Origin of the sequence: Microvirga sp. 3-52 (genome assembly GCF_018383585.1) — a bacterium.
Lineage (GTDB): Bacteria > Pseudomonadota > Alphaproteobacteria > Rhizobiales > Beijerinckiaceae > Microvirga.
In genome coordinates, this window is the sequence record NZ_JAHAMK010000028.1 from 1 (window position 1) to 55,039 (window position 55,039).

Annotated in this window: 55 protein-coding genes (1 of these 55 cut by a window edge); 24 read left to right on the forward strand and 31 right to left on the reverse strand. The window is 63.4% G+C overall.

The window, feature by feature from the left end; translation table 11 throughout:
* Positions 1–436 precede the first annotated feature (436 nt).
* The 3 genes from KHP60_RS18555 (at position 437) to KHP60_RS18565 (ending at position 4,826) form a co-directional block, all read left to right on the forward strand.
* A complete protein-coding gene (locus KHP60_RS18555; RefSeq protein WP_213565810.1) occupies positions 437–1,753 on the forward strand; it encodes a glucose-6-phosphate isomerase in 1,317 nt (438 codons plus the stop codon).
* A gap of 274 nt (positions 1,754–2,027) precedes the next feature.
* Entirely contained in the window at positions 2,028–3,878 is a 1,851-nt protein-coding gene (gene mutL / locus KHP60_RS18560; RefSeq protein WP_213565811.1) for a DNA mismatch repair endonuclease MutL, read from the forward strand.
* A 93-nt stretch (positions 3,879–3,971) separates the two neighbouring features.
* Positions 3,972–4,826 carry a transporter substrate-binding domain-containing protein gene (locus KHP60_RS18565; RefSeq protein ID WP_213565812.1) on the forward strand — a complete coding sequence of 285 codons (855 nt, stop codon included), beginning with the start codon at positions 3,972–3,974 and terminating at the stop codon, positions 4,824–4,826.
* A 58-nt stretch (positions 4,827–4,884) separates the two neighbouring features.
* Here the strand turns inward: KHP60_RS18565 and KHP60_RS18570 are convergent, their stop codons facing one another.
* The 3 genes from KHP60_RS18570 to KHP60_RS18580 form a co-directional block, all read right to left on the reverse strand.
* A complete protein-coding gene (locus tag KHP60_RS18570) occupies positions 4,885–5,289 on the reverse strand; it encodes a PilZ domain-containing protein (protein WP_213565813.1) in 405 nt (134 codons plus the stop codon).
* 226 nt (positions 5,290–5,515) lie between these two features.
* Positions 5,516–6,559: an L-glyceraldehyde 3-phosphate reductase gene (gene mgrA, locus KHP60_RS18575; protein ID WP_213565814.1), complete on the reverse strand. Its 1,044-nt coding sequence runs from the start codon at positions 6,557–6,559 to the stop codon at positions 5,516–5,518.
* A gap of 1,248 nt (positions 6,560–7,807) precedes the next feature.
* Entirely contained in the window at positions 7,808–8,848 is a 1,041-nt protein-coding gene (locus KHP60_RS18580; RefSeq protein ID WP_213565815.1) for a zinc-dependent alcohol dehydrogenase family protein, read from the reverse strand.
* A 121-nt stretch (positions 8,849–8,969) separates the two neighbouring features.
* On the opposite strand from KHP60_RS18580, the gene KHP60_RS18585 reads away from it, so the two are divergent.
* Entirely contained in the window at positions 8,970–9,737 is a 768-nt protein-coding gene (locus KHP60_RS18585) for a hypothetical protein (RefSeq protein WP_213565816.1), read from the forward strand.
* Here the strand turns inward: KHP60_RS18585 and rsmD are convergent.
* Positions 9,729–10,298: a 16S rRNA (guanine(966)-N(2))-methyltransferase RsmD gene (rsmD, locus tag KHP60_RS18590; protein ID WP_213565817.1), complete on the reverse strand. Its 570-nt coding sequence runs from the start codon at positions 10,296–10,298 to the stop codon at positions 9,729–9,731. The genes KHP60_RS18585 and rsmD overlap by 9 nt on opposite strands.
* 244 nt (positions 10,299–10,542) lie before the next feature.
* Positions 10,543–12,627 carry a pseudouridine synthase gene (locus tag KHP60_RS18595; RefSeq protein WP_249688923.1) on the reverse strand — a complete coding sequence of 695 codons (2,085 nt, stop codon included), beginning with the start codon at positions 12,625–12,627 and terminating at the stop codon, positions 10,543–10,545.
* A gap of 105 nt (positions 12,628–12,732) precedes the next feature.
* Between KHP60_RS18595 and KHP60_RS18600 the strand changes: the two genes are divergently transcribed.
* On the forward strand, positions 12,733–13,161 hold the full coding sequence (locus tag KHP60_RS18600) for a nucleoside deaminase (RefSeq protein ID WP_213565865.1): 429 nt from the start codon (positions 12,733–12,735) through the stop codon (positions 13,159–13,161).
* A gap of 51 nt (positions 13,162–13,212) precedes the next feature.
* Here KHP60_RS18600 and KHP60_RS18605 read toward each other — a convergent pair whose 3' ends face one another.
* From KHP60_RS18605 to KHP60_RS18615, 3 genes are all read right to left on the reverse strand, one after another.
* Entirely contained in the window at positions 13,213–14,121 is a 909-nt protein-coding gene (locus KHP60_RS18605; RefSeq protein ID WP_213565818.1) for an alpha/beta fold hydrolase, read from the reverse strand.
* Positions 14,122–14,271: 150 nt separating this feature from the next.
* On the reverse strand, positions 14,272–15,549 hold the full coding sequence (gene purD, locus KHP60_RS18610) for a phosphoribosylamine--glycine ligase (protein ID WP_213565819.1): 1,278 nt from the start codon (positions 15,547–15,549) through the stop codon (positions 14,272–14,274).
* 229 nt (positions 15,550–15,778) lie between these two features.
* A complete protein-coding gene (locus tag KHP60_RS18615) occupies positions 15,779–17,848 on the reverse strand; it encodes a calcium-binding protein (RefSeq protein ID WP_213565820.1) in 2,070 nt (689 codons plus the stop codon).
* Positions 17,849–18,039: 191 nt separating this feature from the next.
* On the opposite strand from KHP60_RS18615, the gene xseA reads away from it, so the two are divergent.
* Complete coding sequence (gene xseA / locus KHP60_RS18620) at positions 18,040–19,614, forward strand: exodeoxyribonuclease VII large subunit (protein WP_213565821.1); 1,575 nt, start codon at positions 18,040–18,042, stop codon at positions 19,612–19,614.
* A gap of 70 nt (positions 19,615–19,684) precedes the next feature.
* On the forward strand, positions 19,685–19,906 hold the full coding sequence (locus KHP60_RS18625) for a DUF2093 domain-containing protein (RefSeq protein ID WP_213565822.1): 222 nt from the start codon (positions 19,685–19,687) through the stop codon (positions 19,904–19,906).
* Between the two features lie 36 nt (positions 19,907–19,942).
* Here the strand turns inward: KHP60_RS18625 and lpxK are convergent, their stop codons facing one another.
* The 7 genes from lpxK to KHP60_RS18660 all read right to left on the reverse strand — a co-directional run bounded on the left by lpxK (position 19,943) and on the right by KHP60_RS18660 (position 25,585).
* Positions 19,943–20,956 carry a tetraacyldisaccharide 4'-kinase gene (lpxK, locus tag KHP60_RS18630; protein ID WP_213565823.1) on the reverse strand — a complete coding sequence of 338 codons (1,014 nt, stop codon included), beginning with the start codon at positions 20,954–20,956 and terminating at the stop codon, positions 19,943–19,945.
* A complete protein-coding gene (locus KHP60_RS18635) occupies positions 20,956–22,245 on the reverse strand; it encodes a 3-deoxy-D-manno-octulosonic acid transferase (protein WP_213565824.1) in 1,290 nt (429 codons plus the stop codon). Before KHP60_RS18635 ends, lpxK begins: the two co-directional genes overlap by 1 nt.
* Positions 22,242–22,976, reverse strand: coding sequence for a lysophospholipid acyltransferase family protein (locus KHP60_RS18640; protein ID WP_213565825.1), 735 nt, complete (start codon positions 22,974–22,976; stop codon positions 22,242–22,244). Before KHP60_RS18640 ends, KHP60_RS18635 begins: the two co-directional genes overlap by 4 nt.
* 14 nt (positions 22,977–22,990) lie before the next feature.
* Entirely contained in the window at positions 22,991–23,224 is a 234-nt protein-coding gene (locus KHP60_RS18645; RefSeq protein ID WP_213565826.1) for a DUF4170 domain-containing protein, read from the reverse strand.
* A gap of 60 nt (positions 23,225–23,284) precedes the next feature.
* Positions 23,285–24,088 carry a 3'(2'),5'-bisphosphate nucleotidase CysQ gene (locus KHP60_RS18650; protein WP_213565827.1) on the reverse strand — a complete coding sequence of 268 codons (804 nt, stop codon included), beginning with the start codon at positions 24,086–24,088 and terminating at the stop codon, positions 23,285–23,287.
* 78 nt (positions 24,089–24,166) lie between these two features.
* Positions 24,167–25,096, reverse strand: coding sequence for a 4-hydroxybenzoate octaprenyltransferase (ubiA, locus tag KHP60_RS18655; protein ID WP_213565866.1), 930 nt, complete (start codon positions 25,094–25,096; stop codon positions 24,167–24,169).
* A gap of 15 nt (positions 25,097–25,111) precedes the next feature.
* Complete coding sequence (locus KHP60_RS18660) at positions 25,112–25,585, reverse strand: hypothetical protein (RefSeq protein WP_213565828.1); 474 nt, start codon at positions 25,583–25,585, stop codon at positions 25,112–25,114.
* A 209-nt stretch (positions 25,586–25,794) separates the two neighbouring features.
* Between KHP60_RS18660 and KHP60_RS18665 the strand changes: the two genes are divergently transcribed.
* From KHP60_RS18665 to KHP60_RS18675, 3 genes are all read left to right on the forward strand, one after another.
* Entirely contained in the window at positions 25,795–26,541 is a 747-nt protein-coding gene (locus tag KHP60_RS18665; protein ID WP_213565829.1) for a 16S rRNA (uracil(1498)-N(3))-methyltransferase, read from the forward strand.
* Between the two features lie 173 nt (positions 26,542–26,714).
* On the forward strand, positions 26,715–27,854 hold the full coding sequence (locus KHP60_RS18670) for a carboxylate-amine ligase (protein ID WP_213565830.1): 1,140 nt from the start codon (positions 26,715–26,717) through the stop codon (positions 27,852–27,854).
* 215 nt (positions 27,855–28,069) lie between these two features.
* The gene (locus tag KHP60_RS18675) at positions 28,070–29,440 is read left to right on the forward strand and encodes a glutamate--cysteine ligase (RefSeq protein ID WP_213565831.1); all 1,371 of its coding nucleotides are present in this window, start codon (positions 28,070–28,072) and stop codon (positions 29,438–29,440) included.
* 193 nt (positions 29,441–29,633) lie between these two features.
* Here the strand turns inward: KHP60_RS18675 and KHP60_RS18680 are convergent, their stop codons facing one another.
* The 4 genes from KHP60_RS18680 to ilvD form a co-directional block, all read right to left on the reverse strand.
* Positions 29,634–31,127, reverse strand: coding sequence for a sensor domain-containing diguanylate cyclase (locus tag KHP60_RS18680; protein ID WP_213565832.1), 1,494 nt, complete (start codon positions 31,125–31,127; stop codon positions 29,634–29,636).
* Positions 31,128–31,151: 24 nt separating this feature from the next.
* Positions 31,152–31,469 carry a quaternary ammonium compound efflux SMR transporter SugE gene (gene sugE, locus KHP60_RS18685; RefSeq protein ID WP_213565833.1) on the reverse strand — a complete coding sequence of 106 codons (318 nt, stop codon included), beginning with the start codon at positions 31,467–31,469 and terminating at the stop codon, positions 31,152–31,154.
* Positions 31,470–31,608: 139 nt separating this feature from the next.
* Positions 31,609–31,908, reverse strand: a complete 300-nt coding sequence (locus KHP60_RS18690; protein ID WP_213565834.1) for a hypothetical protein — start codon at positions 31,906–31,908, stop codon at positions 31,609–31,611.
* A gap of 154 nt (positions 31,909–32,062) precedes the next feature.
* Positions 32,063–33,892 (reverse strand): dihydroxy-acid dehydratase, encoded by a 1,830-nt coding sequence (ilvD, locus tag KHP60_RS18695; protein WP_213565835.1) that lies wholly within the window; start codon positions 33,890–33,892, stop codon positions 32,063–32,065.
* 262 nt (positions 33,893–34,154) lie between these two features.
* On the opposite strand from ilvD, the gene KHP60_RS18700 reads away from it, so the two are divergent.
* Complete coding sequence (locus KHP60_RS18700; protein ID WP_213565836.1) at positions 34,155–34,751, forward strand: cation transporter; 597 nt, start codon at positions 34,155–34,157, stop codon at positions 34,749–34,751.
* Positions 34,752–34,804: 53 nt separating this feature from the next.
* On the forward strand, positions 34,805–35,041 hold the full coding sequence (locus KHP60_RS18705) for a hypothetical protein (protein WP_213565837.1): 237 nt from the start codon (positions 34,805–34,807) through the stop codon (positions 35,039–35,041).
* A gap of 78 nt (positions 35,042–35,119) precedes the next feature.
* On the opposite strand, the gene KHP60_RS18710 is transcribed toward KHP60_RS18705, so the two are convergent.
* On the reverse strand, positions 35,120–35,557 hold the full coding sequence (locus tag KHP60_RS18710) for a YqaA family protein (RefSeq protein WP_213565838.1): 438 nt from the start codon (positions 35,555–35,557) through the stop codon (positions 35,120–35,122).
* 152 nt (positions 35,558–35,709) lie between these two features.
* On the reverse strand, positions 35,710–36,180 hold the full coding sequence (locus tag KHP60_RS18715; RefSeq protein WP_213565839.1) for an aminoacyl-tRNA deacylase: 471 nt from the start codon (positions 36,178–36,180) through the stop codon (positions 35,710–35,712).
* A gap of 308 nt (positions 36,181–36,488) precedes the next feature.
* Between KHP60_RS18715 and KHP60_RS18720 the strand changes: the two genes are divergently transcribed.
* From KHP60_RS18720 to KHP60_RS18730, 3 genes are all read left to right on the forward strand, one after another.
* Positions 36,489–37,667, forward strand: coding sequence for an NAD(P)/FAD-dependent oxidoreductase (locus tag KHP60_RS18720; protein ID WP_213565840.1), 1,179 nt, complete (start codon positions 36,489–36,491; stop codon positions 37,665–37,667).
* 112 nt (positions 37,668–37,779) lie between these two features.
* Positions 37,780–38,025 carry a hypothetical protein gene (locus tag KHP60_RS18725; protein WP_213565841.1) on the forward strand — a complete coding sequence of 82 codons (246 nt, stop codon included), beginning with the start codon at positions 37,780–37,782 and terminating at the stop codon, positions 38,023–38,025.
* Between the two features lie 112 nt (positions 38,026–38,137).
* A complete protein-coding gene (locus tag KHP60_RS18730) occupies positions 38,138–39,079 on the forward strand; it encodes a D-alanyl-D-alanine carboxypeptidase family protein (RefSeq protein WP_213565842.1) in 942 nt (313 codons plus the stop codon).
* A 191-nt stretch (positions 39,080–39,270) separates the two neighbouring features.
* On the opposite strand, the gene KHP60_RS18735 is transcribed toward KHP60_RS18730, so the two are convergent.
* Positions 39,271–39,546 (reverse strand): glycine zipper domain-containing protein, encoded by a 276-nt coding sequence (locus tag KHP60_RS18735; RefSeq protein WP_213565843.1) that lies wholly within the window; start codon positions 39,544–39,546, stop codon positions 39,271–39,273.
* Between the two features lie 449 nt (positions 39,547–39,995).
* Here KHP60_RS18735 and KHP60_RS18740 point away from each other — a divergent pair, with 449 nt between their 5' ends.
* From KHP60_RS18740 to KHP60_RS18750, 3 genes are all read left to right on the forward strand, one after another.
* Positions 39,996–40,565, forward strand: a complete 570-nt coding sequence (locus KHP60_RS18740; protein ID WP_213565844.1) for a DUF1269 domain-containing protein — start codon at positions 39,996–39,998, stop codon at positions 40,563–40,565.
* A 211-nt stretch (positions 40,566–40,776) separates the two neighbouring features.
* Positions 40,777–41,349: an HdeD family acid-resistance protein gene (locus tag KHP60_RS18745; protein WP_213565845.1), complete on the forward strand. Its 573-nt coding sequence runs from the start codon at positions 40,777–40,779 to the stop codon at positions 41,347–41,349.
* A gap of 414 nt (positions 41,350–41,763) precedes the next feature.
* On the forward strand, positions 41,764–42,867 hold the full coding sequence (locus tag KHP60_RS18750) for an AI-2E family transporter (protein WP_409366299.1): 1,104 nt from the start codon (positions 41,764–41,766) through the stop codon (positions 42,865–42,867).
* Here the strand turns inward: KHP60_RS18750 and KHP60_RS18755 are convergent.
* The 4 genes from KHP60_RS18755 to kynA form a co-directional block, all read right to left on the reverse strand.
* On the reverse strand, positions 42,761–44,575 hold the full coding sequence (locus KHP60_RS18755; protein ID WP_249688924.1) for a metallophosphoesterase: 1,815 nt from the start codon (positions 44,573–44,575) through the stop codon (positions 42,761–42,763). The genes KHP60_RS18750 and KHP60_RS18755 overlap by 107 nt on opposite strands.
* 109 nt (positions 44,576–44,684) lie before the next feature.
* Positions 44,685–46,019, reverse strand: a complete 1,335-nt coding sequence (locus KHP60_RS18760; RefSeq protein ID WP_213565846.1) for an adenylate/guanylate cyclase domain-containing protein — start codon at positions 46,017–46,019, stop codon at positions 44,685–44,687.
* A 218-nt stretch (positions 46,020–46,237) separates the two neighbouring features.
* A complete protein-coding gene (locus tag KHP60_RS18765; RefSeq protein ID WP_213565847.1) occupies positions 46,238–47,431 on the reverse strand; it encodes an aminotransferase class V-fold PLP-dependent enzyme in 1,194 nt (397 codons plus the stop codon).
* Between the two features lie 15 nt (positions 47,432–47,446).
* Complete coding sequence (kynA, locus tag KHP60_RS18770; protein WP_283770726.1) at positions 47,447–48,271, reverse strand: tryptophan 2,3-dioxygenase; 825 nt, start codon at positions 48,269–48,271, stop codon at positions 47,447–47,449.
* Positions 48,272–48,449: 178 nt separating this feature from the next.
* Here kynA and KHP60_RS18775 point away from each other — a divergent pair, with 178 nt between their 5' ends.
* Entirely contained in the window at positions 48,450–48,692 is a 243-nt protein-coding gene (locus KHP60_RS18775; protein ID WP_213565848.1) for a DUF3297 family protein, read from the forward strand.
* Between the two features lie 630 nt (positions 48,693–49,322).
* Positions 49,323–49,586, forward strand: coding sequence for a hypothetical protein (locus KHP60_RS18780; protein WP_213565849.1), 264 nt, complete (start codon positions 49,323–49,325; stop codon positions 49,584–49,586).
* 523 nt (positions 49,587–50,109) lie between these two features.
* On the opposite strand, the gene KHP60_RS18785 is transcribed toward KHP60_RS18780, so the two are convergent.
* The 3 genes from KHP60_RS18785 to KHP60_RS18795 all read right to left on the reverse strand — a co-directional run bounded on the left by KHP60_RS18785 (position 50,110) and on the right by KHP60_RS18795 (position 51,160).
* The gene (locus KHP60_RS18785) at positions 50,110–50,376 is read right to left on the reverse strand and encodes a hypothetical protein (protein WP_213565850.1); all 267 of its coding nucleotides are present in this window, start codon (positions 50,374–50,376) and stop codon (positions 50,110–50,112) included.
* A 52-nt stretch (positions 50,377–50,428) separates the two neighbouring features.
* On the reverse strand, positions 50,429–50,596 hold the full coding sequence (locus tag KHP60_RS18790; RefSeq protein ID WP_213565851.1) for a hypothetical protein: 168 nt from the start codon (positions 50,594–50,596) through the stop codon (positions 50,429–50,431).
* A gap of 150 nt (positions 50,597–50,746) precedes the next feature.
* On the reverse strand, positions 50,747–51,160 hold the full coding sequence (locus tag KHP60_RS18795) for a response regulator (protein ID WP_213565852.1): 414 nt from the start codon (positions 51,158–51,160) through the stop codon (positions 50,747–50,749).
* A gap of 246 nt (positions 51,161–51,406) precedes the next feature.
* Here KHP60_RS18795 and KHP60_RS18800 point away from each other — a divergent pair, with 246 nt between their 5' ends.
* Positions 51,407–51,730, forward strand: a complete 324-nt coding sequence (locus KHP60_RS18800) for a hypothetical protein (RefSeq protein ID WP_213565853.1) — start codon at positions 51,407–51,409, stop codon at positions 51,728–51,730.
* A gap of 142 nt (positions 51,731–51,872) precedes the next feature.
* Here KHP60_RS18800 and ampC read toward each other — a convergent pair whose 3' ends face one another.
* The gene (ampC, locus tag KHP60_RS18805) at positions 51,873–53,033 is read right to left on the reverse strand and encodes a class C beta-lactamase (protein WP_213565854.1); all 1,161 of its coding nucleotides are present in this window, start codon (positions 53,031–53,033) and stop codon (positions 51,873–51,875) included.
* Between the two features lie 198 nt (positions 53,034–53,231).
* Between ampC and KHP60_RS18810 the strand changes: the two genes are divergently transcribed.
* The 3 genes from KHP60_RS18810 to KHP60_RS18820 all read left to right on the forward strand — a co-directional run bounded on the left by KHP60_RS18810 (position 53,232) and on the right by KHP60_RS18820 (position 54,908).
* Positions 53,232–53,528, forward strand: a complete 297-nt coding sequence (locus KHP60_RS18810; RefSeq protein WP_213565855.1) for a hypothetical protein — start codon at positions 53,232–53,234, stop codon at positions 53,526–53,528.
* A gap of 641 nt (positions 53,529–54,169) precedes the next feature.
* Positions 54,170–54,478: a putative quinol monooxygenase gene (locus KHP60_RS18815; protein ID WP_213565856.1), complete on the forward strand. Its 309-nt coding sequence runs from the start codon at positions 54,170–54,172 to the stop codon at positions 54,476–54,478.
* A 172-nt stretch (positions 54,479–54,650) separates the two neighbouring features.
* Positions 54,651–54,908: a DUF6894 family protein gene (locus KHP60_RS18820; protein WP_213565857.1), complete on the forward strand. Its 258-nt coding sequence runs from the start codon at positions 54,651–54,653 to the stop codon at positions 54,906–54,908.
* A 129-nt stretch (positions 54,909–55,037) separates the two neighbouring features.
* On the opposite strand, the gene KHP60_RS18825 is transcribed toward KHP60_RS18820, so the two are convergent.
* A protein-coding gene (locus KHP60_RS18825; protein WP_213565858.1) for an ABC transporter ATP-binding protein crosses the window boundary here: on the reverse strand, positions 55,038–55,039 show a 2-nt sliver of it. It continues 769 nt past the right edge of the window; a 2-nt sliver of its 771-nt coding sequence is all that appears in the window; the start codon falls outside the window, past its right edge — the gene reads right to left on this strand; its stop codon straddles the right edge of the window (only 2 of its three bases are visible, at positions 55,038–55,039).

The window sequence follows — 55,039 nt, forward strand, 5'->3', positions numbered from 1 at the left end:
AAACAGCGGCGCAAACGCTAAAATGATCGCGGCGAAGCGGGCGGGCAGGTGTGGCATGGCGGTGTCTCTTGGCGGGGACACGCCAGCCTACCGCATCGTTCGCTTCGCCGCCTCCAATGCGCTCAGTATGCAGCCCGTCAAATGGCCAAAGTCGAGCTAAGAGCCTGTCTCGTAAAGCTCTCACTTCATCCTGAGAGTCTAGCTTGAAACCCACCTCCGTCGTCATCACCGGCCTCGTGCCGGTGATGACGATCCGAAAAGCGCCGCGCTTCACAGCATCGGGATGGCCGGCACAAGGCCGGCCATGACGTCGGAGGGTGTCAATCCTGATCAGCCTCTAAGGGTAGAGACTTCCGGCTCGTTGTCACGACCCTAGCCTCAGGCCCCTCTCTGCCCTAATCTTTCGCTCCCACTTAGAACGAGTCGGAGTACGCTTATGGCCCTGCAGCAATCGATCGATCTTGCCCTTGACGCCAATATCGGGGGAGGCGGTCTGCCGCAGGCGGCGCTCGACGACGCGCTGCGGCTTGTCGGCGATGCCATGAAGCGGCTGGCCGAGGACGATGCTTCGGGCCGGCTGCCGCTGCTCCATATGCCTCGCACCACGGACGATCTGGCAAGCATTCGCGAGGCGGCAGCCTTCCTGCGGGATGACGCTACCGATGTGGTCATTCTCGGCGTGGGGGGATCGAGCCTCGGCGGGCAGACCCTGGCTCAGCTGAAGGATTACGCGGTGCCGGGCACAGGCCGCTTCACCGAGAGCCCGCGCATCCACTTCCTCGACAATCTCGATCCCATCACCTTCGACCGCGTCCTGCACAAGCTGCCGCTCTCCTCGACCAAGTTCGTGGCGATCTCGAAATCCGGCGGCACGGGCGAGACCCTGATGCAGACCATTGCCGTGCTCACGGCCCTGGAGAAGGCCGGCCTGCGCTCCCATCCCAACGATCTGTTCCTCGGCCTGTCCGAACCGCGCAAGGATGGCGGCAAGAACGCTCTTCGCGATCTCCTGGAGCCCGAGGGCGTGCGCTTCCTGGAGCATCACACGGGGATCGGCGGGCGCTATTCGGTGCTTACCAATGTGGGCCTCTTGCCGGCCGCCGTGCTCGGTCTCGACATCGAAGCCATCCGCCAGGGCGCGGCGGATGCCTATGAGCCCTTCCGCAAAGGCGCCGCAGCCATGGACGCGCCGGCCGCCCTGGGCGCTGCCCTGAACGTCGCGGCGGCCAAGGCCGGCAAGGGCATTGCGGTCACCATGGCCTATGCGGATCGTCTCGAGCGCTTCACCCGCTGGTGGGTCCAGCTCTGGGCCGAGAGCGTGGGCAAGGACGGCAAGGGCACGCAGCCCGTCGCGGCCATCGGACCTGTGGACCAGCACAGCCAGCAGCAGCTCTATCTCGCCGGCCCCAACGACAAGCTCTTCACGGTGCTGACCACGGGCGTTGCCGGCAAGGGGCCTGTCATGAACGAGGCGCTGGCCAAGCGCGCGGGCCAGACGGGTTTCGCCGGCAGGACCATCGGCGACCTTGTGGCGGCCCAGGGCCGCGCCATGGCCGACACCTTCGCCAAGAACAGCCGCCCGACCCGTCAGATTCACATCGAGACCCTGAACGAGCGCGCCCTGGGCGAACTCCTCATGCATTTCATGCTGGAGACGATCCTGGCCGGCTACGCCACGGGCGTCGACCCGTTCGATCAGCCGGCCGTGGAAGAAGCCAAGATCCTTGCGAAGGAATACCTGACGCAGGGGTGAGGGATCATCATTCCACGTCATGCCCCCATGTCATGGCCGGCCTTGTGCCAGCCATCGCGATCAGGAGAGGCTCGCCGCTTCATGCAATCGGGATCACCGGCACGAGGCCGGTGATGACGGCAAGCGGCATGTCCATCCTGGGTGCCGATCCTGGATCGGCTGCGCCGTCCGGGATGACACGTGAAGACGGCAGGGGAATAACGTCGCGCGTTCTGGTTTCCGCCGCGTTCGCCCCCTATGTTCTCTCTTTCGAATCTGAAGGTCAGCGCCTCGCATGCATGTCCGTCGCCTCGATCCCATCCTCGTCGACCGCATTGCTGCGGGCGAGGTCGTCGAGCGCCCTGCCGCGGCGGTGAAGGAGCTTGTGGAGAACGCCGTCGATGCCGGCGCTTCCTCCATCGAGATTGCGGTCGAGGCCGGCGGACGGCGCCTGATCCGCATCATCGACGATGGCCGGGGCATGACCCCGGAGGATCTGGAGCTGGCGGTCGAGCGCCATGCCACCTCCAAGCTGCCCGACGGCGATCTGTTTTCGATCAATACCCTAGGTTTCCGCGGCGAAGCTTTGCCCTCCATCGGTGCCGTCGCGCGCCTTTCCATCGTCACCTGCACGGCCGAGGCGGAGACCGGCTCATCCATCGTGGTGGAGGCCGGCGTCAAAGGTCCCGTGCGCCCGGCTCCTGCGCCGAAAGGCACGCGCGTCGAGGTGACGGATCTTTTTTCCGCCACGCCCGCGCGCCTGAAATTCCTCAAGAGCGACCGATCCGAGGCGCAGGCGGTGGCGGAGATCGTCAAGCGGCTCGCCATCGCGCATCCGACGATCCGCTTCACCCTGTCGGGCGAGCACGTCACCGCCTTCACCTATCCGCCGGAGGAGCCCGGCGAGCACGGCTTCCTGCGCCGTCTCTCGCGGGTGCTCGGCGCAGAGTTCCACGAGAATGCCATGTCCATCGGGGTCGAGCGCGAGGGCGTGCGGCTCACGGGCTTCGCGAGCCTGCCGACCTATCATCGCGGCACCGGAACCGCGATCCATTTCGTGGTCAACGGACGGCCCGTGCGCGACAAGCTGCTGCTCGGGGCCGTGCGCGGCGCCTATGCGGATGTGATGGCGTCCGATCGGCATCCGGTGCTTGCCATCATGATCGATCTCGATCCGCGGGCGGTGGACGTCAACGTGCATCCGGCCAAGACCGAAGTACGCTTCCGCGATCCTGCTTTCGTGCGCGGCTTCGTGGTGGGCGCCCTGAAGGAGGCCATCACCCGCCATGCGTTCCGTGCCTCGTCGACGGGCGGAACGCGCACGCTGGAAAGCCTGCGTCCTCAGGGAGCGCTGCTCTCGCGTCCCGCCTATCCGCATCGCACGCACGCGATCCGCCCGACCAGCGCCTTCGCCAATTGGCAGGCTCCGCTCGATGGACCGGAGAGATCGTATGCCTCGGCGTCCGGCCTTGCCGAACGACAGGCGAGCCTTCCCGATCTTGCAAGCCCCTCCGCGGACGGCCGCGCGACGCTTCAAGAGATCGAGCCGGAAACCGAAGAGGCGCCTCTCGGTGCCGCCCGCGCGCAATTGCACGGCACTTACATCGTCGCGCAGACGCAGGACGGCATCGTCATCGTCGACCAGCACGCGGCCCATGAGCGCCTCGTTTACGAGCGCCTGAAGCGTGAGCGCGCTTCGTCGGGCATTGCACGACAATTGCTGCTGATCCCCGAGGTGGTCGATCTCGATCCCGTCGATGCCGACCGCGTCCTGGCGGAGGCCTCCTCCCTCGAGAGCCTCGGCCTCGTGATCGAACCTTTCGGTCACGGCGCGCTGCTGGTGCGGGAGGTGCCTTCCGCTCTCGCGGGCGGGCGCATCAAGGCACTGGTGCAGGATGTGGCCGATGCCCTGGCCGAATGGGGGCAGGGGGCCCCGAACCCTCTGGAGGAGCGCCTGGATTCCGTGCTCTCGCGCATGTCCTGCCACGGTTCCATCCGGGCCGGGCGGCGCATGCGGCCCGAGGAGATGAACGCCCTGCTGCGCGAGATGGAAGCGACGCCGCTCTCCGGTCAGTGCAATCACGGGCGGCCGACCTACGTGGAGCTCAAGCTGACCGATATCGAGCGATTGTTCGGACGGCGGTAGGGAACATTGCCGCGGAGGGCGAGCGTTCTACGCATAGGCGTGTGAATGCGCTGGATTCAGCCCTAGGCCAGTCTTTTGAAAAGGAGAATGGCGATGAAGGTCACGCAAATCGTTAGTGTCTCTCTCCTCGGCGCCGCGCTGGCGGTTGGTGGCGCCTTCGCGCAAGGCAAGAAGTGGGAAACCGTCAAGATCGCCACGGAAGGCGCCTATGAGCCGTGGAACTTCACGGGCGCGGGCGGCAAGCTCGAGGGTTTCGAGATCGACCTTGCCAACGAACTCTGCGGGCGCATGAAGGTGAAGTGCGAGATCGTCGCCCAGGACTGGGACGGCATCATTCCGGCGCTTCAGGCGAAGAAGTACGATGCCATCATGGCCGGCATGAGCATCACCGACGAGCGCAAGAAGACCATCGACTTCTCGAACCCCTATGCGGCCGGACCCAACGGCTTCCTCGTTCCCAAGGACTCGCCGCTCGCCAAGATGCCGGGGACCGGCCAATCCTTCAACCTGTCGAGCCAGCAGGCGGCCGCCGAGAAGGCCATCGCCGATCTGAAGCCGCTCCTGAAGGGCAAGACCATCGGTGTCCAGACCTCGACCATCCACTCGAACTTTTCGGACAAGTATCTGAAGGATGTCGCCGAGATCCGCGAGTACAAGACCACGGAACAGCATGATCTCGATCTTGCGGCCGGGCGCATCGATGCGGTTCTGGCGGATGCGACGGCGCTGAGCGGCACCCTGCGCAAGCCCGAGTTCAAGGACTACGTCCTGGTCGGACCGTCGATCACCGGAGGCCTTCTGGGGCCTGGCGTCGGCGCCGGTCTTCGCCAGGAGGACACCGATCTGAAGGCCATGTTCAACGATGCGATCGCGGCCGCCAAGGCGGATGGAACCATCAAGAAACTTTCCGAGAAGTGGTTCAAGATCGACATCACGCCGGTGACTTGAGCGGTGTCGCAGTCACTGACTGCCATGAACCATGGGTTCGGAATCGGAGCGCGATCGGTCAGACTGAAGTGCGGTAGAGCTTGAGGTCCTTGCGCGCCGGGGCGGATGCGAGATGAGCCGGCAGGGCGGCCTGGTCGAGGCAATCCTCGAATCGCAGCGTCTCGGCTGCATTCACGGCTGGGGTCATATCGGCCTCTTCGGCGCTGAACGCGACGCCCGCGAAATCACCATGGCGCCAGCACACCCGTGCGCGGCGAACCTGCAGGTCATGGGCTGCGATGTACAGCTCGAAGGTCTCTGGCAGGTCCATGTGCCGCTTGACCGCGATCCTGGCGCCGCCGGTGGAGATATCCTTCACCATGCAGGAGATCATCGCCTCAGGGCCCAGCATGATTTTTGCCGGGTGATGGGTGCGAAAACGCCTGGCTTGCCGACGATTGTCGAGGGCGGTGACGGGAACCATGGAGGCGACCTTCGGTCAAATGGCCAATGAACCTTGGCATTAACCATTTGTTAACCGACTTCTCAAGCCCCTCCTAAGAGGTATCCGCCTAAAAGCTAAAGCATCGTGCGGAAAAGTGGACCCGGTTTTTCCGCGCACAACGATGCTCTCATTTTATGGAGAAAGCATCGGACCCAAAAGTGCAAATCCACTTTTGGGTCCGATGCTTTAACGCCTTTGACGGAATTCAGCGCGACGGCCCTTTGCGTTCCGCCGAGGCCGCCCAGATGTTCAGATTGCCCTCGCCGGCATAGCGGTCGATTTCGGCGAGTTCATCCGCCGTGAACGATGGGTTCTTGAGCGCCCCGACACAATCGACGACCTGCTCGGGGCGGCTCGCGCCGATGAGCGCCGAGGTGACGCGTCCGCCACGCAGAACCCATGCCAGCGCCATCTGCGCCAGGGTCTGTCCGCGCCGTTCGGCGATGCCGTTCAGGCCGCGGATGCGGGCGATGTTGTCCTCGTTGAGAAAGCTCGGGCGCAGGGACTTGCCCTGGGCCGCGCGGCTCTCGTCGGGAATGCCGTTCAGATATTTCGTCGTCAGCATGCCCTGGGCCAGCGGCGAGAACACGATGGAGCCGAGGCCCAGATCGTCGAGGGTGTCGAGCAGCCCGTCCTCCTCGACCCAGCGGTTGAGCATGGAATAGCTCGGCTGATGGATGATGCAGGGCGTCCCGAGTTCGCGCAGAATGCCTACCGCCTCGCGGGTGCGCTGGCTGTTGTACGACGAGAGGCCGACATAGAGCGCCTTGCCCTGTCGTACGGCCGAATCGAGCGCCAGCATGGTCTCTTCAAGCGGCGTTTCCGGATCGAAGCGGTGGGAATAGAAGATGTCGACATAGTTGGCGCCTAAGCGCTTGAGACTCTGGTCGAGGCTCGACAGCAGGTACTTGCGGCTGCCCCACTCGCCATAGGGGCCCGGCCACATGCGGTATCCCGCCTTGGTGGAGATCACCAGCTCGTCGCGCAGCCCATGGAAATCGTTGCGCAGGATCTCGCCGAACAGCGTCTCGGCCGAACCGGGGGGAGGGCCGTAATTGTTCGCGAGATCGAAATGCGTGATGCCGAGATCGAAGGCCGTCCGGCAGATCTCCCGCGCGGTGGCGGCCGACTTGTCCTCACCGAAATTGTGCCAGAGCCCGAGCGAAATCGCCGGCAGCAGCAGCCCGCTGCGGCCGCACCGATTGTAGATCATCTCGTCGTAGCGGTTCTCAGCGGGCAGGTAGGCCATCGAACTCTCCAGCAGTGCAATGAGGCAGACGATTTACATAGCGCGGCTCAGACGCGTTCAACAACATGAGTGACGCATGCATGCGTGTTTCGTCATGGCGAGGCAGGGCAGGGGCGCGCGGTCGGGTGAAAACTTGACGTCATGGCATCCTCCGCCATCACTCCGAGCCGCGCCGCGAAACCCGACCAATACCGTCTCCCGGCAGGGTCGGGCTTGTGCCGGGTATCCCGATGTGAAGAGCGCGTCGCTTTTCCTAATCGGGATGCCCAGCACAAGCCCGGTGATGACGGGGAGGAGGTGGTGGCGTGGGGAGGCGATGACGTGGACGGGGAAGTGGAAGGCTGCGGCTCATCCGGCGTCGTCCATCATCCCGTCGCACCCCTCCTCCTGCTGTCATGGCCGGGCTTGACCCGGCCATCCCGATACGGAAGAGCGCGGCGTTTCACACAATCGGGATCACCGGCACGAGGCCGGCGATGACGTGGAGGGCGTGGTCAGGCCTGGGGACAATGTTCTCACTTTGTTCTTGACACTGTGTTGCACACAAGCTAGAGAGTTGCCTTAGATCGGTTCCTGACGAGGGGCGCGCTCGAGGCGTCGCAGCGTGGGAGCCGGCCCGGTCCTGTGTGCGGGTCTCGCAAGCCCGCATGACAGGAGGCCCAGGANCGAGGGGCGCGCTCGAGGCGTCGCAGCGTGGGAGCCGGCCCGGTCCTGTGTGCGGGTCTCGCAAGCCCGCATGACAGGAGGCCCAGGATGCCTGGGCGGGTAGTCGGGATCGGTCGCAGGCCCCCGTCGCGCAGACGACCCCGCCTGCGGCGGTCGACTGAGCCTGCCTCTCCTGTCCGCCTAAAGAAGCCGTGCGCGAAGAGGCATCCTGGCTCTTCCATCAAACCCTAGATCATCGAGCCGGGCGGCCCGTCGCACCTCCCTCGATCAACCTGACGGCTCAGGGCTCCCAAGCCCTGGGCCTACGGGTGCTGGCTCTTTGACAGAGGACGATCATCCACCCGCAGACGTCATCCCACCCTCACACGTCATGGCCGTCCCCGGACTTGATCCGGGGATCAGACCCGGCCATCCCGATGCGGTGGAGCGCGGCGCTCCAATCATCGAGATCACCGGCACAAGGCCGGTGATGACGTTGGAGGGGTGAAAGGCCGCGGCTCATCCGGCATCATCCATTCACACGGCCGTCATGGCCGGGACCAAGCCCGGAGATGACAAGCACGCGCCGTGCGCTTGTCACTCTCAGAAACGCGTAATGACGCTGATGCCAAGGCCTTCGAACCGATCCATCGCCATGAGGGCGTCGGGCGCCTCATCGAGGCTGATGTGCTTGCCGACGAGCTTCTGCGGCGCGAGCTTGCCGGTGCGGATCATGGCCATCATGTCCTGGTAGCGGAAGGCCTGCATGCCGTGGCTGCCGTAGACCTCCAGTTCATGCGCGATGATCTGCGCCATCGGCACCTGCGCGCGGGCATGCTCGCCCACCATCAACCCGACCTGCACGTGACGCCCGCGGCGGCGCAGATTGGCGATGGAGTTGAAGCAGGTGGCCGGATGGCCCAGGGCATCGATGGACACATGCGCGCCGCCCTTGGTGATGTCCTTGACCGTGCCGACCACATCCTTGCTGTCTCGCGCATTCACCGTCGCCACGGCGCCCATGGCTCTCGCGAAGGCGAGCTTCTCGTCCGTGAGATCGATGGCGATCACGTTCGACCCCATGGCGCTCGCGATCATGATTGCGGACAGCCCCACGCCGCCGCATCCATGCACCGCCACCCATTCCCCGGGCTTTACGCGTCCTTGGTCGACGATGGCACGGAAAGACGTGACAAAGCGGCAGCCGAGGCTCGCGGCAGTGGCGAAGTCGAGCTCGTCCGGCAGCGCGACGAGGTTCGTATCCGCGTAATCGACCGCCACATATTCCGCAAACGAGCCCCAGGCCGTGAAACCCGGTTGAAATTGCTGCTCGCAGACCTGATGGTTCCCGGAATGGCATTCATGGCAATGGCCGCAGCCGCCGACGAACGGCACCGTGACGCGATCGCCCGTCTTCCAGCGCGTGACCTGCTGGCCGGTCGCGAGGACCGTGCCGGCGAGCTCGTGCCCCGGCACATGCGGCAGCACCACGTCGGGATCGTGCCCTATCCAGCCATGCCAGTCGCTGCGGCACAGGCCCGTCGCCTCCACTTTGATCACGACGCCCTCCGCTGAGGGTGTCGGATCCGGCACGTTCTGCACGCGCGGCGGCTGGCCGAACTGCTCGAAGAGAACCGCTTTCATGATGAGCCTTTCCTACGCGACCAACAGGGAGGAGCGGTATAGCGGGCCGGCCATGATGGGGCAAATGCTGACGCCGTCCATCGAAGATGACTGAGCAATATATTATTGCTACGCTTGCTTCATGAAGCAGATCGCTACCTTCATTCTGATGCTCGTCAACGCTGTCATGGGCGCCTCTCCGGCTTTCGCGCACCGACCTTACTTCACACAGGTCGAGAAGATCCGACTTCCCAACGGCGAGATGGGAGAGGCAAGGCTCTTGAACGGAGACGGAATTTTCGGTCCTGATCCTGTGCGTGTCCTCATCCTTGATGCGCAGGGACGCTTGCTGGCACGAAGTCATAAGTCACGTTCGATGGCACTCGACTGTTCTGATGAAGGACGATGCCTCATCTTTGATTTCTCGGCCGGAGAAATCCTTGATCCTGATTCCTCGACTTTTCAGCAAGGACCAGTTGTCCCGAGCCGTTCAGATGATGAACGCGAGGGATTATGGGAGCTGGAGGATGGTTCAGAAAGCTGGGGATTTGCGCGCCGGGATCCGAACTTTCGGGAAAAGATCCTGAGTTATGGAACGATGCTGTCCAGCAGACTGGCCGGGATAATATTCAACGGGGTCATCGGCGCTCTATGCGCTCTGTTGGCTGCAGCTGCCATCGTCATCATGCGAGAGGTAAGAACTCGATACTTCGAGACCTTCATGGCTGCCCTAGCAATCGTGCTGATCGCAGGAATGGGGTTGTTTCTTATTCTGGTGTCAGGCTTCTTCAGCATGCTTGGAGGATTGACCTCAGCTCCCTGGCTCGCTTCGCTTTGTCTGGGGGGAGCTTTCGTTGTCGTGGGTATTCGGATTCGAAAGCGGAGCGGAACACGAACGGCATCAGAATAGGCGGTCCCCCCTGAACCGCCCGAACACCACCTTCGTCTCCCCGTAATCACGCCGCTCGATCTCCTCGAACCCTTCCGGCAGCGTCACCTCGACGCCTTGCGCCTCTTCCACGATCACGAGCGCATCGGGCCCGAGCCAGCCGCCCTCGGCGCAGGAGCGCAGGGCTTTCGGCGCGAGGTCCCGGCCGTAGGGTGGATCGCAGAACACGATGGAGAAGGGAGCGTTGGGAGCGGCCTCTCCCATGCGGGTGGCGTCGCGGCGGAAGAGGCGGGTGGCGCCGCCGGCGCCGAGGGCTTCCACGTTCTCGCGGATGATGCCGCGGGACTGCGCGCCGTCGTCGACGAAGAGTGCGAAGGCGGCGCCGCGCGAGAGCGCCTCCAGCCCAAGGGCGCCGGTGCCGGCGAAAAGATCGAGCACGCGCGCACCCTCGACAGGGTCGTCATAGCCGTGCTGCAGGATGTTGAAGAGCGTCTCGCGCAGGCGGTCCGAGGTCGGGCGGATCGCGTCCGAACTCGGCCCCTTGAGCGAGCGGCCGCGCCAGCGCCCGCCCACGATTCTCATGGCTTGATCCTTGGTTCCAGGAAACTCTCCAGAAGCCCTTAACCTGAGAGGCTCACTCATGAAAGCGCAGGCGCTGTTTCCCTCCCCCTTGTGGAGAGGGGCTAAGGGTGGGGGTGCCGGTGCTGGACTGGACCAGCGTGGCGCTCACACCCCCACCTCCAGCTCCTCCCCACAAGGGGCAGGAGAGCCGCCAGGGTCATATAAGATAAACTCTCAGGTGGACCACGGTGTTGTTAGGCGTCCATCAACGGCGGCCGCGCGGGCCGCCCTTGGAGCCACCGCCTTTGAAGCCGCCCTTCGAGGCTCCGCCCTTGGACGCACCTTTCGGGCCGCCCTTGAAGCCTCCACCCCTCGGTGCACCACGGGAGGGAGCATCCCCTCTCGGAGGGCCGCGACGGGGACGGTCATCGTCGCCACGGGCGCGGAACGGACGGTCGCCCTGTGGCTTGCGCGGGCGGTCGTCGCCTCCCTCGCGGGAGCGGAAGGGGCGCTCGCCTTGGCGAGCGCGGGGACGATCCTCGGCTCCCTCGGAGCGCGCCCGGAAGGGCCGGTCGCCGGCTGGGCGCCGGGGGCGCTCGTCATCGCGGCGCGAAGGGCGGTCTCCACCCTCGCGGCTGCGGCGGGCCGGAGCCGCATCGCGGTCGTCCCGACGGCGCGGACGATCCTCGCCACCGGCAGCGCCGCGGCCCCTGCGCGGAGCGGGCGCTTCCTCTTCCTGCGGCTGGCGCACGAGACGCTCCACCACGACCTTGCGGCCCTCGCTCGACGAAATGGCGCCGACGCGTTCGCGCTGGCGCCCACCGCTGGCTGTGCGAGCCTCCTTCGGATCGGCGCCGCGGCGCGGAGCCTTCCGGCGCGGGGCGTCCTCGTCGCTCTCGCCGGCACGCCATACGCTGGTCTTCACATCGAGGCGCGACGGGTGCTTCCTGGGTTCTTCCTCGTCGCGGCCGAAGCGGTCCCCATCGCGGGAACGGGATGGCCGCTCATCCTCGTCACGGCGACGGCGCGGGCGCTCCTCGTCCCGGTCGCGACCGAAGCGCGAGGGCCGCTCGCCGCGCTCGTCACGATCCTGCTTCTTTGGGGAGCCGAAGGGCGCGATGGGCTCACGCACCGGGCTTTCGAAATCGACACCGGCCTCGAGGGCGAGCGCCTCTCCGAGCTGATCCTTCAGCACCTTGGTGCGCACCTCCTCCACGAGGCCGACCTCGAGGTCGCCAAGCTGGAACGGACCGAAGGACATGCGGATCAGGCGGTTCACCTGCACGCCCATATGCTCGAGGATGCGCTTGATCTCGCGGTTCTTGCCCTCGCGCAGGCCCATGGTGATCCATGCATTGTCGCCCTGCACCCGGTCGAGACGCGCCTCGATGGGGCCGTAATCGATGCCGTCGATGCTGATGCCGTCGCGCAGGCGGTCGAGGTCCGCCTGGTTGATCTCGCCGTGGGCGCGCACCTTGTAGCGCCGCAGCCAGCCGGTATCGGGATGGGCGATCACGCGGGCAAGGCCGCCGTCATTGGTGAGGAGCAGAAGCCCTTCCGTGTTGATGTCGAGCCGACCGACCGCCACCACGCGGGGCAGGTCCTCGGGCAGGTTATCGAACACGGTCGGCCGTCCTTCCGGATCACGGGCCGTGGTCACGAGGCCGCGCGGCTTGTGGAAAAGCCACAGGCGCGTGCGCTCCTTGGCGGGCAGGGGCTCGCCGTCCACGGTGATCTTGTCGGCCGCCGTCACGTTGATTGCGGGGGATTCCAGCACCTTGCCGTTGAGGGTGACGCGACCCTCGGCGATCAGCACCTCCGCGTCGCGGCGGGACGCGATGCCGGCGCGGGCGATGACTTTGGCCACACGATCCTCGGCAGGCTCCTGCGGTTCGGCCTGAACCTCGGGGCGCTCCTCGCGGGCGCGGCGTGGGCGGTCCTCACCGGCGCGGTCGAAACGGCGCGGGCGTTCGTCGCCGGACCGGCCGCGGAAAGGCTTGTCACCGGCGCTGCGGGCGCGGAACGGCTTGTCGCCACCCTCGCCGCGGGGCCGGAAGGGCTTCTTGTCGCCGCTCTCGGAGCGGCGGGGACGATCATCGCTGTCCCGGCTGCGGAAGGGGCGTTCGCCACCTTCTCCGCGCGGGCGGAACGGCTTATCGCCATCGCGGCTGCGGAAAGGCCGGTCGCCTCCTTCACGCGGCTTGCGCGGGCGGTCGTCGTCGCCTCGGGCGCTGAAGGGGCGATCGCCGCCCTCGCGGGGTTTGCGGAAGGGTTTGTCGCCGGAGGCGCGGCCACGGTCGGAGCGTCCCGAGGAGCGGCCCCTGCGATTATCGTCGTTGCTGTCGGTCATGGGAGCCTGATAGCAGAGGAGTGTCAGAGAAGCGAGGACTAAGGAACGAACCGTTTGACGGATAACGCCGATCAGGAGCCGCTTGATCCGGGAGGACCGGATCCCATGAGCGTGGCCTTCGACCAGGCCCGCGCCGCCGCGGCGCGTGGGGAGGTGCCGGTGGGGGCTGCCATCGTCAAGGATGGCCGCATTGTCGCCGCAGCGGGCAACCGGCCGCGGGAACTGCGCGATCCCTCCGCCCATGCCGAAATGCTCGCCATCCGCCGCGCCTGCGAGGCCTTGGACGACGAGCGGCTTTCCGGCTGCGATCTCTACGTGACCTTGGAGCCCTGCACCATGTGCGCGGCCGCCATCTCCTTCGCTCGAATCCGGCGCGTCTATTATGCCGCTTGCGATCCGAAGGGCGGCGCGGTCGACAGCGGTGTGCGCTTCTTCGGCCAGCCCACCTGCCACCACGCTCCGGAGGTTTACGGCGGCATCCGCGAAAGCGAAGCGGCGGCGCTGCTGAAGGCCTTTTTCGAAAGGCGGCGTTAGGCGCCCGGTGCGCCCCGGACGACGAGGAAACCTTGCCGGTTCATCGTGAACTTACGCCGCGAGAAACGCCTGCAGGGCCTCCAGGGTCGCGCTCGGGTTTTCTTCTGCTACGAAATGCCCTGACGTGACTCCGATGCCGGTCGCCTTGGGGGCGAAGCTCTGGTGCCAGATATCGAGCGGCTGCTTCCTGTCTCCGACAGGGCCGCTGACGAGATAATAGTCGCTCCAGATCACATAGGTCGGGCACTGGATCGTCTTGCCTGCGGCGAGATCGGCTTCGTCTGCCTCGATGTCTCGGGTGGCGCCAGCACGGTAATCCTCGCAGAAGGCATGGATGCGGCTGGGTTCGTTGCAGCTCTGCCAGTAGGCGTGGAGCGCGCGATGATCGAAGGCACTGAGATCGCCCGCGGCCGACCATTCCCGCATCAGGCCTTCGAAATAGGGAATCGGATCGCGCCCGATCTCGTCCTCCGGTTTCGGAGAGGGCTGCGAGAGATAGCCCCAGTGAACTTCCGGAATTCTGCCTGCTCTCATCTGCTCCCACACATGGTAGGTCGGCAGAATGTCGAGAAGGGCGAGCCGCTCCACCCGGCCCGGATGATCGAGGGCGAGCCGGTACCCGACACGGGCTCCACGGTCGTGCCCGACGACGGCGAAATGCACATGGCCCAGGGCCTCCATGACCTGAACGACGTCCCGGCCCATGGCGCGCTTGGAATAGGTCTCGTGCTTCGGGTCGCCTGCCGGCGCAGAGGACCAGCCATAGCCGCGCAGGTCCATGCAGACGACCTTGTAGGTCTCGGCCAGGGTCGGGGCGAGGTGGTGCCACATGGCGTGGGTTTCAGGAAAGCCATGCAGAAGAACGACCGGCTTTCCGGTCCCTTTGGAGCGAGCGAAGATGCGCCCGACTCCCGTGTCGATCCAGTGGCTTTCGAAATCGGGGAAGAGATCGTCGCTCATGAAAAGCCGCTCGCCGGTTGTAAGAAGAACGCTCCGTGAAGCTAGAGCATTCTCATGGGAAAGGGATGAGGCAGCTTAGGAAAAAAGAGAGTTTCAACTTAAAGTGGACAAGATTCCGTTTCGTCATCCCCCGATTGAAGTACGCGCTTCTCAGTGCAACTCGCGCTCCACTGCACGCCAGCCGATGTCCTTCCGGCAGAAGCCCTCCGGCCAGTCGATCCTGGCAACGGCCTCATAGGCTTTCCTCTGCGCCTCGGAGATGGTGCGCCCCAAGGCGGTGACATTGAGCACGCGTCCACCATTGGCAACGATCCTGTCGCCATCCTGTTTCGTGCCGGCATGGAAGACCACGACGTCGTCGAGTTCTTCAGCCTTCTCGATGCCCTTGATCTCCGAACCCTTCGCGACGGCTCCCGGATAGCCTCGTGTGGCCATGACGACGGTGAGCGCCGCTTGTTCGGACCATTGCAGGGAGATGCTGTTCAGAACACCGTCGCAGGCGGCAAGCAGTGCCGTTACGAGATCGGACTTCAGGCGCGGCAGAAGAACCTGGGTTTCGGGATCGCCGAGGCGGACGTTGTATTCGATGAGCTGGGGCCCGTCCCCGGTGAGCATCAGCCCGGCATAGAGGATGCCCGTATAGGGAGTGCCGCGTGCCTTCATGCCCGCGAGGGTCGGCTCGATGATGTCCCGCATGGCGCGGTCCTGGAGCTCCGGCGTCATCACGGCGGCCGGCGAATAGGCCCCCATCCCGCCGGTGTTGGGTCCCTGGTCGCCGTCGAAGACGCGCTTGTGGTCCTGCGCCGTGCCGAGGGGGATCGCATGGGTGCCGTCGCAGAGGGCAAAGAAACTTGCCTCTTCGCCTTCGAGAAACGCCTCGATCACCACCTCGGCTCCGGCCGCCCCGAGACCGCCGCCGATCATCATGTCGATGGCTTCTTCGGCTTCCTCGAAGGAGGTGGCGACAACCACGCCCTTGCCGGCTGCAAGGCCGTCCGCCTTCACCACGGTCGGCACGCCGTAACTGCGGACGTAAGCTTTGGCCGCTTCCGCATCGGTGAAGCGCCGATAGGCGGCGGTCGGGATGTTGAATTCGGCGCACAGATCCTTGGTGAAGGCCTTCGAGCCTTCGAGCTGGGCGGCAGCCTTGCTCGGACCGAACGCCTTGATCCCGGCAGCCGTGAGATCGTCCACGAGCCCTGCCACCAGCGGCGCCTCCGGCCCGACCACGACGAAATCGACCGCCATCACCCGGCACAGATCGATCACCGCTCGGTGGTCCGTCACATCGAGCACCACATTGGTGCCGTGCTGCGCCGTGCCGGGATTGCCGGGAGCGATAAGAAGCTTGTCGCACAGGGGACTCGCCGAGATGCTGCGAGCCAATGCGTGCTCGCGTCCGCCCGATCCGATGAGAAGGATGTTCATGCCTGCCGCCTTGTTGTGACAGGCTGCTCTTAACCGGATGGAGGTCCCCCTTCAACCGGGCATTGTTCCACTGACATTCCCGACCTTGCGGCGTTCAGGATGTCATGGCCGGGTCAAGCCCTGCCATGATGGGAGCGAATGTGTCCTCTCCGGAGAACGCGCACCCTCGCTCCCTTGCGAGGACGGATCTCGGAAGCATCCGGGATCCGTCGGCAAGAGAGAAGGAGCCTCAAAGGACGAAGAAATCCTTCTCGTTCATCTTGAGGTTCCTGGACAACGCAGCGACCTGAATGGCTTCCTTGGCCCCCGTGCCGTCCGCGTCGTAATACAAGGCTCCCGACTTTTTGTTGTAGATGACGTGATCGTTGCCGTCGTGCGCCTTGGTGCCGATGTGGAATTCCTTCTTGGCCAGCACGCCCTTCTTGCTAAGGGCCTTGAAGGCTCCCTTGGCAAGCCAGACTGTGTCGTCGATCACGGAAAAGTCGGTGATCTTGTCGTTGTTCTGCTTCTTGTTCAGGGCATTGGTCTTGGAGAGCTTCTTGTCGAACACGAATACGTCTTGACCAGTTCCACCGGTGAGCCTGTCGTTGCCGAGCCCGCCATAAAGCCTGTCGCTGCCGCCGTTGCCGCGTAACGTGTCATTGTTTGCGAGACCTTTGATGAGGTCGCCAGCTTCGTCGCCCACGAGACTATCCCTGCCCGGCGTGCCAATCAACGTGAGGGGCCGAGGTGTGTACGAGCCGCCGCCGGATGAGCCATCGTCGGATGAGCCATCGTCGGACGGGGGCGGAACATACACAATCTGAGTCAGATCGATGGTCTTATCGCTGAACTGTGCGTAGGAGACGGCCTTGAGCACGTCCGTCCCATCCTGGCCTGGGCGCTTATCCGTCACTGTCATGCTGCCGTCGGCATTCCGGATCAGTTGATAGGAGCTGCTGGACCCTGAGTACTTCGCCACGTCACTGCCGCCGCCGCCTTCGAGAGTGTCGTTGCCGGCTCCTCCCACAAGAATATCACCGCCCGATCGGCCCACGAGTTGGTCGTTGCCGGCTTCTCCATGGAGTCCGACGCCGTTGCCGTTACCACGGTCGAAGCCGCGGATCACATCGTTAGAGATCGTGCCTTGCACCACCTCTATGTTCGACAGCCGGTCGCCTTCGGCTGCACCTCCGTTCTGGTTCGTCATCAGGTCTATGACAATGCCGCCACCGCTCTTCGCCGTTTGGAGATATGAGACGACGTCCCAGTCATCGCCGCCGTCGATCCTGTCCGCGCCGGCTCCGCCATCGAACCAGTCATTGTCTTGCCCGCCCTCAAGAGTATCGTCGCCGATGCCGCCGCTGAGCCCATCTGCTCCTTCTCCGCCGAGAAGGGAATCAGCCCCGCCGCCGCGCAGATCGTTCCCGTCATCGTTTCCCATGATCGTATCGTTGAAGCGGGAGCCCAAGACGCCCGCGATGTTGATGAAGTGGTCGCCCGCGGCGTCTCCGGTGTTCTGATCTTCATGGGCCATGTGGATCGTCAGGCCGCTCGTCGACGTATTGTAGGAGGCGAGGCTCGTTCCGCTGCTTCCCTCGAGAGTATCCTTACCGGCTCCTCCATCGAGGAAATTGAAGCCTCCGCCACCGACAAGCGAGTCATCGCCCATGCCGCCTTGGAAACTGTCATTCGCAGCGCCACCATAAGCGGTGTCATTCCCGCCTCCGAGATCGATGAAACCCCAAGCGCTCCCGCCTTGCCTGCTGTCGTAGAGATCTTTCCCGTCTCCCAGCGAGACCGTGACAGGATCACTACTCTTCAAGACGCCCTTGTTGATGACGACGTCGTCGCTCCGCCCGCTATCAATGGCGTGAACCCCGCCCGAGATCGTTCCCTCGTTCGTCACATTGAGAGTACCGGCGCGCGTATTGTAATAAATCCCATAGCGGTTGCCCTGGACGGTTCCATCGTTCAGGACGGTAAGGTTTTCAGCACCTACGATGCCCTCTTCGACCCCGAAGATCGTTCCGTGATTCGTGACGGTTGTTGTGTTGGGGCAGAAGTAGCCCTGCTTGCCGCTCAAGGACCCATTTGCTCCCACGGTGAGGTTACCCACGAACACCGAGACTGCCGCCTCGGCAGCCGAGACATAGCCATTGACTTCGACTTTCGAGTCATAGGCGGGATATATGGTGTGGATTCCCTTGCCTGAGGTGGTCTCCACGCGTCCGCTTTCGGTCACGATGACGTGGACGGTGGTGTTGTAAACCTGCGTGACGGTTCGGCGGTCATCGATCGTTTCGACTTTATTGGCCATGACTGGCTCCCTTGTGTGCTACAACATCACGGAAATGTTATTCCGTAAAACACGTTCCATCAGAGCGCGCAAAGTGGATGCCTGAAACGCGCGTTACGTGCGAAATCGCACCTGGACCTGCGACCGGAAGGCTGTGTGCAGCCTTGATCGGACCCTTGGCAGGCCCAGGGCAGGCGGATTAGGTTCACCTCATGTTCGCAGAAAAAGCTCCCTCGAATGCTCCCGAATGGTCGGTGTCCGATCTGGCGGGCGCCCTCAAGCGCACCTTGGAGGATGCGTTCGGCCATGTGCGCCTGCGCGGCGAGGTCTCGGGTTATCGCGGGCCCCATTCATCGGGGCATGCCTATTTCTGCCTGAAGGACCAGAACGCCCGCATCGATGCGGTGATCTGGAAGGGAGCCTTCGCCAAGCTCAAGATCCGCCCCGAGGAGGGGATGGAGGTCATCGCCACCGGGCGCATCACGACTTTTCCGGGCTCGTCCAAGTACCAGATCGTCATCGACACGCTCGAGCCTGCCGGCATCGGCGCGCTCATGGCATTGCTCGAAGAGCGCCGTCGCAAGCTGAATGCGGAGGGGCTGTTCGCCCAGGAGCGCAAGCGGCGGCTGCCTTTCCTGCCGCAGGTGATCGGCGTCGTCACCTCGCCCACCGGCGCAGTGATCCGCGATATCCTCCACCGACTCGAGGATCGATTCCCGCGCCGGGTGCTGGTGTGGCCCGTGCGCGTGCAGGGCGAGACCTGCGCGGCGGAGGTGGCCGCCGCCATCCGCGGCTTCAATGCCCTGGAGCCCGGCGGACGGATTCCGCGCCCGGACGTGCTCATCGTGGCCCGCGGCGGCGGTTCCATCGAGGATCTGTGGGGCTTCAACGAGGAGATCGTGGTGCGGGCGGCCGCCGAGAGCGGCATCCCGCTCGTCTCGGCGGTCGGCCACGAGACCGACTGGACTCTCATCGACCATGCGGCCGACATGCGTGCGCCGACCCCCACGGGGGCCGCCGAGATGGTGGTTCCGGTGCGGGTCGAACTCATGGCCGCCGTGAACGATCTCTCCCGGCGCCACGTGGAGGCCGCCCTTCGCCTTGTGGAGCGCCGCCGGTCGGACCTGCGCGCCACGGCCCGGGCCCTGCCGAGCCCCGAGGCCCTGTTCTCGCCCAAACGGCAGCGGCTCGATCTTGCCGCTACCAAGCTCTATCCGGCACTCGCCCGCAACGCCCGCGGCCACGAGGAGCGGCTGCTCAAGGTTGCGCGCCAGCTTGCCCATGTATCGCCGGTGGCCAACGTGGCCCGCATGCGTGCCCGGCTCGATGCGGTGGGGCCGCGTCCCTACAATGCGGTCTGCCGCTCCGTCCTGCTGCGCGAGGAGAGCCTGAAGCAGATCGGCCGCCGTCTGGTGGTGTCCCGGGAGGCGCTGTTGCGCGCCGAACGGGTGCGCCTCGCTCAAGGGCATGAACTCACCCAGCGGGTCGCCGAGCGCCTCGGGCCAGCGCTGCAGGGCCAGATTGCACGCAAGGCCGACAAGCTGGACGCAGTGTCCAAGCTCTTCGACAGCCTGAACTATAAATCCGTGCTCAAGCGCGGCTTCGCCCTTGTTCGCGACGCGGACGGGCAGCCGCTCAACTCGGCGGATGCGGTGCTGGACGGCCAAGCGCTCGTGCTCGAATTCGCCGACGGCAAGGCGGATGCCACCGGCGGGCGGATCGGAACGAGGCCAAGGGCAGCCAAGCCGAAGCTCGTGGTGGCGGAAGAGCAGGGCGCCTTGTTTTGATTGAGGATTGGAAATCCTCGTCTACCCTGCTTATGTGAAAGACAGAGCAACGCATTTCTTGATGTCATCGATGTTGAACAAGATCGAACGCAGCGGCGGCGAAGCCGTGGTGCAATATCTCGACAGCAACCTTCGGGTCCTGAAGCCCGGAGCGTATGTGCGTTGCGCAGTGACGGGTGTCGAGATCCCACTCGATGAGCTGAAGTATTGGAGCGTCGAGAGGCAGGAGGCCTATGCCTCGCCCGAGGCGGTGATGATGCGCATCACCGGTGGGACTGGACCTCAGAATTAGAGAGCTTTCGGCCCAGGAGAGCCGGTTGGCCGTCGTTCATGCGACATGCAGCCGTCTCTCGTTGATTCGGCGCAGGAGCAGGTTGCGCAGGCCTGTCTCGTTCTCGATCCGAAGCTGCACCCGAAGCACCGTCAGATCCGGCCAAGGCTCGGCGTCCTTTACCGACGCGATCCGGACAAAATCCTTCTCCGTCGTCACGGCCTGAAGCCCGCGTGTCTCCGCTTCCTGTCGCAGATCCGTGAGCTCGGTCGCCTTGTAGCGATGGTGGTCGGGAAACGAATGCACGGCTTCGACAATGGCCCCGCAGGCGCGCAGAGTGTCGAAAAACTTTTCGGGCCGTCCGATGCCCGCAAAGGCCAGCACCTTCCTGCCTTCGAGGGATCTGGCGGCATCCGTTGCGGGCTCGAGCCTGGCTGCGAACACGCGCTTGTCGCGCCGTTCGGCTTCCTCGGCAATCCGTCGCCCGGGCTCTCCGCTGCCGATGATGAGAACCGCGTCGATGGCGGGCCATTGCACGTTCATTGGTGCGCGTAAGGGCCCGGCCGGCAAAGGCAACCCGTTGCCGATCCCGGTTGCCCCATCCACGACGGCAATGGCGCAATCCTTGATCAGCGACGGGTTCTGGAGCCCGTCATCCATGATCACGACGGTCGATCCCATCTCGTAGGACAGCCGCGCTCCGGCCGGCCGGTCGCGGGAAACGATGGTTCGCGCCATGCCCGAGAGCAGGATGGGTTCGTCGCCCACGTCGAAGGCCGTGTGCTTCATCCGGACCTGCACCGGGCCGCGCAGGCGACCGCCATAGCCCCGTGACAGGAAAGCGGGGCTTTCACCTGCCGCATCGAGGATCGTCGCGACGGCAAGTGCCGTCGGCGTCTTGCCGGCACCGCCCACGGTGAAGTTCCCGATGCAGATGACCGGAAGATCCGCCTTCTCGCCCTGCCGCCGCATCCGCTGTGCAGCGATGGAGGTGTAGATGATACCGGCCGGGCGCAGCAGGCTGGCCTGCAGCGAAGGGGAGGTCTGCCACCAGAAACGTGGTGCGCGCATCAGCGGCGCGCCCCGAGTTTCGCCTGCACGATGAAGGGCTCGACCGATTGCATCGTCCGGTCCACGGCGCCGCCCAGCGCCTGCACGGCCTCTCCGGCCTTGCGAGCCATGTCGCGCGTAAGGGCGGGATTGTTCAGCAATTCGTTGACGCCCCGTGCCAGGGTGGCGCTGTCCTTCACCATCACGGCGCCCCGCGACCGATCGAGGGCCTCATAGATCTCGGTGGCGGTATGGACATGGGGGCCGTGCAGGATGGCCGCGCCCAGCTTGGCCGGTTCGATCGGGTTATGTCCGCCGATGGGGACGAGAGTGCCGCCCATGAGGACGATGGGGGAGAGCCGGTAGAACAGGCCCATCTCGCCGACCGTATCGACCACGTAGACATCCGTCGCCCGGTCGGGGTGAATGCCCTCGGAGCGCCGGCTTGCCCGCAGACCGGCCTGTCCGGCAAGGGCGGCCACCTCCGGCCCGCGATGGGGATGCCGCGGGGCGATGATGGTGAGCAGGTGAGGATAGCGGTTCGCCAACGCGCGATGCACGGCGATGATGGCGCTTTCCTCGCCGGGATGCGTGCTGGCGGCAAGCCAGACCGGGCGCCCCGCGATCAATCCCGAGAGATGCGCCACCACCCGCGGATCGGCCGGCGGGGGAGCTGCATCGAACTTGATGTTGCCCGTCACGATGACCCGGGGAGCGCCAAGCCGCGCCAGGCGTTCGGCGTCCTCCGACGTTTGGGCGAGGCATAGGGCAAAACGTTCGAGAAGGCCTCTGATGATGCCCGGCATTCTCTGCCAGCGCTGGTACGACCGATCCGACATGCGGCCGTTGACCATGACGAGCGGGATCTCCCGCTCGGCCAGCGCCATGATCGTGTTCGGCCAGATCTCCGATTCGGCAATCAGCGCCAGATCGGGCTGCCAGTGCTCCAGGAACCGTTTTATATAACGTGGCACGTCCAACGGGACAAACTGATGAATGGCCCCGGGAGGGAGCCGCCGGGCGATCAGAGAGGCAGACGTCTTCGTGCCTGACGTGACCAGGACCGCGAGGCCACGCTGGGTCACCCGCTCCACGATCGGCAGCAGGGACAGGGTCTCGCCGATGCTGGCACCGTGAACCCACATCAGGTGCCCTCTGGGCCTTTGGCGGCTGGGAAAGCCCTGCCGCTCGCCGAGCCGCGTGCGGTCTTCGCGCCCCTTATGCCGGCGCCAATAGAGGAGACCGAGAACAGCCGGCTCCAGCACGGACACCGCCGTGCGATAGGCCTTGAAGACGATCGGGAAGCTCATGCCCGGGAGCCTCCCATGAGCACGGGACTGGGCTTGGCGCCCGGATCCCTCGATCCGACCAGAGCATAGGCCCGCTCATGCACCCGGTCGAGTTCTCTCTCGACGGTCTTTCTCAGGGATTCCAGCGTCTCCTCGTCCGCTTCCCGCGGGATACGGATCTGATCTCCGAGCACCATGGCTCCACGGCCGAACGGCAGCCCGATGCTGGCCCTGTCCCAGCTGTCGAAGTCGATGCGGCGGCTCGTGACCACGGCAACCGGCACGATGGGGCGGCCGGACAGCTGCGCCAGGGTGACGATGCCCTGGCCGCAGATCCGCGAAATCTTCGGGATATCGGCGGTCATCACCACCATCTCTCCGTCGTCCAAGGCCCGCAGCATGGCCCGCATGGCCTGGGCGCCGCCCTTCTTGCGGATGTCGCGGCCACGGGCCCCGGAGCCGCGGATGGCCCGCACCCCCAGATGGCGCAACGCGATGGCATTGAACTCGCCGTCGCCCGAGCGCGAGACGAGGCTCGCGGCGCGGTCCTGGGGCCGCTTGGCGAAATGGATCATGAAATGCTGCCCGTGCCACATGGCGGCGATCACAGGCATCTCGATCCGGTCATAGGCATCGGCCGGTTCCATGATGAACCGGTTCGTGCGCTGCACGAATTTGAGATAGCCCGCGACAAGAAGGCCCAGGGTTTCCTGGACCGCTCGCGACCGGGTGATGCGCTTCATGAAACCCATTGCGATTTAAGGAATCAGCCGTTGTGCGGATCCAGCAGGCGGTGAAGGTGGACGATGAAATAACGCATCTGCGCATTGTCCACGGTCGCCTGCGCCCTGGCCTTCCAGGCCGCGTGGGCGCTGGCATAATTCGGGAAGATCCCAACGATATCGAGCTTGGAAAGATCCTTGAAGTCGACGGATTCGAGGCTGGTGAGCTCGCCGCCGAAAACCAGATGCAGGAGTTGCTTGCCAGGCGTATCGGTCATGGTGATAGGGCTCTTCTGAAGAAGGTTGGATGGGTCGGTGTCGATGGGAGCCGACTTTGTTCAGGCTCTCATGGCTCCAATAGCACGAGGATGCAACCGTGACGCAACGGCAATCATCTCGTCGTGCGAGGGATGAGGCTTGTTGTAGATCGGGGTCGAACCGTCGAGCCCGGTCAGGCATCCGCCCGCCTCCTGCAGGATGAGATCCGCGGCGGCGATGTCCCAATCCTGGGCATTGGCCGACACGAGGCCGATATCGATGGAGCCTTCCGCCACCCGCGCCAACCTCAGCGCCAGGGACGGCACCTTGGGCAGGCGCTCGACCGGGCCCATATGGCGCTCGAGTCGGTCGACGAGGGGCTTGGGACCCGCAACCCGGGCATGAGGGACATCGTCGGCCTCGGACACCTGCAGCCTCCCGCCGTTGCACCAGGCTCCTTCGCCGATCCTTGCCTCATAAAGACGATCATGGATCGGAGCGTGGAGGATCCCGAGAACGGGTCTTGCATCCTTGACCAAGGCAATGGAGATGGCCCAGTCAGGATGGCCCGAGGCAAAGGCCCGGGTGCCGTCGATGGGATCGACGATCCAGACATAGCTCTTGTCAAGGCGTGCCGGGTCGTCGGCGGTCTCCTCGGAGAGCCAGCGGGCTTGGGGAAACAATGCGGAGAGATGCTCCTTCAGGAAGGTGTCGAGGGCGATATCCGCCTCCGTCACCGGAGAGCTGTGCCCCTTGTACCAGAGCTTGGCCGCCGTCTGCGCGCCGGCACGAAAATAGGGCAGGGCCAGCTCTCCCGCCCGGCGGGCGGCATCTCGCACGGCGGGCGCGAGGGCGGCGATTGGATGGGATGAGGAAGACAGCATCGAACCTGAAATGGGGGCCATCGGGAGGAGATACCATATTCCTCCCGTCTAAACCTTTCTTTTGGAAGATCGGTCCTTCTAAAGGAAGCAGTCAAGGGCCATCGCGGCGAACAGGATCAGGCCCGCATCCCGGTTCGCGCGGAAGAGACGCAGCGCGCCGGCGCCGTCCGTCCGGTCGACGCGGGCGACCTGCCAGCCCAGGTGAAGGGCAAAGAGGCTCAAGCCGGCAAAGGATGGCAAGCCTGCGCCTGCCAGAAACAACGATGCGGTGATGAATACGATGGTGAGCGCATAGCAGATGCCGACGCCGAGCCTCACGTTCTCGCCGAAGAAGCGGGCAGAGGATTTGATCCCGGCGATCTCGTCGTCCTCAATGTCCTGCAGGGCATAGATCGTGTCGTAGCCCACCACCCAGGCGATGCTGCCGAGATAGAGCAGGATGGCGGCCCAGCTCAAAGATCCGAAGGCCGCCGCCCAGCCCATCAGGGCTCCCCAGGCGAAGGCGAGGCCCAGGACGATCTGGGGCATCCAGAAGAAGCGCTTCATGAACGGATAGAGCGCAACGACGCCCAGGGAGGCGAAGCCGGTCGCGATCGCGAAGGCATTGAACTGGAGCAGGACCAGGAGGCCGACGATCCCCTGGAGTGCGAGAAAGACGAGAGCCCCTTTCAGCGTGACCTGGCCCGAGGGCAGGGGGCGCTGACGGGTACGCTCGACGCGGGTGTCGAGATCCCGGTCGATGATGTCGTTATAGGTGCAGCCGGCCCCACGCATGGCCACGGCGCCGATCAGGAAGAGGAGGCAATGGACCGGGTTCGGCGAGGGCAGTCCCGCCGCGAGGGCGGCGAGCGCCGCCGACCACCAGCAGGGCATGAGAAGCAGCCACCAGCCGATGGGCCGCTCGATGCGGGCAAGGCGCAGGTAGGGCCTGAGGCTCGCCGGCGCCCATCGCTCGGCCCAATGGCCCTTGACGGCATCGGGCAGGGAGGGCGTTCCGGGACGCTCCATCATCGAAGGAACCGCCTAGAGGGCACCCTTCGGAACGCTCAAGGTGCCGGTCAGGCCGCCGCCCATCTTGCTGGCAGGTCCGCCCTGCTGCTGCTGGGCCTGCTGCTTGGCGCGCTTTTCCATCTCGGCCATCTTGGCGGCCGCCCCGCAGGCCTGACCCTTGAACTGCTGGGAGCGCTTGTGGTCTTCGGCGAAGCTCTGAACCAGCTGATCGGGAACCTGGCACCAATCCTTGTTGTCGGTCATCCACTTCTGACCGGCCGAGCCGTTCGTCACGAGTTTCGAGAAGATGGTGCAGGCCGCGCGTGGATCGATCTGCTTGTTCTTCCCGCCATTGGTGAGCTTGTTGACCTGCTGGATCAGGTTCTGGCGCTCCTGCAGGATCTTCTGCCCTTCCTGGCAGGCGCTCGACTGCGCGAAGGCAGGAGCCGTCACGAAAATGCCGGCGACGGCAAGCGCAGCCAGAAGATGCGAACGGATATGCGTCATGCCCAAAATTCCCTCATAAAGCGCACGACGTCTCGCGCGCCTGCGTTCTGTTAACAGGTTCAGGGCCATGAGGCCAAGAGGCGAATGGTCGCCTTAAGCTCAAGCTGTGTCATCCCGCACCTGAATTTCACGTGACCAAAAGGGCCGCCCCTCTCCCTCGAGGCCGGGGAACTTGATACAGGAGGAGCGGTTCAGCACAAGATCCCGCAATGGCCGCATACGATTTCAACGCTCCCCGCCTCTTCATCGATGCGCCCCTCCAGGCCGGGGCCAGGATCGCCCTCGACCGGGGGCAGGCCAATTACCTGCTGAACGTCCTGCGTCTCAAAGCCGGGGAAACCGTGCTGATCTTCAACGGGCGCGATGGGGAATGGCGGGCGGAGGTCATGGTCGAGGGGCGCAAGGCCGCCGATCTCGTCTGCGCGGAGCGGATCCGGGAGCAGGAGGCTGCACCCGATATCATCTATGCCTTTGCGCCGCTCAAGCATGCCCGCCTCGACTATATGGTCCAGAAGGCGGTGGAAATGGGAGCGGGCGTTCTTCAGCCCGTCCTGACGCGCCGGACGCAGGCGTCCCGGATCAATCTCGAGCGCATGCGCAGCAATGCCGTCGAGGCGGCCGAGCAGTGCGGGATCCTGTCGATCCCGGAGGTGCGTGAAGAAGAGAATTTGGAACGTTTTCTCAACGGGTTGGAGAAGGATCGCCTAGTCGTTTTCTGCGACGAGAATGCGCCCGTTTCGAACCCTGTCGAGGCCTTGGCCAAGCTTGGGAACAATCAAGCTGGTCTTGTCGTTATCGTGGGACCCGAAGGGGGGTTCACCGATCAGGAGAGAGCGCTTGTCGCCGCCCACGAAAGATGTGTTTGCGTATCGTTGGGTCCGCGAATCCTGCGAGCTGACACAGCCGCTGTGGCCGCGCTGGCGATCGTTCAGGCCGTGCTTGGCGATTGGAACTGACCTCGTCGTCCGACAACGCCTAAAGCCGATCGGCCTCTAGCTTCAAAAGCTTAGCAGTTTCGCGTCGATTCGCCCCATTCTGGCCCCATTGAGCCGGAGTTTGGGCCCGGTCGCCGCAGGCCGATCCGCATGTGCGAAAGGTCATTTCTGAATAAGAACAGAGGACACAGGAAATGAGCTGGGACTTCAAGTTCGGCATCGAGGAAGAGTACTTCGTCAACGATGCGCCGAGACGGGATATCGCCCGGGGGAAGATCAAGGAATTCTTTGCCGCCTGCCGCGACACCATCTCCGGGGACATCCAGCCCGAGATGCTGGAGCCGCAGATCGAGGTCGCGAGCAAGCCGGCCGTGGAATTCTCCGAGGCCCGAGCGCAGCTCGCCGAGCTGCGCTCCTCCGTGGGAGCCGTCGCACGGGATTTCGACCTGTCCATCATGGCCTCGGGCACGCATCCGCTTGCCGTCTGGGCGCGGGTGCGTCCCACGGCGCAGCCGCGGTACGGCAAGGTGATGCACGATCTGCAGATGCTCGGCAGCCGCAACGTGCTGTGCGGCATGCATGTCCATGTCGAAGTGCCCGACCTGAGCATGCGCGTAGACATCATGAACCGGATCCAGCCCTACCTGCCGCTGCTGCTTGCGCTCTCGACCTCCTCGCCGTTCTGGCAGGCGCAGCGCACGGGTCTTCTCGGCTACCGGCTTGCGGCCTATCGCGAGCTGCCGCGTACGGGCCTCCCGGACCTTTTCGAGAGCGCGGAGGACTATCAGCGCTACATCGACACCCTCGTGGCCGCCCGCGCCATCGAGAACTCCAGCTATGTCTGGTGGGTGATCCGGCCGTCCCTGAAGCATCCGACGCTCGAGCTGCGCGTCGCCGACAGCTGCACCCGGCTCGACGACACCATCGCGATCGCGGCGCTCTACCGCTGCCTCGTCCGCCGCCTGAGCCTGGACACCACGCTGAACGCCGGGCAGACCGGCGCCTCGCGCGCCATCAACGACGAGAATGGCTGGCGGGCACAGCGCTACGGCATTCATGGCAGCTTCGTCGACGAGAAGACCCGCACCGCCAAGCCCGTGCGGGAGCTCCTCGACGAGACCCTCGCTCTCGTGGCCCAGGACGCCAAGGCCCTTGGCTGCCAGCGCGAGCTCGATCTCGCCCGCTGGATCGTGGCCCGCGGCACCAGTGCCGATCAGCAGCTGACGCTCTATACCGAAGCGGTCGGTCGCGGCCTCTCAAGCCGGGATGCGCTCGCCGGGGTGGTCGACTGGCTCAGTGCGGAGACGATAGGAGAAACCACGATCCGGCATTAGCGCATCGCGCGGAACCGGAGGTCCGCGTCAGCGACCCGCAGGGCCACGCCAGTGAAAACGGTCCCGGCTTTCCGCAACAGCGATGCCTCGATGAGGGCGGCTCCGCCCTCATCGTATTATGTCTTCGTCCCTCATTGCGCCTTGGCCTTAAGCCCCTTATTGAGTCCCGACCCTGAGTCGGCGCGCCTTGAACGCGCTTTTTGATGAGGTGATGCATGGCGCGGGACGTATCCGATACGACCCCCATCGGTGCACGGTCGGAGCTCGTGGAATGGATCGCCTCCGGCGAGAAGCCGCGCGAGGCTTGGCGGCTCGGCACCGAACACGAGAAGATTCCGTTCTACACGGCCGACGCCAGGCCCGTGCCCTATGACGGGGGCAGGGGCATTCGCGCGCTCCTGGAAGGACTGCAGGAGCGCACAGGCTGGGCGCCGATCATGGAGAACGATCACCCCATCGGTCTCGCCGACGAGGCCGGCGGCGGAGCGATTTCACTGGAACCCGGCGGGCAGTTCGAGCTGTCGGGTGCGCCGCTCGAGACGCTGCACGAGACCGCCCGCGAGACGGCGCAGCACATCGCCGACGCGAAGGCCGTCGGGGAGAGACACGGCATCGGCTTCCTCACCCTCGGCATGAGCCCGCTCTGGACGCGCGCCGAGACCCCTGTGATGCCGAAAGCCCGTTACCGCATCATGACAGACTACATGCCGAAGGTCGGCTCGCTCGGCCTCGACATGATGTACCGCACGTCCACCGTGCAGGTGAACATGGACTACGCGTCCGAAGCCGACATGGTGAAGAAGCTGCGCGTCTCGATCGCCCTGCAGCCGATCGCGACCGCGATCTTCGCCAACTCGCCTTTCACCGACGGCCGGCCCAACGGCTATCTGTCCATGCGTTCGCAGATTTGGCGCGACACGGATAACAATCGCGCAGGCATGATTCCCTTCGTGTTCGAGGACGGGTTCGGCTATGAGCGCTATGTGGATTGGGTGCTCGACGTGCCGATGTATTTCGTCAAGCGCGACTCGACCTATCACGACGTGGCGGGCTCCTCCTTCCGCGACCTCTTTGCCGGCAGGCACCCTCAATTGCCGGGCGAACACGCGACGCGCTCGGATTGGGCGAACCACATTTCCACTGTCTTTCCGGAAGTGCGTCTCAAGCGCTACCTCGAAATGCGCGGCGCGGATGTGGGCAACCTCGAACACATCGTCGCTCTCTCCGCGTTCTGGACCGGCCTTCTCTACGACGAGGCCGCTCTCGACGGTGCGTGGGAACTGGTGAAGCATTGGAGTGCGAACGAACGCGAACAGCTGCGCGCCGATGTGCCGAAGCAGGCCCTCAAGGCCCGCATCGCAGGCCGCTCCGCGCAGGAGGTCGCCGGCGATGCCCTGGCGCTTGCCCGCGCCGGCCTCCAGCGCCGCGCCTGCCGCGACGAGGCGGGCCGCGACGAGACGCGTCATCTCACGTACGCGGAAGAGATCATCGCCTCGGGCCGCACGCAGGCCGAGCGCCTGCTGGAGCTTTACCATGGGGCATGGGGCGGCTCGGTTCTGCCGGTCTTCCGGGAGGAAGCGTTCTAGAGCATCGTTGAGCTCACCCATTGGGTTTCGTACGACCTGCTAAGAGGTTTTATGTCCCTCCTCCGTCATGGCCGGGCCTGTCCCGGCCATCCCGATCGGAAGAGCGCCGAGTCTCATTCAATCGGGATCACCGGCACAAGGCCGGTGATGACGGGAGAGGGATCCGCAGCCGTACGATCGGCATCGTTCCAGCTCAGGCCGCTTTCGCGACCGCGACGCGGTTGCGGCCGTCCTGCTTGGCCCGATAGAGGGCTGCATCGGCGAGGGTGATCAGATCCTCCGGGCCGATGCGGGACCGGTCGAGGCTTGGAACGCAGGTCGCGCTGCCGATGCTGACGGTCAGGGTGCGCGACGGGATATTGGCCTCGTGAAGGACGCGAAGCGCCTCGACTTTCGCGCGGATGTCCTCGGCTATGGCCGCCGCACCGGTCTCATCGAGATCGGGCAGAAGAACCACGAGTTCTTCGCCGCCATAGCGCGCCACCAGGTCGCCCGGTCTGCGGGCTGCGCTCGCGATCGACTTGGCGATGGTGCGCAGGCATCCGTCGCCGGCCTGATGCCCATAGATGTCGTTGTAGGCCTTGAACTGGTCCACATCGACGAGCAGCAGCGATACCGGTGACTTCTCCCGCGAGGCCCGGAGCCACTCCGTCTCGAGCTGCTTGTCGAACATGCGCCGGTTGGCAAGACCCGTCAGGCCGTCGGTGACCGCGAGCACCGAGAGCTCGGCCTCCGCTTCCTCGCGCCGGCGCAGTTCTGCCGACAGGATCCAGCCGAGGGTGGCGATGGTCCCGACGAGAAGGCTGATGACGACGGTGCGCAGGACGAACTCGCGATTCCAGTTGGCCAGCGCCTCGTCCCGGCCGACCGACGAGAGGACGCCGATGGGGAAGATGTGATTGCGGTGATAGCCGCCCATGCGGGCAACCTCGTCGACCGGGGAGACATATTCATAGGAGCCGGAACCTCTTCCCTCCCGGAAGCCCGGCTGCTTCGACAGATCGCTCCCGATGGCGCGTTCGATGTAGGGATAGCGCGAGAGGAGCGTGCCGTCCTTGTGAATGAGCGTGATGCTGCCCTGTGACCCGACATCGAAGCGGCCGAAGAAATTGGCGAAATAGCGCGGCGGAATGCTGGCCTGAACGACGCCGCCGAAGCTGCCGTCCGGCTTGTCGATGCGGCGGGAGAGGGTCAGCACCCAATCGCCGCCGAGCGGATCGCGGATCAGGGGGCCGAAGAACCAGTTGCCGCTCGGCGACGTCTTGTGGTGCTGGAAGAAAGTCTGACCTTGAGCATTCACCTTGCCACGATGACCGGGCAGGGAGCTGGTCAGGAGAAACCCGTCATTCTCGTAGACCGCGAGGGACTTGATGCGCTGCAGAGATTGAACCCGCTCGACGAGGAAGGTGTCCAGCCGCTTGACGACGTCGGGAAGCACGCCACCGGCCTCGACCCGGTCCGCCACGTCCACCAGAAGGGCGTCCGCCACCTCGAAGGTGTCCTCCGCGTGCTGGACCAGCGATTTCGCAAGGTTCAGGGTTTCCGAGCTGATCCGGGCGATCTCCTGCTCCCGCTCGCTCCAGTCGCGCCAGCCCTCCAGGCCGAGGATGACAAGGCATACCACGACGACGAAGGCCTTGAGCCCTCGTGCCGCAGACCTCGGCCTAATGTGAGCAAATGCAGACATGACCCCAAACCATAACTGCCGGGGCTAGCCTGAGGCTAACTTCAGGCCAAGGATTCCGGACACGATCAGTCCGATGCAGACGAGGCGCATCACTGTTGCGGGCTCGCCGAAGAGATATATGCCCAGCAGCGCCGTACCGACCGTTCCAATCCCGGTCCAGACCGCGTAACCCGTTCCCACAGGAAGGGTTTTCAGCGCCAGCCCGAGCAGCACGACGCTGGTGACCATGCTCAGGGCGGTCAGAATGGTTGGAATGGGGCGGGTGAAGCCATCGGTGTATTTCAGCCCGATGGCCCAGCCGATCTCGAACAGGCCGGCAAGACCGAGCCAAGTCCATGCCATGACAGGACCTCCGTCATTGGCAGGGCCGTCCCTACCGGTGTCATGAAGGCGCGAGGTCGTCCTCACCCCCTCTGAACATAGAGGGTTCGGAAAAGGTTCTCAATATGGTGCAAGCGCGGCCAAAAGTCAGTTTGTCGGCTTAGTTACCGTCTTCTTCCGCGGGCTGGCCGGAGCGGCCGAGCGAAGCGAGAGGGTTGAAGGGGGTGTAGATCTGATGCTTCCACCCGTCGCCGCAATTGACACAGATCGAACGGATCATGTGATTGCTCTGCTCGAGACGCCTGAGCAGCTTCTGCTGCCGCTCCGTCGCTTCATTCGCCGCAGCCTCATAGCCGGAAGGGCGGACGGTCAGCTGGAGGGCCTTGCTCTCCGGGGCTCCCTGGGCGAAGCCGGGGCCGGCGAGGAGAAGGGAGCTGACGGTCAGGGCGAAGCGGGGCATTCAGGATCCTGCGGCTGATGTGGGCTTTATCGACTGGACCCCAGGCGACAGTGTTTCGTCAAGGTTCGAAACCCTGACTGAGACCTTTGGCAGCGCCAGGGGCATGATTTCCCTCCGGCGCTGCACTCATTCGTCATCTGCCGACCGATGATGGTCAGATCTGTCGCACGGCGCCCTTGGCGGCGCTGGTGGCGAGCATGGCATAGGCTTTCAGGGCCGCCGAGACCTTGCGCTTGCGGGGAGCCGATGGCTGCCAGCCCTTGGCCTGCTGCTCGGCGCGGCGGCGCTCCAGCTCGGCATCGTCCACGGCCAGGTGAATGCGGCGGTTCGGGATGTCGATCTCGATCCGGTCGCCGTCCCGCACGAGGCCGATGGTGCCGCCCTCGGCCGCTTCCGGCGAGACGTGGCCGATGGAGAGGCCCGAGGTGCCGCCGGAGAAGCGCCCGTCGGTGATGAGGGCGCAGGCCTTTCCGAGGCCTTTCGACTTCAGGTAGCTCGTGGGATAGAGCATCTCCTGCATGCCGGGCCCGCCGCGCGGACCCTCGTAGCGGATGACGACCACATCCCCCGCAGCGACCTTGCCGTTGAGAATGCTGCTAACGGCATCGTCCTGGCTTTCGAAGACGATCGCCGGGCCGGAGAACTTCAGGATGCTCTCGTCGACGCCTGCCGTCTTCACGATGCAGCCGTCGAGGGCGAGGTTGCCGGAGAGAACGGCGAGGCCGCCGTCCTTCGAGAAGGCATGGTCCTTGTCGCGGATGACGCCGCCCGCCCGGTCCATGTCCACGCTGTCGTAGCGGCTTGCCTGGCTGAAGGCCGTCTGCGTCGGCACGCCGCCGGGCGCGGCGCTGAAGAACTCATGCACCGCATGGCTGTTGGTGCGGCGCACGTCCCAGCGGTCGAGGGCGGCCTTCATGCTCTCGGAATGGACCGTCGGCACGGAGGTGTCGATGAGGCCTGCGCGGTCGAGCTCGCCCAGGATGCCCATGATGCCGCCGGCGCGATGCACGTCTTCCATGTGCACATTGGCGATGGCGGGCGCGACCTTGCAGAGCACCGGTACCCGGCGTGACAGGCGGTCGATGTCGTCCATCGTGAAGTTGACCTCCGCTTCATGGGCGGCGGCCAGCAGGTGCAGCACCGTGTTGCTCGACCCGCCCATGGCGATGTCCAGCGTCATAGCGTTCTCGAAGGCCGCGAACGAGGCGATGGAACGCGGCAGCACGCTCGCGTCGTCCTGCTCGTAATGGCGGCGGGCGAGGTCGACGATCAGGTGGCCGGCTTCCACGAAGAGGCGGCGGCGATCGGCATGAGTGGCGAGCGTCGAGCCGTTGCCGGGGAGCGAAAGGCCGAGCGCCTCGGTGAGGCAGTTCATGGAATTGGCCGTGAACATGCCGGAGCAGGAGCCGCAGGTGGGGCAGGCGGAGCGCTCGATGACCTTGATGTCCTCGTCCGCGATCTTGTCGTCGGCGGCGGCGACCATCGCGTCCACGAGGTCGAGCTTCTTGGTCACGCCGTTGAGCACGACCTTGCCCGCTTCCATCGGGCCGCCGGATACGAAGACCACCGGAATGTTGAGCCGCATGGCGGCCATCAGCATGCCGGGGGTGATCTTGTCACAGTTGGAGATGCACACCATGGCGTCGGCGCAATGGGCGTTGACCATGTACTCGACGGAATCCGCGATCAGCTCCCGCGAAGGCAGGGAATAGAGCATGCCGTCATGCCCCATGGCGATGCCGTCATCCACCGCGATGGTGTTGAATTCCTTGGCGACGCCGCCCGCCTTCTCGATCTCCCGCGCCACCAGCTGACCGAGATCCTTGAGGTGAACGTGGCCCGGCACGAATTGGGTGAAGGAATTCACGACGGCGATGATCGGCTTGCCGAAATCGGAGTCCTTCATGCCCGTGGCCCGCCAGAGGCCGCGAGCGCCCGCCATGTTGCGGCCGTGGGTGGTGGTACGAGAACGATAGGCTGGCATGTTTTCCCCTAGAGCATCGGACCCAAAAGTTGTTCCCACTTTTGGGCTCGATCCGATGCTCGATCCCTTGAGTGACGCATCGTTAAGCGCGGAAAACCGGGTCTACTTTTCTGCATGATGCGCTGAACTTTGCCGCCTTGTTCGACTGAAATTGCGCGGTTTGCAAGAAAATTTGCCATTCCTTGTGGTCGCGCCTGCTTTGCCGCAATGGAATTGCCGATAGTCCGGAAGCGGACGAAGCGGCCATAGGAGTGCGAATACCATGGACGATCCACGTTCCAGCTCCGGCCTGCGCCGGGTCGTTGCCATCGTGGCGGCCCTGAACCTGGGCTATTTCGGGATCGAATTCGCGGTCGCGCTCGCCATCGGCTCGGTGTCGCTCTTCGCCGACGGCGTCGACTTCCTGGAGGATGCCTCGATCAATCTCCTCATTTTCGCGGCTCTCGGCTGGGGGCCGCGGATGCGGGCACGGGTCGGGATGGCGCTGGCAGGGATCATCCTCGTGCCGGGCCTCGCCACGCTCTGGACGGCGTGGGGGAAGTTCTGGGTGCCGGTCGCGCCCGATCCGGTTCCGCTGACTCTGGTCGGTGCAGGGGCTCTCGCGGTCAATCTAGCCTGCGCCTTCCTTCTCGCACGCTATCGCCTTCATGGTGGCAGCCTCACGAAGGCGGCCTTCCTGTCGGCCCGCAACGATGTCGTTGCCAATGTCGCCATCGTAGGGGCTGGCTTGGTCACGGCCGTGACGTTCTCGGCTTGGCCGGACCTGATCGTGGGTCTTGCCATTGCGGCGATGAATGCCGATGCCGCGCGGGAGATCTTGGAGGCTGCCCGCGAGGAGCACAGGGCTGAAACGCCTTGAGCCTGAAGAACGTTGTCCTGCTTAAGTCACTCTAGATCAGGCAGGATTGCGATATGCTGACCAAAGCCGAATTGGATGCCCCGGCCCATCTGCAGTACGAGCCGATCGGCACGGCCGGCCAGGGTCATCCCAGCGACGTGAGGGAATTCGCCACTCTCCGCGAAGCCGTTCACTGGGCCATGAACAACGAAGCCCCGGCCGGCATGGAGGCGGTCATCCGTGCCGCCTCCGGCGCGGTGCTCGGGCCGCGCCATCTGGAAGAGATCTGGTCGAGCCTGCAGGGGCCTTGACGCTTTGGGGGCGCATCGCCTGGCATGGCAAGCGGAGGCGCCTCTCGATGACGAGGGCCTCCGGCTCCGCAGGATGCCCTAGATCCATCCCAGGCTCAGCGCTCCCACGGCGAGATAGCGCCCCGTCTTGGCGAGTGCCACGAGAGGCACGAAGGCCCGCAGGGGTTCCCGCATCACGCCCGCCACGATGGTAAGCGGATCGCCGACAACCGGCAGCCAGCTCAGAAGCAGCGTCCAGCGTCCATAGCGGTGATACCAGCTTTCGGCCTTGGCCATATGCTTGCGCTTCACCGGAAACCAGGGGCGATCCTCGAAACGGGTGAAGAAGCGGCCCAGGAACCAATTCACGATGGAGCCGAGGATATTGCCTACACTCGCCGCGAGGATGAGGAGCCACCATGGATAATGTTCGGCCACAAGCATGGCGAAGAGCACGGCTTCGGACTGAAAGGGGAAGATGGTGGCCGAGAGAAAAGCGGCGGCGAACAGGGCACCGTATTCGGCAAGATGCGGCATGAGGCGATGATCACGCTGGACTGAAGACAGGCGGATTCGAGGCTTCACTGTGAAGCCTGAATGAAACGAGCCTTATCACGGTTCCAGGATACCGCCGAACTGGCCTGCCTAGCACATCGTGCGGAACCGAAGGTCCGCGTCAGCGAAACGCATCACATCCGTTCGCTGAACGTGCCGTGCTGAGCCCGCGGATTGAGGCGCGCGAAGTCATCTCCTTTCACATGAACAAGCGTGGCATGATCTCCGCCTTCGAAATAGACGTCCGGCTGCCGCTCCATGCTGTTCTCGACGATGACGTCGAGGCCATAGCACGTACCAACGGGCGGAATGGCGCCGCGATCGCAGTCGCGGAATACCTCGACGATCTCATCCTCGGACGCCAGGTGCAGTTCCTGGCCCAGTTCCATCTTGAGATCGGACAGACGCAGATGATGGGACGCCGGCAGAACGGCGAGCATGTAGTTCCGACCGTCGCTGAGCATGATGCCCTTTGCCAGCCGATCGCCCGGCACATGGCCCGCATGGGCCGTGCCCAGCGACGTCATTGCCGGTTCGTGCTGGATCAGGTCGTAGCTGATGCCTTGATCGGACATGTAGCGTTGAAGGGTTGGTGCGATTGTCATGACAACCTCCTTTGAGACGAGGACACTCGCATGCCGGGAGGGCGGCTATACTGACACACCGTCGCTTCAGGATGCGCGGTTGCTTGGAAACGCCTCGATGGTACACCCCTGACAGGCCACCTTCAATCGACTGAGGGCCGTAGCGGCAAATAATGCCCGACGCGGCTGAGCTTCAGGACTCTCGTCCCGCATGGATACTTGCGCCCTCTTGCGAGGTTCACTACGAACAGCCTTATCTCATCCTCAAGCCAAGCTTTTCAGGCGTCTCTCGAACGGGGCGCCGGAAATTTCTCGCAGGAAGACTTCTCTTGGATCAGTTCGACGTTGTGGTGATCGGCGCCGGAGCCGCCGGGATGATGTGCGCGGCGGAGGCTGGCAAGCGCGGCCGTTCCGTCCTCATCGTCGACCATGCCGGGAAGCCCGGCGAGAAGATCCGCATCTCCGGCGGCGGGCGCTGCAACTTCACCAATCTCAACGCTGCGCCGGCGAATTTCATCTCGCAGAATCCAAGCTTCGCCATTTCTGCCCTGCGCCGTTACACGCAGCGCGACTTCATCGCTCTCGTGGAGCGCTATGGCATCGCCTATCACGAGAAGACCCTGGGTCAGCTCTTCTGCGACGGCTCCTCGAAGCAGATCATCGATCTGCTGTTGAACGAAATGCGCCAGGGGAACGTGGAGCTTCGCCTCTCGACCTCCGTCGAGAGTGTGGAGAAGGCACCGGAAGGGTTTGCGCTGACGCTTTCATCCGGCGCCGTGCAATGCCGTTCCGTCGTGGTGGCGACGGGCGGAAAGTCCATTCCGAAGATGGGCGCCACCGGGTTCGGCTACGATCTCGCACAGCAATACGGCTTGAAGATCGTTGAGACGCGGCCGGCTCTCGTTCCGTTGACCCTGGAGCCCACGATGCTGGAGCGCCTCACGCCTCTGGCGGGCGTGTCGGTCGATGCGGTGGTGGGCTGTCGGAAGACGACATTTTCCGAGGCCATGCTCTTCACCCATCGCGGCCTGAGCGGCCCCGCGATCCTGCAGATCTCCTCCTACTGGCGCGAGGGCGAGGAAATCGTGCTGTCCATGCTGCCGGGCGTGAATCTGTTCGAGGAACTGCGCGCCGCCCGCACGCAGAACGGCCGGCAGGCGCTCCAGACCGCTCTGTCAGCCTTCCTGCCCAAGCGCCTGGCGCAACTGATCTCCGAAACGGAGAAGGGGCCCGCCAATCTGGCCGATTATTCCGACAAGAGACTTCGTGCCATCGATGAGGCCGTGAACCGGTGGCGCTTCAAGCCGGCGGGCTCGGAAGGTTACCGAACGGCCGAGGTGACGCTCGGGGGCGTCGATACCCGCGAACTCGATTCCAGGACCATGGAAGCCAAGGCGGTGCCCGGCCTCTACTTCATCGGAGAGGTGGTGGACGTCACCGGCTGGCTGGGTGGGTATAACTTCCAGTGGGCCTGGTCGTCCGGCTGGTGTGCCGGGCAGGCCGTCTGACCACGGCCACGATGGTGTCTCCGCAATCCTCTTTCCAGCGAACCCGGTGCCTGTGTTCTCCTGAAGGCCTGTGTTATGCTGCCGAGAGTTGGACCTCATCGGGGAGGGCTTCATGCAGTCGGGCATGATCCTCATCTGGATCGGTGCGCTGCTGATCGTGGGCGGGATTGTGCTCGCAGCAGGCCAGGTTCTTTGGAAGGGACGCCTGAGCGACCCGCATCGCATGGGCTCGACGGGCTCCGGCACGACGCTGGAACCGCGGGAGCGGGCCCGCGCGCTCCATCCCAAACACCACTGGCCCAGCATCGCCCTGGTCGCGCTGGGCATCGTCCTCATGCTGGCTGAGGCGGCTGTCTGACTGACCTGAGGACCAATCCGAACCGGCCTGTGGCAGCCCGAAAGTAGTAGAGCGAGGCAGTTTTTGCCGTCGGGTGCTTGCGTAAGGCTGCGGTTCGGGCAACGATCCGGGCATGAAGCCGCTCTCGATCCTCTTGGCTGCCGGCCTTCTCCTGACGCCCGCGTCCGTCGGCGCCTCTCCCATGCTGCTGGTGGATGCATCCACTGGTGACATTCTCGCCGCTCAGGAGGCGACCCGCTCCTGGCATCCGGCATCGCTCACCAAGATGATGACCGCCCATCTGGCGCTAACGGCCGTCAGGTCGGGCAGGGTCAGCATGGACACGTCCATTGTTCTGAGTCCAAAGGCGGCCGCACAGCCTCCCACGAAACTTGGCGTCCCGCCCGGCACATCCCTTCGGCTGGAGGACGCTCTCACGGTCATCATGGTCAAAAGCGCCAACGACGTTTCGATTGCGATCGCGGAAGCGATCGGCGGCAGCGAAGAGGCTTTTGTCGCAGCCATGAACGCGGAGGCGAGGCGTCTCGGCATGACCGGGACCCGGTTCGTCAATCCGACCGGCCTGCACGATGACCGCCAGGTCACCAATGCGCGGGACGTGGCCGTGCTCATGCTGGTGCTCCTGAGCTACCATGCCGACTACATGGACCTTCTCAGGACGCCGTCCGTGACGGTCAACGGCCGGACGCTCAAGAACACCAACAAGCTTGTCGAGGATTATGCCGGCCTTGAAGCTTCAAAGACCGGCTATGTGTGCGCTTCCGGATTCAATGTGGCCGTCTCGGCCCTTCGCGGGGGTCGACGGGTCATCGGCGTGGTTCTCGGCTCACCCAGTGCAGCGACGAGGACGCTGGTCATGCGGGAACTTCTCAACACCGGCCTGTCGGAAGCGGCGGGTCCCATCGGCAATCTCCGCATGATGAAGGCCGAGGCACCGATGCCTGCTGCGGATCTTCGTCGTCTCAGGTGCGGCCGACAGGATCCCGCACGATTGGAGGTCAGGGCGGCTGGACGCGTTGCCAAACAGACGGAGGTTCAGCCGCTTCGTCGATGACCGAAGGGTTCGCTTGCAATTTCAACAACGCTTCCGTTGCTTCAGGGGCAAAACAAATCATCCGGCCGATAAGGCCGTGGCCAGCATGTATGGATAGCGCAGTTGCCGTCTCCCGCACGGGCGGGTTGCAAGGTCAAGCAACTGCAGGACGCATCGACGAACGATGAGTCCTATGCCTTGGATTCAGACGGTCATCGGCAATACAGATTGCCGTAAGCATCCCGATAAGTGCCATAGGGGCACGGGCTGCGTGGGGCGGTGGCCGCTCCGACGATGGCGCCGCCGGCAGCCCCGACGGCGGCTCCGGCCAAGGCTCCGCTCGTCCGCCCTGTCGCCGCTCCGCCGACTGCGGCACCCGTAACCCCACCGATGACCGCGCCGCCGGCCGCACGTTCTCCCGGTGTGGTGCAGGCCGCCATGGAAAGCATGAGTGTACTCGCCGCGATGGCTGTCATGATTGTCCTCATCGCACTTTCCCTTCTCGGTTCAGGGTCCTGGACCCGGCTGAGGATCACGGCATCGGACGTGAAGATCAAATTCATGCATCGATCGATCCGATGCCCGGATGCATAAGTAGCGCATCGTTCGCGGAGGAAAACAGGATCCCCATTTTGCTCGCACGCACTTCACGCCCTGCACGATGCGCCAGGATCGGCTATAGCCTCGCCCGACAGGCCCGCTTTGACTGTTCGGAAAGTCCCTGTTTTGGAGTGGTGTAAGGCCTGAATTGTGGCTCGACAATCTCGCTCGCGTCAGGTTCCGATCCCGCCGTGAACAATGCTTCGAGCCGTGCCACGGCTGAATATTCCACCGAGCCTCATGGTATTCCTCCCGCCCGCTCGGGGTAACACCTGATGGACGTATCAGCCGTTCCCATTACTCTCCAGAGGCTGTCGCTACAGGAGGAGGGTTTCCCATGGCCGAGCTGGTGGTCGTTGGATTCGACAACCCGAACGATGCAGACCGTGTCCTGACCGAACTGACCCGGATGCAAAAGGAATATCTCATTGATCTGGAAGACGCCGTCGTTGCCATCCGTGGATCTGACGGTGCCGTGCGGGTCAAGCAGAGCGTCAACCTCGTGAGACTTGGAGCGACCTCCGGCGGCTTGTCCGGCGCGATGTGGGGCAGCTTCATCGGGTTGCTGTTCCTCAATCCGCTCGCGGGCCTCGCCATCGGCGGTGCCGTCGGAGCAAGCTCGGGAGCCTTGTCCGGGAGCATGATCGACTTCGGCATCAATGACGATTTCATCAAATCCATCGGCGAGACCCTTCAGCCGGACACGTCCGCCCTGTTCCTGCTGATCCGGAAGTCCCAGCCCGAGAAGGTGCTTGCCGAACTCTCCGGCTTCAAGGGACGCGTCATCCGCTCCTCGCTGTCGCCAGAACAGGAAGCAAAGCTCCAGGCTGCCCTGTCGCAGGCGCATGCGCCGAGTCCGAGCGAAGGCGTCGCCGCCGCAGGCTCGGTGGCGGCGCAAACGCCGTAGGATCTCATGGGACGTTCCGGAGAGTAAATATCCGCTTCGCGCCGGTCATATAGACTTCCTCGCAACGAGCCCTCCCTGATCTCATGGCCGGGGATCGAGCGACACTTACTCTCGGGCTCCCGGTCGGATCGCGATTCTACGATGCGTTTGACGCTGTCGGGATTATAGTGACGGCGCGTTCGTCGACATGGTGAAGGATCGGGAGGGTGCAATGGCGATATCGTTGGACGCCGCGGCGGAGGTATTCCGTGAAGCGATGCGGGATGCCGTCAAGCGCTATTCGCTGTGGTACCTCGTCGAGGGGCTTCTTCTGATCGCAGCCGGCGTCCTTGCGATCGTCTACCCTATCTTTTCATCGACGGCAGTGATCGTTCTCCTTGGCTGGCTACTGGTGATCAGCGGCCTGGTGCAGGCGCTCAGTCTCATCAGTGCAAGGCACGTGCCGCACTTCTGGCTGCAGCTGATCTCCATCTGCCTTGCCATGCTGATCGGCTTCCTGTTCCTGCGCGACCCGGAGCAGGGTTTGGCGACTATCACGCTTCTCCTCATCGTGTTCTTCATGATGGAGGGCATTTCGAAAGTCGTCTTCGCGTTGACGATCCGCCCGTTTCCCAACTGGGGCTGGGTTCTGGCCAGCGGCATGGTCGGCATTGTGCTTTCAGTCGTCCTCTGGACCTATCTGCCGGTGACGTCCGTATGGCTTTTGGGATTTCTGCTCGGCATGAATCTGATCAGCGTCGGTTCGGCGATTGCCTATCTCGCCTGGCAGGTGAGGACGAGCTGACGTCGTGTCGGCGACGAGCCGGGTCAGAACCGCCAGATCTGCCGCACGAGGAAGACCGATACGACGAAGAGCCAGATGAGCAGCAGCAGTCCGAGCTTCCAGTAATCGCCTCCCGGGTGATCACGTTGCCTAAACGGCTCTGTCACAGGAACATAGACAAGGGTGGAGGGACCCTGATCGGCACCTGGCGGTGGCTGCTGCTTCGTTGCAGAACAAGGCTCACGGACCTGCTGCAAGCATTCGATTGCTCGTTAGGCGAACACTCGGTATCGTATAACAAAGTCGCGCTCCAGCCTGCCCACTCCAGAATTGTCGAGATGGAAGGCCTCGGAAATTCAGGCCGGTGCGTTGGCGACAGGTGGCAACGGATAAAACCAGTGATCTCCGACGCTACGATAAACCGGGAGAGACGATGTGGATCGGCCTCAAGCTCCCTTGGAAGAAGCTCGTCGCGTATCCTCCGATTTCGGATTGACGCACTGGGCTTTGATCACGCTCGTGATCCTGGCTTTCCTGGGTGCGATCTATGTGGCCGAGGCGGTTATCGCTCCGGTTGCCTTCTCGCTGTTCCTGATCGCGATCGTCTGGCCGCTGCAATTCCGCCTCCAGACCTATATCCCACGCCTGATCGCCTTGGCGATCAGCGTCATGCTGCTCGTGGTGGCGTTCAGCGGCTTCGCTTCGCTCATCGTCTGGGCCTTCAGTCGGGTCGGGCGTTGGATCCTCATCAACTTGAGCCGGTTCCAGGCGCTCTACAACCAGATGGCTTTTTGGCTCGAGGAGCAAGGGATCGCTGTGGCGAGCCTTTGGGCCGATCACTTCAACATCAGCTGGATCGTGGGCCTCATGCAGAAGCTCACCGGCCAGGTGAATACGACCTTGAGCTTCTGGCTCGTCGTTCTCGTCTATGTCATCCTGGGCTTGCTCGAGGTCGAAGGAACGGCCAGAAAGATCGGAACTCTTCCGAACCGTCGTATCGCGCGGGTCTTGCTCGCCGGAAGCGAGGAGGCAGCGGCAAAGATCAGGCGATACATGGTGGTGCGAACCATGATGAGCGTCCTGACCGGCGTACTCGTTTGGGCCTTCGCAATGCTCTTCGGGCTGCCGCTCGCCCAGGAGTGGGGGGTGATTGCCTTCACGTTGAACTACATCCCCTTCATCGGTCCCTTCATCGCGACGCTGTTTCCGACATTGCTCGCGATGGTCCAGTTCGACACCTGGCAGGCCGTCATAGTGGTCTTCGCCTGCCTGAATGTGATCCAATTCGTGGTCGGAAGTTACATCGAGCCGCGCCTCTCCGGTACCATGCTCGCCATGTCGCCCTTCGTCGTGCTGTTCTCGATCTTCCTCTGGACGTTCTTATGGGGACTGCCGGGAACGTTCATCGGCCTCCCGATCACGATTGCCGTTCTCACCTTCTGTGCCCAGGATCCATCGACCCGTTGGCTGGCGATACAGCTGGGTCCGCCGGAGGAGACGGATCAGCCCATCCCCGATCATGCCCATCCAGAAGCCTGACCTCCACCCGCTCCGGCATGGCGAGCTTCAGCTCGCCATGGCTGACCGCAAGCGTGTGCACGAAGAACGAGGCGCTGCCGTTCTCCGCCACATCCATCACGGGAGAGGAGGCGGAGACGATCCGAACGCCCCCGGACTGCCCGATCCATTCGGTGTGCCGGTGCCCGTGGAACACCACGAGCCGGTCGGCAAAGGGGCGGAGCTGTCTGACGAACCATGAGCCGTTGATCAGAGCCGTGCCAATGCGCTCGGAGAATGCTTTCGCCGGCGTGGGATACTCTACGAGATGGTGATGAAGCGCCACGATCCAGCCGGCGCGCGGATACCGCTCCATGGTGGTCGTAAGGCCCTGCGCTTGAAGAGCCGATATGATGCCAAGAGCATTCGTGAAGGAAAAATGTGCTTCCGCGTTCGAGTTAAGAAGCACGACGCCGACGCCGTCATCTGTTTTCGGTGGAACGATCATGGGGAACACGTCATCCCAGATCTGAGCCAGTCGTAGAGATTGGCGGATCCCTCCTGAATCGGCAAAGGTCTCGATGTCGTCCCGGTACCGGGCGAGACGTTCCGTGAGGGTGAGGCCGAGGCGTCCGGTGTCGGAATCGAAGCAGAAGACCTTGTCTCCCTGCAGAGCTTCGATGGCGGAGAGGGTCCGGAACTGGCGAAGGCGCTTACCTGGACTCGTCGGCAATTCGAGCCGAGCCGGATTGGCACGATCGACGACATTGACGTCATGGTTGCCGGGAAGGATCAGCAGACGCCCGGCGAGTTCGGGATGAGCCACGACCGCATCCATGAACTCCGCCCACTCTCCGGACCGGCCCGCATCCGTCATGTCGCCGGTGATCAGAACAAGGTCCAGGGGATGCTGTGCGTGAAAAGCATCCAGCCGATCGAGGACACGGCGGATTCTCTCGTTGCCTTGAGGACCTGTCCGGCCGCTTTCGATCCGGAATCCGTAGCGCTCTCCGACCGCATGGAGATCGGACAGGTGCGCGATGCGCCAGGTTCGAGCATCGGAGGGCATATCGGTGAAGGTCATGAGGTCGGCGGGCCGTCCCAAGGCGCCATCTGCAAGGGCCCATATGAGGGCGGCGCCCGTGACATAGCATCCGACGATGACCACGGCATTGGCGAGGGCAGGGCCAATCAGCTGGAACGGCGCCAGAACGTCTCCCGCTTCACCGACCCAGCGTGAAGCAGGCCAGGCGAGGACGACGAGCCAGAGCGACAAGGAACTCACCAGGATGCCGCCTCCGACTGCCGCGATGGCGTACAGATGCGTATGCCGACGTGGCCTGAGATCGGGAGCGAGTTTGCCGATGACGTGCCGCAACCCTTCGCGAAACAAGGCATAGACGGGCTGAACGGCCAGTGCATTGAGAGACCAGAAGCTTTGTTCGGCAGCACGCAACACAGGTTTTCCGCCGATCCACGCGAGGGTGATGAGACCGGCAACGATCAGCAGCGACCAGAATCCTGCCAGTGCGGACGCGACCTGTCCGGATATTGTGGTTGCCCATCCCAGAATGACCAACGGCGCAAGGCCCAGGAGGATGGCAGGGAGGCCGATCAGCATGATCCAGGCTAGGACGAGCTTCGGAAGGCTGATCTCTGCAAGAAGTCGTCCGCCGATGGCAAGAAGAGACCGGCTCTTGGTGCTCGCGACGTCATCCTCCGCATCGCCGAGGCGCGGATCGATCAGCATGGGCTTCCAAAGATCCATTCGTGGCAACGGATTCGGCTCCCGCATGGTCTCTTACCTGCCAAGTTCTGCCAGTGCGATCTCTGCCGTGGCAGTCGGATCGATCACGAAGTCAAGCGCGTATTCCAGTTCGCTGAAGTGCTGCAACGGCATAGAGCGGCATGCGCTCGCTCAGCCCCTTCAGGGCAAAGTCGCCCCTAGCCTCCAAAGGCAGATTGGATCCGGCAACGAGATCTCGCACCGTCCGCGATACCAGTACCTCGCCACCATCTGCCAGGGAGGCGATCCGGGCCGCGATATGAACCGCTATGCCGCCGATATCGTCACCCTTCATCTCGACCTCACCGGTATGGACGCCACATCGGACATTCAAGTTCAATGGATGGAGCGCGTCGATGATCCCGCTCGCGCATCGGACGGCGCGAGCGGGGCCGTCGAAGGTCGCCAGAAATCCATCGCCGAGCGTCTTGATCTCACGTCCCCGAAATCGGTCGATTGCGTCTCGGATGATTCTATCGTGCTCGCTGAGAAGGGCATGCCAGCCGCGGTCGCCCATCGCTGCCGCTCTTCTGGTTGAATCCACGATATCCGTGAACAAGACGGTCGCCAGCACCCGGTCCGGTTCGCTCTCAGTGTGCGTGCCGGTGAGAAACTCCTCGATCTCATTGGTCAGCGGGTTCACGTTGCCCGCCCACATGACATGATCCATTCCCGGAAGCTCGACATATTTCGCTCCAGGTATGTTGGCTGCGAGATAGCGACCTCCCTCCACATTGACCCGTGTGTCGTCCGAGCGATGCAGGACGAGTGTCGGCACGCGGATTGCCGGAAGGATATGGCGCACGTCGATCGGGCTGTTCATCCGCATGAGAGTGATGACGGCCGAGGGGCTGGCGCCCATCCGCTCGAACCGCGCCCACCATTGCTTAAATCGCTCATCCGCCATCATGGTCGGTGCAAAGGCGCCGAGACTTTCGCCCTGTCCCCAGGATCGATCGACCTTCTCCAGAAACCGTTCGAACCGGTCGGGCGGCAATACCCATGTGTGGAAATCGGCATAGGTGCCGTAAAGGATCAGGGACTGAGTCCGTTCAGGGTAGGTCGCCGCAAAGAGCATGCTCATTGCGCCCCCTTCGGATATTCCCAGGAGGGCGGCTTTCCTGCTGCCCACGGCATCCATGACCGCGCGCACATCGTCCATGCGCTCCTCGAGCGTCGGAAGGTTTCCCAGGCGGTCCGAAAGCCCGGTGCCGCGCTTGTCGAAGAGGATGAGACGGCTGAATGTACTCAGGCGCGACAGGAAATGAGCCATGTTCGGCTCGTCCCAGTAAAGATCGAGATTGGAGATGAACCCTGGAACGAAGACCAGATCGAGCGGTCCCTGGCCGACCACCTGGTAGGCGATCCTGAGATCGCCGCTTCTGGCGTAGTATGTGTCGACCGGCATGGCCTGGCTCCGAAACTGGCTGTCCGACGCGATGGTCAGAAGCAGGGGGGATTCAGGTTGGGTCCGACACGGACATGCCACCATGGCATCGTGCGGGCTAGAGCAGGGACAAATGCTCTGCTCTAGCCCGCGTTATGTCAAATCGAAAAGCCAAGTGACAGCGAAACTGTGTTTCCCCGCGCGCTTGACTGAACGGTGAATGCGGACAGCGATCTTCTTCAAGCCGCCGAGGATGTATTGACCGGCAGGGACTCCAGCGCGCCCGCCTCGTCGATGCGGCGGACGAGATCGTCCACTTCCTCTTCCGTCTGGTAGATGCCGAACCCGAGGCGCAGGCGTTGTCCGCGGACGTCGGTCACCACGCGCAGCTCCGCCAGATCGCGATGGATCGCTTGAGCCGCCGGCGTCTGGAAGGTGAGGAAATTGCCGCGCCGTGTCTCGTCGGCTGGCACGACGAGCGGGGCTTCCTCGAACAGGATGGAATTACTGATGCGCCGCAGGAAGTGCTGTTGCAGCGCCTTTGCATGGGCGTGGATGATGCCCGGCGTGATGCCTTCATCCGCCAGCCAGCGCATGACCGCGTTGAAGCGATAGAGACCCGAGGCGTCGAAGGTCGCACCCATGAAGCGCCAGGCATCGTCGCTGTACCCGACCTGTCCGCTCTGCGCGTTGGTGAGATTGCCGAAGGCGGCATACCAGCCGGTGTCGCGCGGGCGCGGCCCCCATCCGGGCGGGCAGTGCATGAAGCATGCACCTTCGCCGGCCATTGCATATTTGTAGCCGCCGGCGATGTAGAATACGCGCTCCGCGATGCTGCCGAGATCCGTCGGCCGCGCCATGAAGCCGTGATAGCCGTCGATCACGATCATGGCACCATCGCAGGCGCATTCCGCGAGCCTGCGCCCGTCGGGGGCGAAGCCAGAATTGAAGAAGACCTGACTGACGAAAACGAGATCGTAGCCGTCCTGCGCAGCCGTGAAGAAGCGGTCTTCGAATGTCGTGAAGGGTTCCGCCGGCACGCGCGTGACGGCAACGAGCCGGTCTTCTTCCAGACGTGCAATCTGGCGCGTGAAGGAATGGAATTCGCCGTCCGAGGTCAGGATGCGGACCGGGCGGTCCGTGGGGAAGCAGGAAAGAACGCGCTTCAAGAGTTCATGCGTATTGGGTGCAACCGCTATCGTCGATGGATCCGGAAGGTTGAGGTGTCCGGCCACGTGGCCGCGATACTCTTCGAGAACCGGACCTAACACATGCTCCCACTTGTCGTCGATGAGGCGGGCGGCATCGTCCCAGGCCTGGAGCTGCGCGTCGCGGGTCACATCCGGCCAGGGATGGTGGCTATGGGCCGCGAAATGCAAGCGGTCCGGCTCGGTGTTGAGGAAGCGGGAGAATTGTGAGCGAAGGTCAAGCATCGTGTATGTCCTCCGTCACAGCCTGCCACGCACGGACCAGAGTTCGGGAAAGAAGTAGTGTTCGAGCGCCTTGCGCAGATAGGCCACGCCGGTGCTGCCACCTGTGCCGCTGCGCATGCCGATGATGCGCTCCACGGTCTTCATGTGCCGGAAGCGCCATTGCTGGAAGGCATCCTCCAGATCGACCAGCTCCTCGGCGAGTTCGTAGAGATCGAAATGCTCGCCCGCGTGGCGGTAGATCTCCTCCCAGACGGCCTCGACGCTGGGATGTGCCGTGTAGGGTTGCGTTACATCGCGATCGAGCACTTCGGCCGGGATCGCGTAGCCGCGCCGCGCCAGGAGGCGCAGGGCCTCGTCGTAGAGGCTCGGCGCCCGGTAGGCGGCTTCGAGCTGCTCCGCGAGGTCGTTCCGGTGTTTGTGCGGCGCCATCTTGACGGCATCCTTGGCTCCGAGCTTGAACTCCACCAGACGGTATTGCCATGATTGGAAGCCGGAGGATTTCCCGAGGGCCGGTCGGAAGCTCAGGTAGTCGGAAGGCGTCATGGTGGAGAGCACGGTCCAAGCCTGGATCAGCTGCTCCTGGATTCGGTTGATACGCGCGGTGCATTTGAAGGCAGGCTGGAGCTCGTCCGCCCGGATATGGGCCAGTGCCGTATCGAGTTCCCGGTTCAGGAGCTTCAGCCAAAGCTCCATCACCTGATGAATGGTGATGAAGAGAAGCTCGTCGTGCTCGGCCGTCAGGGGTGTCTGGGCGGAGAGGAGAGTGTCGAGCTGGAGATAGTCCCCATAGCTCATGCCTTCTGAAAAATCGGTGTGAATCCCGTCTGTCGCTGCGGACAACGCTGTCTCCCTGATCTGCCTCCGCTTTGCTGCGGATTGTCACCTTACCTTAGCAAAGTTCGACGAAAGTAGGACATTGCGGCGGGCTTGTCACGTCGGGCGGGTCGGAATTGGCATCCTGGTCCCAAGAGGGTAGGTTGCCCGCCCTGGATTGACCCATCTTTGGAGAAACTCTCGTATGACCGACACGCTTCCCGACCGCCTGTCCTCGAACCCGAACAGCCCCTATTTCAACGAGGAGTTGATCGCCAAGGGGGTAGGCATCCGCTTCAACGGGGCCGAGAAGACCAATGTGGACGAGTATTGCATCAGCGAAGGCTGGGTCCGCGTCACCGCCGGCAATGCCAAGGATCGCTTCGGAAATCCCATGACCATCAAGCTCAAGGGCAAGGTCGAGCCTTATCTGCAGACCAAGGAGTGAGGCGAGACGGAACGCGGGACGTGGCCCCGTCATCCTCTCAGGGATTGTTGCCGGTGAAGCCCGGCCGTATGCCGCTTCGCCGATCCGGGCGGGATCCAATCCCTATAGGGCACCTTCGGCTGGCCTTGCCTCATCGGGGTTGATGAGTTCGTGAGACACCGGTTCGCGGGGCGGCTCGCCGTCATGGGGTGGGGGTCCTGCGATCAAGGCTCCGCCCATATAGGAGGGCGGATCGCTGGCCGGAAACGAATATTCCGAGCCGGCGTCGACCAGGTCGTCTTCTGCCTTCGTTGCCGTCATGACCTGAACCCCTTCGGTGACCCGGAGGCCAAGAGGAATGCGGCTGGCGCCTTCGTGTTCAGCCGAGGCCATATAAATTACCGCACCGGCGCCGTTTCGCCAAAGCCGGACGTGTGGGATGGCGCGAACGCGGATCCGGGATAAGCTTGTCGATCGGGAGCATCCCAGAGCAACGGATCCAAAAAGGGGCCGATGCTCACCCCTTCATGAGCGCATCGATGGGCGCGAGCCGAAGGTCCGCGCCAGCGAAACGCCGGACCCGCGTTCCTGCACGATGCGCTGGCGAAAGGCTTATTCTGAATGGCCGTTAGACGGCGACGGACAACACTCGTGACAGCAGGCTGGCTCCTCAGCGCGCCAGCCCTGGCCCATAGCTGGTATCCGACCTGGTGCTGCGACGATCACGATTGCCGCGAATTGACCGAGGCCAGAGGCGAGACCGTGACCGAGACGGAAGACGGCTGGAGGCTCTGGGACGGGCGCCTCGTCGGCCGTGACCATGCCAAGATGTCTCCGGACACGAAATTCCACATCTGCGAAGAACCGACAACGCGAGCCATCATCTGCTTCTTCGCCCCTCAAGGATCGTCGTGATGACCAAGCTCATTCGACGGTGCCACTGGTATTGAGCGCATCGTCCGGTGCGAGCAAGACGCGTCGGCAGAGCCGGAACTGGTTTCGCCGACGCGGCTCTTGCGATCATCTCACAGGAAAACTGAGCGGTTCCCGATTGCGGCAAAAGCAAGTGGAGGCCGAATCCCAAAAAAGAAAGCGCCCGCGTTCAGGGGCGCTTTAAGGTCCGACCCGTAGGGGCAAATAACAAGGTCGGTGAACCTATCTATTCGTGGAGTATTTTGGCCAAATTGTGACCGTTCCTGACCCGAATGAGGCGTGTCAATAGAATAACTGCGCTATTCTGACGCTATAGATGGTTTATTTGAAAACTATTTCGACTTGATCAGGCATAGCATATGATTTATGCCGGGCTAACCGTAGGGGCAAATACGGTTCGAAGGGCCGCGAACACAGTCATCTTAAGACTGGGCGCGGCCCTTTTCTCTTTATGCCCATGATTTCCGTCTATCGCCAGAACCAGCGGCGTTAGGTATGGCGTCCGTTACTTAGGCCTGCTGCGGGCTTCCTGCAGCCGTTCCATCGTCGCTTTGATCTCTTCAGCTGCCTTCAATCCACGGATGCCGATCACCCCCCGGTCGATGCTACGTCCGTTTTCGTCCTTCCGGCCGTTGAAGAAGACGTCCCGCTCCTGCTTCGACATCTTGAGGACAGTGCGGGCTTCCGTCTCGATGCGCCATTCTTCGGACCAGGTGCTGATGGACTCGCCGGTGAACTCGGAGACGGCTTTGGTATCGCGGGAGTAAGTCATCACCCTTGTATGTCGGACAGGCGTGACAAGATCGTTAATGCTCATGCGGTCGCTACGACGATTGGACAAGGTGGCCTATCAGCAGGCTGAGAGTCAGGAGCGCCGAAACGATGGGCGCGCCCAGGATGGGGCCTGTCATGCGCTCATGCCGGGCGAGCTTCGCCTTTGTGGAGGACAGATTCTGGAACGCATTGCGCCGTTCCTGATCGTTCTTGCTCATTCTCCGCTCACCCGGTCGGGAAACGGAAAAAATTCACGACGTTCCGATCAGAAGCTGAACTTGGCCGGCGCAGGTCGGTCCTGCCCGTCCTAGGGCGAAAAGATGCCTGCTTGCCTCTCGCGCATCGTCAGCAGCGGGGAGCGACAAGGATCAAGCAGCCTTTGAACTCGGAAACGGGAGAACATGAGCCGCTTCCGGACCCCTCAGAGCCTGCAGGATCTCGAGAACTCTGACCGGGGATGCCGGCGGGACAAACACTGCGTGTGCGGATGGGATCTCGGCTGGATCGAGGGCTGCGATCAGCAGCACGGGCCGGTCGGGATGATGGCTCTGGTATTCGTCCTTCAGGATCCAGCCGCAGACGAGCCCTGGCAGGCTCACCTTGCTCACGAGCCAGTCGATCTCGTCCCCTTCCTGGCACAAGGTCAGCAACGCGCGCTCTCCATTGGGTGCGGCCATCACCTCGAACCCGCTCGTCTGCAGAAGCTGAGCGAGGAGCTCGCGGGTGATCGCATCATCTTCGACAACAAGGACCGTAGCCCTGGAGCGAGGAGCGGAAAGCATTCTGGTTTCCCCCAGATGATTGACGATTCTCCGCCTCCTTCGATTAACGCCGTCTTAATTGAGGCTGCTCCTTCCGGGGGATCGTACCGAATGGTCGCCGCCACGGCCCCCGAGGCGATCCTGCCGAACCGTCCACGGGCGCCAGTCGGGTCGGCTGAGGCTTTGGTGAATGCCGCCACGCTGAAACGGGAGGCTGCCTGCGCCGTTATCCTGGCATCCTTGCTCCCTTAATTTGGAGAACGAGCCATGCGTCCCTCAGATTTCAGATTCACGATTGCTGCGATGCTGGTCGCGGTCCCGACTCTGGTATGCGCGGAGGAGGGTGGTGCGGCGGCCGGCGCGATTGCCGGCGGTACGGCGGGAGCCGTCGTGGGCGGGCCCGTCGGTGCTGCCGTCGGAGCGGGCATCGGTGGGGTAGCCGGTGGTGCCGCGTCCGGTCCGGACCAGAAGAACGTGATCATCGAGCACCGGGATGTAGGGGCGACCGGCAGCACCGGATGCTCAACAACGACACAGCAGAAGACGGACGAGTTCGGTGACACCACGACGAAACAGAAGACCGAGTGCTAGCGCATCGTGCGGACCCGCAGGGCCACGCCAGTGAAAAGTGGGCCCGGTTCTCTGCGAAGACGATGCGCTGTTCCAAAAGTGGAGCATCGTCATGCCCTCCGCCCGCTTTGCCGGAGGCGCCGCGACACACCCCGAGGGCGGCTTACCTGGTCAGACGTGAAAGCACCTGATGGGCCGCCTTCACCCGGGCCTCGTTGGGATAGCCCTTGTTCGCCAGCATGACGATGCCAACCTTCCTGCCTGGAATGAAGGCCACGTAGGCGCCGAAACCGAGGGTGGATCCGGTCTTGTTGATGATCATGTCCTTTTGCGGCGCCATGGGCGGATCGATCGCGGTTGCCGGATGGACCTTCTGGTTCATCGTGTTGCCGGCAACGAGTTTGTCCAGCGCAACCGGATAGGGGTATTGCTCCCAGATGAGATCCTGGATCAGGTCGCCCGAGCGGAAGTAGCCTCTGTGTGTCGCACGGAGGGCTTGGGCGACTTTCTCCGGCACCGAGCCGATGCCCATGTTCACCTCGAGGAAGCGGATCATGTCGACGGCGTTCGATTTCACCCCATAGGCTTCGTCCGCGAGCAGGGCTCGGGAGACGCGGATCGGCCTGTCGTCGCGGCTGTAGCCCCAGGCGTATGATTTCATCTCGGCCGCGGGAACATCGATATAGGTCCGCTGCAGACCGAGATTGTGGAACAGGTCCTGCGCCAGAGGCGCGAAACCTGCGTCCATGGTTCGTGCAGTGACCATGCCGAGAAGGCCGATGCTCGGGTTGGCATAGCTGCGATGAGTGCCCGGAGCGTCCTTGGGCTTCCACGCCCGATAATAGGCAGTAAGTTGCTTTTGATCCTTCACATTTCCAGGCAGCTGAAGTGGGAAGCCGCCTGCCGTATGCGTCGCGAGATCCAAGAGCCGCACCTTGTCGAGGGCGCTGCCCTTCAGCTCCGGCATATGCCGGGTGACGCTGTCGTTCAGCGACAGCCTGCCTTCCACCACGGCATAGGTCGCCAAGGTCGCGGTAAACGTCTTGCTGATCGAACCCAGCTCGAAGAGAGTATCGCGCGTGACGGGAACCCGAGGTTCCTTCGAGGCCAAGCCATACTCGATGAAATGGCGTTGTCCGTCGATCGTCACCGCAATGGCCAGCCCGGGGATGCCGTATTGCTCGATGACCGGCTTCATCGCTTCGTCGACAGCCTGCCGCACGATTGCGCCCTGATCGGGGGCGGCCAGAGCGTCGGACAGGGTGAAGGTGCAGGCGAGAAGAGCAGCTGCGAGCCTGGGGTAAAGTCGCGACGGCAAAAGCATCTCCTTCGGTGGGTATGTCTGTCGTTTATGAAGGTAGCACGCGCTACCGTGGATGATGACGGGGGATGGCGCACCGGGAGGCGCTATCGAGCCCGGAGTTCAACTCTTTCAACAGAGATCGCTGTATTCCATCAAGAAAGTCTTTGCTTTGCTGCCGCCATCTTGAGATTTCTACTCACATTCTTTTGGAGCCTGACAATGCGCTATGTGGCTATCGCTTCGCTTCTGATGATCGGCTTGACGAGCCAGGCCTTAGGCCAAACCAGCCCTGTGCCGGCCAATGACGCCGTGACCGCAAGCCGGGCGGATATGCGCGAGTTGATCGAGGCGACGCAGGCGGTCGCGAAGGCGTCTCGCGAGAACGTCGATCATGCCCGTGTGGTCCCGGACCTCCTCTACCAGATCCTGACGAAACTCGATAAAATCGAGGACAAGCTCGATAAGGTCGAAACGACCCTCAAAGCGACCCAGGCAGCTGCTGCCAGAAAGCGGTAGCGCATGGTGCGGACAAGTGGCCCGGGTTTTCCGGATCCAGGGTGCGCTCCTCAAAGAAGCAACATCGAATGGATCCCAAAAGTGCAAATCCGCCTTTGGGTCCGCTGCTCTGGGCTGCCAAGCGCAGCGAGTAACCGCTCTCGTCGCAGCCTTGCTAATCTCGAAGAGGCTAATCTCGGAGAGCCGTTAAAGAATTCCCTGAACCTTCAGGAGGGCCGCCACGGCGATCAGAGAGCCGCTGACGGCATAAGGAAACCATCTGGGAAAAGGGCGGTCGTGCCCGTTGTAATTGCTCATAATGAGCCCCATTGCACTTCATAACGCTGTGGTCCGGTCGATCATCATGAGCGCTCACACGACACAGCTTGCAGGCATCATCATACGACTAAAGTCGATAATGGCCAGTAGAAATCTGCCGTAGGGTAAATATTCTGTTTGGCGACTTCGGCCGGTGAGTTCGGAACGGCCGCGGTGTAGCGGGACAGGTCATGCAGAGGGTATAGCCGGACTGGGTGACGAGAGCTTCACTCAACTGTCTTACAGGACGAGGAGAGGGGTGGTGATGGAGCAACCTGGGCGTTGTCTCTACCCGCTCCATATCTTTCCCGGCCGTCCCAGGGGGACCGAATAAGGATCGTGGCATGGCCAAACTCGCTCTCTATGTGGCTCTCGAGGCAAGGGTGGGCAAAGAGGAGGAGGCGGCTGAGTTTCTGCGCTCGCTTCTGTCCCTCGCTCAGGAGGAGCCTGGTACGACGACCTGGTACGCGGTGCGCTTCGACCACAACACCTTCGCGATTTTCGATGCCTTTCCGGACGAGGACGCTCGGGATGCTCATCTGGCGGGGCAGGTTGCCGTGACCTTGATCCAACAAGCTCCGGACCTCTTCGTCGACCCTCCAGAGATCCAGCGGTTGGACATATTGGCTTATAAGCCTCATCAGGAGCCGTAATCTCCCCACCTGATGTCGCCGATCAGTAGCCACGGCCGCGAGTTGTTGGCCCATTAAATCAAAGGCGGCAGTGATGTCGCGGGTGTGGGGCGTCCTCAGGTTTATAGTCGGATGTGGTGAACAAACGCTGTGCGCAGTCATTGACAACCACAGCTTTACGCCTGGGGGTTCAATGCCGCGCTTCTTCTTCGACACCTTTGACGGGAACGAGCTCGTGTCCGATGAGGCGGGCTTGGAACTGGAGAGCGTGGAGATCGCCAAAGCCGAGGCACAGAAACGTCTGCCTGAAATGGCGACGGATGCTCTTCCTGATGGCAATCACCGAACCTTCGTGGTCAACGTGAGGGATCAAGCAGGCAAAGTCACGGTGCGGATGGCCCTCTCGCTTGTGATCGAAGAGGGCGCGGTTGACGATCAGCCCGCCAACTAGGACTTGCCCCCGATATGGTAGACTACGTCGGATCGCATTGACGCTTCCGTCCTTTGGGAGAGACCCGAGGCCGAAAGCGGGCGCAATTCGGCGAATCCTGGAACCTCACAAGTCTTGGCCCGCCGCCGCTC

Excerpts from the sequence above, each read along its gene's own strand:
- KHP60_RS18555 (WP_213565810.1), top strand. The coding sequence starts at position 437 with ATGGCCCTGCAGCAATCGATCGATCTTGCCCTTGACGCCAATATCGGG.
- mutL (WP_213565811.1), top strand. The coding sequence starts at position 2,028 with ATGCATGTCCGTCGCCTCGATCCCATCCTCGTCGACCGCATTGCTGCG.
- KHP60_RS18565 (WP_213565812.1), top strand. The coding sequence starts at position 3,972 with ATGAAGGTCACGCAAATCGTTAGTGTCTCTCTCCTCGGCGCCGCGCTG.
- KHP60_RS18570 (WP_213565813.1), bottom strand. The coding sequence starts at position 5,289 with ATGGTTCCCGTCACCGCCCTCGACAATCGTCGGCAAGCCAGGCGTTTT.
- mgrA (WP_213565814.1), bottom strand. The coding sequence starts at position 6,559 with ATGGCCTACCTGCCCGCTGAGAACCGCTACGACGAGATGATCTACAAT.
- KHP60_RS18580 (WP_213565815.1), bottom strand. The coding sequence starts at position 8,848 with ATGAAAGCGGTTCTCTTCGAGCAGTTCGGCCAGCCGCCGCGCGTGCAG.
- KHP60_RS18585 (WP_213565816.1), top strand. The coding sequence starts at position 8,970 with ATGAAGCAGATCGCTACCTTCATTCTGATGCTCGTCAACGCTGTCATG.
- rsmD (WP_213565817.1), bottom strand. The coding sequence starts at position 10,298 with ATGAGAATCGTGGGCGGGCGCTGGCGCGGCCGCTCGCTCAAGGGGCCG.
- KHP60_RS18595 (WP_249688923.1), bottom strand. The coding sequence starts at position 12,627 with ATGACCGACAGCAACGACGATAATCGCAGGGGCCGCTCCTCGGGACGC.
- KHP60_RS18600 (WP_213565865.1), top strand. The coding sequence starts at position 12,733 with ATGAGCGTGGCCTTCGACCAGGCCCGCGCCGCCGCGGCGCGTGGGGAG.
- KHP60_RS18605 (WP_213565818.1), bottom strand. The coding sequence starts at position 14,121 with ATGAGCGACGATCTCTTCCCCGATTTCGAAAGCCACTGGATCGACACG.
- purD (WP_213565819.1), bottom strand. The coding sequence starts at position 15,549 with ATGAACATCCTTCTCATCGGATCGGGCGGACGCGAGCACGCATTGGCT.
- KHP60_RS18615 (WP_213565820.1), bottom strand. The coding sequence starts at position 17,848 with ATGGCCAATAAAGTCGAAACGATCGATGACCGCCGAACCGTCACGCAG.
- xseA (WP_213565821.1), top strand. The coding sequence starts at position 18,040 with ATGTTCGCAGAAAAAGCTCCCTCGAATGCTCCCGAATGGTCGGTGTCC.
- KHP60_RS18625 (WP_213565822.1), top strand. The coding sequence starts at position 19,685 with ATGTTGAACAAGATCGAACGCAGCGGCGGCGAAGCCGTGGTGCAATAT.
- lpxK (WP_213565823.1), bottom strand. The coding sequence starts at position 20,956 with ATGCGCGCACCACGTTTCTGGTGGCAGACCTCCCCTTCGCTGCAGGCC.
- KHP60_RS18635 (WP_213565824.1), bottom strand. The coding sequence starts at position 22,245 with ATGAGCTTCCCGATCGTCTTCAAGGCCTATCGCACGGCGGTGTCCGTG.
- KHP60_RS18640 (WP_213565825.1), bottom strand. The coding sequence starts at position 22,976 with ATGGGTTTCATGAAGCGCATCACCCGGTCGCGAGCGGTCCAGGAAACC.
- KHP60_RS18645 (WP_213565826.1), bottom strand. The coding sequence starts at position 23,224 with ATGACCGATACGCCTGGCAAGCAACTCCTGCATCTGGTTTTCGGCGGC.
- KHP60_RS18650 (WP_213565827.1), bottom strand. The coding sequence starts at position 24,088 with ATGCTGTCTTCCTCATCCCATCCAATCGCCGCCCTCGCGCCCGCCGTG.
- ubiA (WP_213565866.1), bottom strand. The coding sequence starts at position 25,096 with ATGGAGCGTCCCGGAACGCCCTCCCTGCCCGATGCCGTCAAGGGCCAT.
- KHP60_RS18660 (WP_213565828.1), bottom strand. The coding sequence starts at position 25,585 with ATGACGCATATCCGTTCGCATCTTCTGGCTGCGCTTGCCGTCGCCGGC.
- KHP60_RS18665 (WP_213565829.1), top strand. The coding sequence starts at position 25,795 with ATGGCCGCATACGATTTCAACGCTCCCCGCCTCTTCATCGATGCGCCC.
- KHP60_RS18670 (WP_213565830.1), top strand. The coding sequence starts at position 26,715 with ATGAGCTGGGACTTCAAGTTCGGCATCGAGGAAGAGTACTTCGTCAAC.
- KHP60_RS18675 (WP_213565831.1), top strand. The coding sequence starts at position 28,070 with ATGGCGCGGGACGTATCCGATACGACCCCCATCGGTGCACGGTCGGAG.
- KHP60_RS18680 (WP_213565832.1), bottom strand. The coding sequence starts at position 31,127 with ATGTCTGCATTTGCTCACATTAGGCCGAGGTCTGCGGCACGAGGGCTC.
- sugE (WP_213565833.1), bottom strand. The coding sequence starts at position 31,469 with ATGGCATGGACTTGGCTCGGTCTTGCCGGCCTGTTCGAGATCGGCTGG.
- KHP60_RS18690 (WP_213565834.1), bottom strand. The coding sequence starts at position 31,908 with ATGCCCCGCTTCGCCCTGACCGTCAGCTCCCTTCTCCTCGCCGGCCCC.
- ilvD (WP_213565835.1), bottom strand. The coding sequence starts at position 33,892 with ATGCCAGCCTATCGTTCTCGTACCACCACCCACGGCCGCAACATGGCG.
- KHP60_RS18700 (WP_213565836.1), top strand. The coding sequence starts at position 34,155 with ATGGACGATCCACGTTCCAGCTCCGGCCTGCGCCGGGTCGTTGCCATC.
- KHP60_RS18705 (WP_213565837.1), top strand. The coding sequence starts at position 34,805 with ATGCTGACCAAAGCCGAATTGGATGCCCCGGCCCATCTGCAGTACGAG.
- KHP60_RS18710 (WP_213565838.1), bottom strand. The coding sequence starts at position 35,557 with ATGCCGCATCTTGCCGAATACGGTGCCCTGTTCGCCGCCGCTTTTCTC.
- KHP60_RS18715 (WP_213565839.1), bottom strand. The coding sequence starts at position 36,180 with ATGACAATCGCACCAACCCTTCAACGCTACATGTCCGATCAAGGCATC.
- KHP60_RS18725 (WP_213565841.1), top strand. The coding sequence starts at position 37,780 with ATGCAGTCGGGCATGATCCTCATCTGGATCGGTGCGCTGCTGATCGTG.
- KHP60_RS18730 (WP_213565842.1), top strand. The coding sequence starts at position 38,138 with ATGAAGCCGCTCTCGATCCTCTTGGCTGCCGGCCTTCTCCTGACGCCC.
- KHP60_RS18735 (WP_213565843.1), bottom strand. The coding sequence starts at position 39,546 with ATGAGGACAATCATGACAGCCATCGCGGCGAGTACACTCATGCTTTCC.
- KHP60_RS18740 (WP_213565844.1), top strand. The coding sequence starts at position 39,996 with ATGGCCGAGCTGGTGGTCGTTGGATTCGACAACCCGAACGATGCAGAC.
- KHP60_RS18745 (WP_213565845.1), top strand. The coding sequence starts at position 40,777 with ATGGCGATATCGTTGGACGCCGCGGCGGAGGTATTCCGTGAAGCGATG.
- KHP60_RS18755 (WP_249688924.1), bottom strand. The coding sequence starts at position 44,575 with ATGCTGATCGATCCGCGCCTCGGCGATGCGGAGGATGACGTCGCGAGC.
- KHP60_RS18760 (WP_213565846.1), bottom strand. The coding sequence starts at position 46,019 with ATGCCGGTCGACACATACTACGCCAGAAGCGGCGATCTCAGGATCGCC.
- KHP60_RS18765 (WP_213565847.1), bottom strand. The coding sequence starts at position 47,431 with ATGCTTGACCTTCGCTCACAATTCTCCCGCTTCCTCAACACCGAGCCG.
- KHP60_RS18775 (WP_213565848.1), top strand. The coding sequence starts at position 48,450 with ATGACCGACACGCTTCCCGACCGCCTGTCCTCGAACCCGAACAGCCCC.
- KHP60_RS18785 (WP_213565850.1), bottom strand. The coding sequence starts at position 50,376 with ATGACTTACTCCCGCGATACCAAAGCCGTCTCCGAGTTCACCGGCGAG.
- KHP60_RS18790 (WP_213565851.1), bottom strand. The coding sequence starts at position 50,596 with ATGAGCAAGAACGATCAGGAACGGCGCAATGCGTTCCAGAATCTGTCC.
- KHP60_RS18795 (WP_213565852.1), bottom strand. The coding sequence starts at position 51,160 with ATGCTTTCCGCTCCTCGCTCCAGGGCTACGGTCCTTGTTGTCGAAGAT.
- KHP60_RS18800 (WP_213565853.1), top strand. The coding sequence starts at position 51,407 with ATGCGTCCCTCAGATTTCAGATTCACGATTGCTGCGATGCTGGTCGCG.
- ampC (WP_213565854.1), bottom strand. The coding sequence starts at position 53,033 with ATGCTTTTGCCGTCGCGACTTTACCCCAGGCTCGCAGCTGCTCTTCTC.
- KHP60_RS18810 (WP_213565855.1), top strand. The coding sequence starts at position 53,232 with ATGCGCTATGTGGCTATCGCTTCGCTTCTGATGATCGGCTTGACGAGC.
- KHP60_RS18815 (WP_213565856.1), top strand. The coding sequence starts at position 54,170 with ATGGCCAAACTCGCTCTCTATGTGGCTCTCGAGGCAAGGGTGGGCAAA.
- KHP60_RS18820 (WP_213565857.1), top strand. The coding sequence starts at position 54,651 with ATGCCGCGCTTCTTCTTCGACACCTTTGACGGGAACGAGCTCGTGTCC.